The sequence below is a fragment of the Pseudomonas viridiflava genome, assembly GCF_900602065.1.
Lineage (GTDB): Bacteria > Pseudomonadota > Gammaproteobacteria > Pseudomonadales > Pseudomonadaceae > Aquipseudomonas.
The window spans coordinates 57224-113942 of record NZ_UWFN01000181.1 but is presented as its reverse complement, the minus strand read 5'-3'; the positions used below and the strand labels follow the sequence as shown (position 1 = coordinate 113942).

Genomic DNA, 56719 nt, shown 5'->3' with positions numbered 1-56719 from the left:
TCAAGGACGGACAGTTGATCCAGGTGGGCACTCCGAAAGAAATCCTCTACTCCCCCGCCGACGAATACGTTGATCGTTTCGTGCAGCGGCGCGCAGTGACTGTGTAAGGAAGCGTGCAGATGTCGCCCGTCGAACAAGTGGTGATTGGTGAAGGTCCGGTCCGTTGGCAGGACGTGGTTGCAGTCGCTCGCCGAGGTGCGCAACTGGCGCTCTCGGCCAGCGCCTGGGCGCGGATCGACAACGCTCAAGCCATCGTCGAACGCATCGTCGCCAGCGGCGAGCGTGCTTATGGCGTGAACACCGGGCTGGGCGCGCTGTGCAATATTTCACTGCAAGGCGAACAACTGAGCCAGCTGTCACGCAATACCCTGCTGAGCCACGCGTGCGGTGTCGGTGTAGCGCTGTCAGACGAGCAAACCCGTTCGATCATCTGCGCGGCAATCATCAATTACAGCCAGGGCAAATCCGGGCTGCACCGGCAAGTCGTCGAGGCGCTGCTGAACCTGCTCAACCGCAACATCACACCGTACGTGCCGTCCCAAGGCTCAGTGGGTTATCTGACCCACATGGCGCATATCGGCATTGCCTTGCTGGGCGTGGGCGATGTGAGTTATCGCGGCCATGTCATTCCAGCGCAGCAAGCGCTGGATGCCGAGGGCTTGAGCCCGGTCATACTCGGTGCGAAAGACGGATTGTGCCTGGTCAACGGTACGCCATGCATGACCGGCCTGAGTTGTCTGGCGATTGCCGACGCGCAACGTTTGACACAGTGGGCGGATGTGATCGGCGCCATGAGCTTTGAAGCACTTGGCGGCCAGATCAATGCCTTCGATGCCGAGATCATCGCGCTCAAGCCGCATCCGGGCATGCAAATCGTCGGCAGCAACCTGCGTGGTTTGCTGGATGGCAGTGAGGTGGTGGTCAACAGCCGTGGCATACGGACTCAGGACGCGCTGAGCGTTCGCTCGATCCCGCAAGTGCATGGCGCGACCCGCGATCAGTTGGTACACGCAACCCGGCAGATTGAAATCGAGCTGAACTCGGCGACGGACAACCCGCTGGTGTTAGGGACGCCTGAGTCTTATCGCGTGGTGTCGCAAGCCAATCCCCACGGTCAGTCTGTGGCGATGGCGGCGGATCTGCTGGCGATTGCTGTCGCTGAACTGGGCTCGATTGCCGAGCGACGTCTGGATCGCCTGATCAACCCGACTATCAGCAACCTGCCGGCGTTTCTGGTCAGTCAGCCTGGGGTCAACTCGGGGATGATGATTGTTCAATACGTCGCGGCGTCCTTATGCGCAGAAAACCGCCAACTGGCGCAACCGGCAGTGACCGACAACTTTGTCACCTCGGGTTTGCAGGAAGACCACTTGAGCATGGGCACCAACGCCGCGCTGAAACTGCACAAGGTGCTGGATAACACCACTCAGATCCTGGCCATCGAGTATTTGCTCGCGGCACAGGCCTTCGAGTTTTTGAAGCTTCAGCGCTTTGGCGTCGGTACCGATGCCGCGTGGCGTGTGCTGCGCGAAGAAGTCCCGCCCTACGACGAAGACCGCTGGCTGGCCCCGGATATTGCCAGCAGCGCCAAGGTGCTCAGAAGCGAGGCGTTGCTGGAAAGGGTATTTCGCCAGTGCCGGTCGATGACCATTGATTCAGCTCGGGCCGAGCAAGGTGCTGTGAAAGTACTCGATCCTGTGGGAGCGGCCGGGGTGGCGCTCCACCTTGCTCGCGATAAACGATAACTCTGCGTGTTATCTAACTGCGTCTCATGCATCGCGGGCAAGCACCGCTCCCACAAGGGAATGCGATCTCATGTGGGAGCGGTGCTTGCCCGCGATACAGGCGCCTCGATCTGAAGTAAACCGGGTTAAGCCTCCCATAAGAATGTGTTCCCACAGGAAAGTCAGTGCTTACAAACGTATAGACATCCATGACACCGGATGTCAGCCAGGCGACACCCGACCGGCCAATGATTTGGCCGACGCGACCCAGCGGGTATCCTTGCGCGCCTGAGTACCTGGCAGTTCGCTGGAAAGAAACCGGATTGGATTGAAATGACGTCACAGCAAGGTTTGAAACGCGGGCTTTCGGCCCGACACATTCGCTTCATGGCACTGGGATCAGCCATTGGCACCGGCCTGTTCTACGGCTCGGCCTCGGCGATCCAGATGGCTGGCCCGGCCGTTTTGCTGGCTTACCTGATCGGTGGCGCAGCCGTTTTCATGGTCATGCGCGCCTTGGGTGAAATGGCCGTGCATAACCCTGTCTCCGGCTCATTTGGCGAATACGCGAGCACCTATCTGGGCCCAATGGCAGGCTTCGTGCTCGGCTGGACCTATGCCTTTGAAATGATCATTGTCTGCATCGCCGACGTCACCGCGTTCGGGATCTACATGGGCTTCTGGTTCCCGGAAGTCCCGCGCTGGATCTGGGTGCTGGGCATTGTCTTCCTGATCGGCGCGCTGAACCTGTGCAACGTCAAAGTCTTCGGCGAGACCGAGTTCTGGCTGTCACTACTCAAAGTCGGCGCCATTGTCGCGATGATCGTCGCCGGGCTTGGCCTGCTGCTGTTCGGCGTCAACCTGTCGGGCAGCGGCGAGACGGTATCCAGCATCAGCAACCTGTGGAGCCATGGCGGCTTCATGCCCAATGGCATTGGCGGTTTGATCGCCTGCTTTGCGGTGGTGATGTTCGCCTTTGGCGGCATCGAAATCATCGGCATTACCGCGGGCGAAGCCAAAGACCCGCAACGCACCATCCCACAGGCCATCAACTCGGTGCCGCTGCGTATTCTGCTGTTCTACGTGCTGACCTTGTTCGTGCTGATGTCGCTGTTCCCGTGGTCGCAAATCACCAAGGCCAATAGCCCGTTTGTACAGATTTTCTCTAGCCTCGGCCTGCCATGGGCGGCTGCGCTGCTTAACGTGGTGGTGATTTCCGCTGCCGTGTCGGCGATCAACAGCGACGTGTTCGGCGCCGGCCGCATCATGTATGGCCTGGCGCAACAGGGTCAGGCACCGGCGGCGTTCTCACAACTGTCTAAACAGGGCGTGCCGTGGATGACCGTGCTGGTGATGGGTGTCGCGCTGCTGATCGGCGTTCTGCTGAACTACCTGATCCCGGAAAACGTGTTCATGGTCATCGCCTCCATCGCGACCTTCGCCACCGTGTGGGTCTGGTTGATGATCCTGCTGACCCAGGTCGCCATGCGCCGCAAGATGAGCCACGAAGAAGCCGAACAGCTGCAATTCCCGGTTCCGTTCTGGCCCTACGCCCCCGCCGCGGCTATCGCCTTCATGCTGTTTATCTTCGGCGTGCTGGGCTATTTCCCGGACAACCGTATCGCGCTGATCGTTGGCGCAGGCTGGGTTGTGCTGTTGATCGCGGCCTACTTCGTGTGGGTCAAACGCCCTGAACATTCGCCTCCCACCCATCGGTAACCCAGGAGACTCGACATGAAAACGCTCTGGAAACACTGTCACGTAGCAAGCATGGCTCACGGCAAGTACTCGATCATCGAGCATGCCGCCATCGTGACGTCCGGAGCGTTGATCGAGTGGATTGGGCCTGAAGCGGCGCTCGCTGAAGCGACTTACGACAGTGTCATCGACTTGAACGGCGCGTGGGTCACGCCGGGACTGATCGACTGCCACACCCATACCGTTTTCGGCGGCAACCGCAGCGGTGAGTTTGAACAGCGTCTGCAAGGCGTAAGTTATGCCGAAATCGCCGCTGCCGGTGGCGGCATTGCCAGTACCGTGCGCGCCACTCGCGCAGCCAGTGAGGACGAGTTGTACGCCAGCGCCGAGCGCCGCCTGCGGCATTTGCTCAAGGATGGCGTCACCACGGTTGAAATGAAATCCGGCTACGGCCTGGACCTGGCCAGTGAGCGCAAGCTGCTGCGGGTCATCCGCCAACTGGGCAACACGCTGCCCGTGACGGTGCGCAGCACCTGTCTGGCCGCCCATGCCCTGCCCCCGGAATACGCCGACCGCGCCGACGATTACATCAATCACGTCTGTAGCGAAATGCTGCCTGCATTGGCCGAGGAGGGTTTGGTCGATGCGGTGGACGCGTTTTGTGAGTATCTGGCGTTCTCCCCGGCGCAAGTCGAGCAGGTTTTCATCACCGCCGGGCAATTGGGCTTACCGGTGAAACTGCATGCCGAGCAGCTTTCGCCGCTGGCGGGTTCAAGTCTGGCGGCGCGCTACAAGGCGTTGTCGGCGGATCATCTGGAGTTCATGACCGAGGCCGACGCCATCGCCATGGGCGCGTCTGGAACCGTAGCGGTGCTGCTGCCAGGGGCTTATTACTTCCTGCGCGAAACCCAATTGCCGCCGATGGATGCGCTGCGCAAACATGGCGTGGATATCGCCATCGCCACCGATCTCAACCCCGGCACATCGCCCGCGTTGTCGTTGCGCTTGATGCTGAACATGGCCTGCACACTGTTCCGCATGACACCCGAAGAAGCTCTTGCCGGGGTCACGATCAACGCGGCAAAAGCCCTCGGCATGGGCGAAACCCATGGCTCGCTGGAGGCCGGCAAAGTCGCTGACTTCGTCGCCTGGAACATCGAACGCCCTGCTGACCTGGCGTACTGGCTGGGCGGAGACCTGGATAAACGCATCGTCCGTCATGGTGTTGAATCGGTGAACCTGTAGCCGGGTTTTCTGTTGGAGCGAGGCTTGCCCGCGAAAAACGATTACGCAGTTAGCCTGATACACCTGGTCGGCTGCTTCGCGGGCAAGCCTCGCTCCAACAGATCCCGGGTGCTGCGCGACAAAGCGTTGTCAGTGACACAGGGGCGGCGCTTACATCATCAGGTTCATATTTGAAAAGGAGATATTCATGGACAACGTTCTGAAATTTTCTCGCGGCCGGGTGCCGCTGCTGATCAGCATGCCCCACGCCGGGTTGCGCCTGACGCCTGCGGTCGAGGCGGGTCTGGTGGATGAAGCGCTGAGCCTGCCAGACACCGACTGGCACATCCCGCATCTTTACGATTTCGCCGCAGAGCTGGGTGCCAGCACCTTGGCGGCCGAGTATTCGCGTTTTGTGATCGACCTGAATCGTCCCTCGGATGACAAACCGCTGTATGCCGGGGCGACGACAGGGTTGTTCCCCTCGATCCTGTTCGACGGTGTGCCGCTGTTCAAAGACGGTCTGGCACCGAGCGCTGAAGAGCGGGCGACTTATCTGAAGCAGATCTGGACGCCGTACCACCAGACGCTTGAGCAAGAGCTGGCGCGCCTGCGAGATGAATTCGGCTATGCCCTGTTGTTTGATGCCCACTCGATTCGCGGACACATCCCACATCTGTTCGAAGGCCGCTTGCCGGACTTCAACCTGGGCACCTTCAACGGCGCCAGCTGCGATGATGAGTTAGCCAAGCTTCTGGAAGCCACCTGCGCTAAAGCCGGAGATTACAGCCACGTACTGAACGGTCGCTTCAAAGGCGGCCACATCACCCGCCACTACGGTGACCCGGCCAACAACATCCACGCCGTACAACTGGAACTGGTGCAGGCGACGTACATGGACGAGTTCGTGCCGTTCCACTATCGGCCAGATCTGGCCGAGCCGACGCGGGCGGTGTTGAGGCAACTGGTTGAAGAGATGATTAAGTGGGGGCAGGAAAAGCACGGCAGATAGGAGGACATAGAACCCTGTGGGAGCGAATTCATTCGCGAAGAGGTCGGTACATTCAATAGAAATCTATCGTCTGCACAGCCGCTTTCGCGAATGAATTCGCTCCCACAGGTTCTGCGTATGCATCCTGAATTGACAACTTAGCCAGTTACTTCTTCAACAACCGCAACCCATTGAACACCACCAACAAGCTCACGCCCATGTCAGCGAACACCGCCATCCACATGGTTGCCATACCTGCAAAAGTCATCGCAAGGAAGATCGCTTTGATGAACAATGCAAGGAAGATGTTTTGCTTGAGCACCGCCGAAGTCTTGCGCGACAGCTGAATAAATGCCGGGATCTTGCGCAGATCGTCGTCCATCAGAGCGACATCTGCTGTCTCAATCGCTGTATCCGTACCCGCCGCAGCCATGGCGAAACCAATCTCGGAGCGCGCCAACGCGGGTGCGTCGTTAATGCCGTCGCCGACCATGCCGACGCGATGCCCTTTGGCATACAACGCTTCGATAGCCTCCAGCTTGTCGCCGGGCATCAGGTTGCCCTGAGCTGAATCAATGCCCACCTGCTCGGCAATCGCCTTGGCGGTGTGCGGGTTGTCGCCGGTGAGCATCAGGGTTTTGACGCCCAGATCATGCAGTTGCTGGATCGCTTCGCAGCTGGTCTCCTTGACCGTATCGGCCACCGCAAACAACGCCAACGGACCTGATTTATCCAGAAGCAGCACAACGCTTTTGCCCTGCTGCTCCAGCGCATCCAGTTGCGCTTCCAACTGGGGTGAGCAAAGACCCAATTCTTCTACCAGACGATGGTTACCCAAGTGGTAAAGCTCGCCATTGATCTCGCCGCGCACGCCGCGCCCGGCCAACGCTTCGAACGCGGTGACTTCATGGGCGTTAACGTTGTGCTCGGCCGCCTTGGCAATCGCTTGGGAAACCGGGTGATCAGAGCGCCCCGCCAGACTCGCCGCCACACCGGCAACCAGATCCGCAGCGGTGGACTCAAGCAACACGAAATCGGTCTGCACCGGCTTGCCGTGGGTAATTGTGCCGGTCTTGTCCAGGGCCAGGTAATCAAGCTTGTGGCCCATTTCCAGGTACACGCCGCCCTTGATCAAAATGCCTCTGCGCGCCGCAGCCGCCAGCCCGCTGACAATGGTCACCGGCGTGGAGATCACCAGCGCACAAGGGCAGGCTACAACCAACAAGACCAGCGCACGGTAGATCCAGTCGAACCAGGCCGCGCCCATGAACAGCGGCGGGATGATTGCCACGGCGAGGGCGAAGATGAACACTGCCGGGGTGTAGATGCGCGAGAAGCTGTCAACGAAACGCTGAGTCGGCGCCCGAGAACCCTGAGCCGCCTCCACCGCATGAATGATCCGCGCCAGCGTCGAGTTATTCGCCGCCGCAGTGACGCGATATTCGAGCGAGCCGGACTGGTTAATGGTCCCGGCAAAGACTTTATCGCCGATGGTTTTCTCAATCGGCAGGCTTTCACCGGTAATCGGCGCCTGATCAATCGTCGAATTACCTGCTACCACCTCGCCATCCAAAGCAACGCGCTCACCCGGCTTAACCCGGACGATGGCGCCTAATTCGATGTTTTTCGCTTCCAGTTCCAGCCATTGACCGTCCGCCTGCTTCACCGTCGCCAATTCCGGCGTCAACTGCATCAAGCCGCTGATGGCATTGCGCGCGCGGTCCAGGGACTTGGCTTCAATCAGCTCAGCAACCGTGAACAGGAACATCACCATCGCGGCTTCAGGCCATTGCCCAATCAACACCGCACCGGTCACGGCGATGCTCATCAACGCATTGATGTTCAGGTTGAGGTTCTTGAGCGCGATCCAGCCTTTTTTGTAAGTACCCAGCCCGCCGCTGAGGATGGAAACCAGAGCCACAATGGCCACGACCCAATCCGACGCGAATGAACCGAAGTGGATGACTTCAGCGGCCAGCGCGGTGACGCCAGACAGCGCCAGTGGCCACCAGGCTTTTTTCACGACTGGAGCAGGGGTTGCCTCTGCCCCCTCTTCAACCGGTTCGGCCTGCATGCCCAGTGAAGCAATGGCATCCCGAATGGGATCAGTGGACGGCAGTTCATGCCAGACGCCAAGCATACGATTGATCAGGTTGAACTCAAGCTTTTGCACGCCCGCCAGTTTGCCCAGCTTGTTCTGGATGAGCGTCTGCTCCGTAGGGCAATCCATTTGCTCGATACGGAATGTGCTCAGTTGTGCGCCGGATGCAGGCGCATCGGTGAATGAAACCACCGCAGGTGCAGCCTTCGACGAACAGCAGCTGTGCGCGTGTGCGGCATGATCGTGGTTTTTAGCCTGATGATCGTGCTGTGAATGGACGTGCTCTGCGTGCTCGTGCTTGCCTTGAACGGGGGTCAACTGGCTCATGGTCCGGTCCTTTAACGTGCTTGTTGCCAAGTGAACACCCTGTAGCCACTATAGGGTCAAGCACTGAAACAGGATCGACGACGATGAAGATTGGCGAGCTGGCAAAACTGACTGATGCGCAGGTGGAAACCATCCGTTACTACGAGCGCGAGGGGCTGCTCCCGGCACCGGCGCGTAGTGATGGCAATTATCGGCTGTACACTCAGGCCCACGTAGAACGGCTGACGTTCATTCGTAACTGCCGCAGCCTGGACATGACCCTCGAAGAAATCCGCAGCCTGCTCAACTTGCGCGACAGCCCGCAAGATCAGTGCGTGAGTGTCAATGCGCTGATTGATGAACACATCCAGCACGTCAACGACCGTATCGCCAGCCTGCAAGCCTTGCAGACACAGCTACTGGACCTGCGCCAACGCTGCAGCGACGGCGCCCCGGATCATTGCGGGATTCTGGATCGACTGGAAATCAGCGGTAGCGTGGTGACCGCTGATGTGGAGCATTCACATGTGGGCAGGAGTCATGGGCATTAATGCGATAGAACGGCCTGACACATTCCCTGTGGGAGCAGAGCTTGCTCGCGATGCAGATTACTCGGTATGTCTGATACACCGAGGTGCCTGAATCGCGGGCAAGCACCGCTCCCACATAAAAGCATCAAAGCAATGTTCTAAACCGCCATCGGCGCAGTCATCGCCGGGTGATGCTCGTAACCTTCCAGCGAGAAGTCTGAAGGCTCGATCTGCTCCAGCCATTCCGGTTGATACACACCGGTCTTGGCAAACTCCGGCACACGATCGGAAATCACCAGTTTAGGCATCGGATACGGCTCGCGCTTGAGCTGCTCGTTGAGCATGTCCAGGTGGTTTTCGTAGACATGGGCGTCGCCGATGAAATACGTGAACCAGCGCGGCGTGTAGCCCGTCAGACGGCCGATCAGGCTCAACAGCGCCGCGCCCTCAGTCAGATTGAACGGCGTGCCGAGTCCCAGATCGTTGGAGCGGATGTACAGCGTCAGGGAGATTTCTTTGGTTTCTTGATTCGGGTGGAACTGATACAGCAGGTGGCAAGGCGGCAAAGCCATCTCGTCCAGCTGCGCGCAGTTCCAGCCGTGGAACAGAATACGACGGCTGCCCGGGTCCTTGATGATGGTGTCGACACACTGGCGAATCTGATCGATGGCCTTGTACAGGACCACGTAAGGCTGACCGTCTTCTTCGGACTGGGCGATCTGCTGGTAGCCCTGGCTGATCGCGAGTTCGATGGCTTTCGGATTGTTCAGGTCAATGCGCTTGTAGGCGGGCCACTTGCGCCATTGCACGCCGTAGATTTCGCCCAGATCGTCTTCGCCCTTGCGGAACGGGTTGTCCAGCCATTGAGCGTTTTCGTTGGCGTTCTGGTCCCAGACCTTGCAGCCCAGCTCGCGAAACTCAGCCGCATTGTTCACGCCGCGCAGGAAGCCAACCATTTCGCCGATGGCCGACTTGAAGGCCATCCGCCGGGTAGTAATCGCCGGGAAGCCTTCCTTGAGGTCGTAACGCAGCATCGCGCCGGGAAAACTGATGGTTTTCACACCGGTGCGGTTGGCCTGCAACGTGCCGTTCTTGATGACGTGGGCGACCAGATCCAGATATTGCTTCATAAATTACCTGCTTCGGTGAATCCGCCGGGCAGGCTCGCCCGGCGTTTCGGTGTTAGACCGCCGCGTTCTTGCCAGCGGGGGCGCGGTTGTAAGCCAGCCAGATCAGGACAGCACCGGCGATGATCATCGGCAGGCTGAGGATCTGCCCCATGGTGACCCAGCCCCACGCCAGATAACCCAATTGCGCGTCGGGCATGCGTACGAACTCTACGATGAACCGGAACAGCCCGTAGAACAGGGCGAACATGCCGGAAATAGCCATCGTCGGACGAGGCTTGCGAGAAAACAGCCAGAGGATGATGAACAGCGCGACACCTTCAAGTGCGAACTGATACAGCTGCGAAGGATGACGCGGCAATTGCGCCGGATCGCTGAATGGCGGGAAGACCATTGCCCACGGCAAATCGGTCGGCTTGCCCCACAGCTCGGCATTGATGAAGTTGCCGATACGACCGGCCCCCAGACCAATCGGCACCATGGGTGCGACGAAATCCATGAGTTCGAAGAACGACTTGCCATTGCGGCGGCCGAACCACCACGCCGCGATCATCACGCCGACGAAACCGCCGTGGAACGCCATGCCGCCCTTCCAGACTTCGAAGATCAACAGTGGATTGGCGATATACGCGGGCAGATCGTAGAACAACACATAGCCCAGCCGCCCACCGACGATCACGCCCATGGCCAGCCAGAAAATCATGTCGGAGAGCTTTTCTTTGGTCCAGGTCGGATCAAAGCTGTTCAAGCGTCGCGATGCCAGCAGCCACGCGCCGCCGATACCGACCAGGTACATCAAACCGTACCAGTGTATTTGCAGCGGGCCGATGGCCACCGCCACCGGGTCAATCTGCGGGTAAGGCAGCATTGCAACTCCTTAAATGGGAACGCTCTCGCGAGCACTTAACCAGACACACTAAAGCAGGAAACATAAACCCGCGCTGAACAGCTATTTAGCGGGCATGACGAAAAGAGACCGGCATGTTACCGGAGCAACGCCCGACGCTCTAGCGGCGTGCGATGGATGCTAGCTTCATGTATGGGTAGAGTGGCTGAAAAAGGAGTACTGCATGTGTCTGATCGTGTTCGCCTGGCGCCCTTCTCACGCACAGCCGCTGATCGTTGCGGCCAATCGTGACGAGTTCTACGCTCGCCCGACTCAACCCCTCACGCAGTGGGCCGATGCACCGCACGTCTATGCAGGCCGTGACCTTGAAGCGGGCGGAACCTGGCTTGGCGTCACCGCAGACGGGCGTTTTGCGGCACTGACCAATATTCGCAACCCAGGCTTGCCACTGGGACATCGCTCGCGAGGCGAACTGGTTGCTCAATTTTTGACCAGCGATATTCCGATTGAAGATTATCTTGCCGAGGTAGCCAACAGGTCGGATGAATACGGAGGCTTCAATCTGCTGGTGGGCGATCGTGAGCATTTGTACTACCTCGACGGCTCAAACCCGGAGGCACGCCTGCTCGATGAAGGCGTTTATGGTCTGTCCAACGCAGGGCTCGACACGCCCTGGCCAAAAGTTCAGAAGGCCAAAGCTGCACTGAGCACCCAACTGGGTGATCCGAATCCACTGGCACTCATGGCCTTATTGAGCGACCCGACCACTGCACCAACCGCCGAGCTGCCTGATACGGGCGTCAGTCTGGAGACCGAAAAGCTGCTGTCGAGCCTGTTCATCGCCAGCCCAAACTACGACACCCGGGCCAGCACTGTGCTGATCGTCAATGCTGATGGCAGCCAACACTTCATCGAGCACAATTTTGGGCCGTACGGCGGACGATTGGGTGAGGTGGAGCTGCAGATTTAATTCAGCTCTTCAGTTGGAATCCGATCTCTTGTGGGAGCGGTGCTTGCCCGCGATGCAGATTACTCGGTATGTCTGGATACACCGAGGCGTCTGAATCGCGGGCAAGCACCGCTCCCACAGGGGAAAGCATTTCAAGCCAGGTACTAATGCACTTAGCTTGATCGTCAATGCTGACGGCAGCCAACACTTCGTCGAATACAGTTTTGGGCCGTATGGCGGGAGATTGGGTGAGGTGGAGCTGCAGATTTAATTCAGCTCTTCAGTTGGAATCCGATCTCTTGTGGGAGCGGTGCTTGCCCGCGATGCAGATTACTCGGTATGTCTGGATACACCGAGGCGCCTGAATCGCGGGCAAGCACCGCTCCCACAGGAAGAAAGCATTTCAAGCCAAGGATTAATGCCCTTTCACAGACCCCGGATTGATCATCCGCGACAGCCCGAGGTTTTTCAGCGCCAGTTGCAGCGAGCTACTGATGACTTGCGGGTTGTCGTTGGTCATCAACTGGGCGAGCAATTCCTTGGCCTTGCTCAGATGGATCTGACGCAGCATCCACTTCACTTTCGGCAAGTTGGTGGCGTTCATCGACAGACTGTCGAAGCCCATCGCCATCAACAGCACCGCAGCAGCGGGATCCCCCGCCATTTCGCCACAGATACTCACCGGTTTGCCTTCGGCATGCGCATCACGCACCACGTTCTGCAGGGCTTGCAGCACGGCCGGGTGCAGGTAGTCGTAGAGATCGGCAACCCGCGGGTTGTTGCGGTCCACGGCCAGCAGGTATTGAGTCAGGTCGTTGGAGCCCACCGACAGGAAGTCCACCTGACGCGCCAGATCGCGGGTCTGATAGACAGCAGCCGGTACTTCAATCATCACGCCCACTGGCGGCATCGGTACATCAGTGCCTTCGTCGCGCACTTCGCCCCACGCCCGGTGGATCAGGTGCAAAGCCTCCTCTACCTCGTGGGTGCTGGAAATCATCGGCAGCAGAATCCGCAGGTTGTTCAAGCCTTCACTGGCCTTGAGCATGGCGCGGGTCTGCACCAGGAAGATCTCCGGGTGGTCGAGGGTGACGCGAATACCGCGCCAGCCCAAAAACGGGTTCTCTTCCTTGATCGGGAAGTAAGACAGAGCTTTGTCGCCACCGATATCAAGGCTGCGCATGGTGACTGGAAGCGGGTGGAAGGCCGCCAGTTGCTCGCGATAAATCGCCAGCTGTTCTTTCTCGCTCGGAAAACGCTGCTGGATCATGAACGGCACTTCAGTGCGATACAGACCCACACCTTCCGCGCCGCGCTGTTGGGCGCGAGCCACGTCAGCCAGCAAACCGGTGTTGACCCACAGCGGCATGCGATGGCCGTCCAGTGTTACGCAAGGCAGCTCGCGCAGCGCGTCCAGCCCTTGAGACAGCTGGCGCTCTTCTTCAACGACCTTGGCGAACTGCTTGCGCATGGCATCGCTGGGGTTGGTGAAGACTTCACCGTGGTAGCCGTCGACGATCAGTTCGATGCCGTCGACCTTGGAATAAGGCAGGTCGACCACGCCCATGACCGTGGGAATACCCATGGCTCGGGCCAGGATCGCTACGTGGGAGTTGCCGGAGCCGAGTACCGAAATCAGACCAGCCAGCTTGCCTTCCGGAACTTCGCCCAGCATGGCGGCTGTCAGCTCTTCACTGACAAGGATAGTGTTGTCCGGATACACCAGCGTCTGTTGCCGCGCCTCTTGCAAGTACGCGAGCAAGCGACGGCCCAGGTCTTTGACATCAGAGGCACGCTCGCGCAGATAGGCGTCGTCCATCAATTCGAAACGTTTGACGTGCTCGTTGACCACCGAGCGCAATGCGCCCTGAGCCCACTGACCGGACTTGATGACATTGGTCACTTCGCTGCCCAGCGAGGCGTCGTCGAGCATCATCAGATAGACGTCAAACAGCGCTCTCTCTTCGGGGCGCAGTTGGTTCGCAAGTTTGGCAGACAGTGCGCGCATGTCGCTGCGCACGCCCTCCAGAGCCGTCTGAAACAACGCCAGCTCAGCCGCGATATCAGTGACCGTCTTGTCAGGCACCACTTCCAAGTCGGCGGGCGGCAACATGACCACCGCAACGCCCACCGCAGCACCGGGTGAACCGGCTACGCCAACGAATTTGGCTTCCTGGATACCTTTGCCCTGACGCCCCAGACCACGGATCGAGCCAGTGGCTTCAGCGTGGGCGATAACCCCGGCAAGCTGCGCGCTCATGGTCACGAGGAAGGCTTCTTCACCTTCATCGAACTGACGACGCTCCTTTTGCTGGATAACCAGTACACCCACCACACGACGATGGTGAATGATCGGCGCGCCCAGAAACGACGCATAGCGCTCTTCGCCGGTTTCAGCAAAGTAGCGATAACGCGGGTGATCAGCGGCGTTTTCGAGGTTCAACGGTTCTTCACGGGTACCGACGAGGCCAACCAGACCTTCGTTCGGCGCCATGCTGACTTTGCCAATGGAGCGCTTGTTCAAGCCCTCCGTGGCCATCAGCACGAAGCGATTACTTTCGGGATCGAGCAAATAGACCGAGCAGACTTGGCTGCCCATGGCCTCTTTGACGCGTAACACAATAATCCCCAACGCCGCCTTGAGATCCTTGGCGGAGTTAACTTCCTGGACGATCTTGCGCAGCGTATTGAGCATGGCTCGGGGTCGAACTCCGTGTCAGTCGCGCGACAAAAGGCGCGGGGCAAGCTCTTTGAGTGCGCGTCGATACACCTCGCGCTTGAATGTCACCACCTGACCCAGCGGATACCAATAGCTGACCCAACGCCAGCCATCGAACTCCGGTTTCCCGGTCAAATCCATCCGCACCCGCTGCTCGTTGGAGACCAGGCGCAGGAGAAACCATTTTTGCTTCTGGCCGATACACAGCGGTTGGCTGTGCGTCCTGACCAGACGTTGCGGCAAACGATAGCGCAACCAACCCCGAGTACAGGCAAGAATCTGCACATCCTCAGGTTCAAGCCCGACTTCTTCGTTCAATTCACGATAAAGCGCGTCTTCCGGCGTCTCCTGAGGGTTGATACCACCCTGTGGAAACTGCCAGGCATCTTGGTTGATTCGCCGAGCCCATAGGACCTGGCCGGAGTCGTTTGTCAGAATTATCCCGACATTAGGACGGAAACCATCGGGGTCGATCACGGCAACAACCTCGCAAACGCATGTCACCGCATTGTTCCACAAAGCCGATCAAAGCAGCAACGAGGCTTAGCAGGTTATGTGAAGAGTTGTGAAAACCTCGTATTCTGGTGCTCTTTTTTCAGCAAATTCAGCGAGTAACCGCATGCGCCTGGCTTTATTCGACCTCGACAACACACTTCTGGGTGGCGACAGCGACCACGCCTGGGGTGACTACCTGTGCGAACGCGGCATTCTTGACGCCGCGACCTACAAAACCCGCAACGACGAGTTCTATCAGGATTACCTGGCCGGGACCTTGAACCTGACCGACTACCTGAACTTCTCACTGGAAATCCTCGGCAGCACCGAGATGGCCCAGCTAGAGGCCTGGCATCGTGATTTCATGCGCGATTGCATCGAACCGATCATTCTGCCCAAGGCGCTGGAACTGATCGCCAAACATCGCGAAGCAGGCGACAAACTGGCTGTCATTACCGCGACCAATCGCTTCGTGACCGGACCAATCGTCGAACGTCTGGGTATCGAGACACTGCTGGCAACCGAATGCGAAATGGTCGACGGTCGTTACACCGGACGCACCACCGATGTGCCGTGCTTCCGCGAAGGCAAAGTGACACGTCTGAACCGTTGGCTGGAAGAAAACCAATTCAGCCTGGAAGGCAGCTATTTCTACAGCGACTCGCTAAACGATCTGCCGCTGCTGGAAAAGGTTGCCAACCCGGTAGCCGTGGACCCGGACCCGAAGTTGCGTGCCGAGGCTGAAAGCCGCGGCTGGCCGGTGATTACGCTGCGCGGATGACTCCAGCGAAACACGATCGCACTGTGGAATGCTGCCCCTGTGGGAGCGGTGCTTGCCCGCGATAAGGACACCGCAGTTCTGCAGGTGGATCACCTAAACCTTATCGCGGGCAAGCACCGCTCCCACAGGGAGATCGCCTCTAGGTTAGCTAATCTTTAGCCTCAAACCGGCTTCGCCCCCATCAATCCGGCAATGGCGATGAAACAGACGACCGTGAAAATCGCCAGCGCCAGGGTGAACTTCAAGCCACCTTTGGCAGGATCAATTCGCAGCTTGTTCAGGCGTATTACCAACCACAGCCAGCTCAACGCGCCCAACGTGTAGAGCACGCTGCTCGCCAGCACCCAGGTTTGCCCCAGCGGCCAGCCAACAAGGTGCGCCAGCCACCAGCCGGTAATGGGCATGGTCAGCAGACATAACCCCATCAGAATCCACGCGAACAGGCGCGGACGCAGCAACAGGCGGGTGTGGTTGGTGGTAAACCCTGCCCTGCGGCCCTTGATCAGCCAGATCGTCAAACCGAGGGCGCTGAGCAAGAACAGCACCGTCGCCGAGATGTGCAGGGTTTTCAGGGCGGTGAGGTGATCCATTTTTCTTGGCTCCAGTTGAGGCGTTGGTTGAACGCATATTCCCTGTGGGAGCGAATTCATTCGCGAAGAGGTAGGTACAGTCGAAACATCTTCATCGTCTTGACCAATGCCTTCGCGAATGAATTCGCTCCCACAGGGATAGACCTGCGCGTGTCAGTCCTAGCCCAAAAACAGCTTATAAGCCGGGTTCTTGCTCTCATCCCAATAGGGATAGCCAATCTCGGCCAGCGCCGCAGGGACCAAGTGCCGCTCCTCTTCGGGCACCACCAGCCCCGCCACCACACGACCATCTGCGGCGCCATGATTACGGTAATGGAACATCGAAATCGTCCACTGCCCGCCCAGCTTGTTGAGGAAGTTGAACAGCGCGCCCGGACGTTCCGGGAACTCGAAGCGGAACACCACTTCGTCGCTGACCCGCTCGGCATGACCACCAACCATGTGCCGGATATGCAGCTTGGCCAGCTCGTTGTCGGTCAGGTCAATCACCGGGAAACCCTGCTCGGTAAGGCTTGTGATCAGACCTTTACGGGGATCGGTGTCCGGATGCGTCTGCACGCCGACAAAAATGTGCGCTTCGCGGTCGGTGTGATAACGGTAGTTGAATTCGGTGATCTGACGTTTGCCGATTGCTTCGCAGAAGGCCTTGAAGCTGCCCGGCTGCTCCGGGATGGTCACCGCGATGATCGCTTCGCGGCCCTCACCCAGCTCGGCACGCTCGGCAACGTGACGCAAGCGGTCGAAGTTGACGTTGGCACCGGAGTCAATGGCGACAAATGTCTGGCCGCTGACTGCTTCCTGCTCGACGTACTTTTTGATCCCGGCCACAGCCAAAGCCCCTGCTGGCTCGGTGATCGAACGAGTGTCGTCGTAAATATCCTTGATCGCCGCGCAGATTTCATCGGTGCTCACCGTGATCACTTCGTCGACGTAATGCCTGCAGATGTCGAAGGTGTACTCACCAATTTGCGCCACAGCCACGCCGTCGGCAAACAGACCGACCTGTTGCAGCACCACACGCTCGCCGTAGGCCATGGCCTGTTGCAGGCAGTTGGAATCGTCTGGTTCGACGCCAATCACCTTGATATCAGGACGCAGGTACTTCACGTAGGCCGCAATACCAGCAATCAAGCCGCCGCCGCCCACCGGGACAAAAATCGCGTCCAGCGGGCCCTGATGCTGACGAAGAATCTCCATCGCCACAGTGCCTTGCCCGGCAATCGTGTCTGGATCGTCATAAGGGTGGATGTACACGAAGCCCAATTCATCCACCAGTTTCAGTGAGTGGGCCAGCGCTTCAGGGAAGGAATCCCCGTGCAGCACCACTTTGCCGCCCCGTGAGCGCACGCCCTCGACCTTGATTTCAGGCGTGGTTTTGGGCATCACGATAGTGGCTTCGACGCCCAGGGTTTTCGCCGCCAGGGCCAGACCTTGCGCGTGGTTGCCTGCCGAAGCTGTAACTACGCCACGGGCCAGCTCTTCCGGGCTCAATTGCGCCAGCTTGTTGTACGCGCCACGAATCTTGAACGAGAACACCGGCTGCAAGTCTTCGCGCTTGAGCAGTACTTGATTGCCCAGTCGCTCGGACAGCTGACGAGCGCCCTGCAATGGGGTTTCCACGGCCACGTCATAGACGCGAGAGGTGAGGATTTTTTTGACGTACTGTTCAAGCATCACGGCGACATCACTGGCAAAAGGGCAAGGACAGGAAGTCTAACCCGCACTCCGATGCACGACCACACGAATCACGGGGCTTTGGCGCTGGCATGTCGCTATAATGCGCGCCCTTTTCCTCAATCTGTAGGAGCGCGCTTGCCCGCGATGGCATCGGCACATCCAGCGTTGATGGCGTCTGACACAACGTAATCGCGGGCAAGCGCGCTCCTACAGGTCTATATACCCGGCACCCGTGGAGCCCGCATGAACCAGGATCAACTCAAACAAGCCGTGGCGCAGGCCGCCGTGGATTTCATCCTTCCGAAACTGGACGACAAGAGCATCGTCGGCGTCGGGACCGGCTCCACCGCCAACTGTTTCATTGATGCTCTGGCCCAGCACAAAGGCGCATTCGACGGCGCAGTTGCCAGCTCCGAAGCCACTGCTGCACGCCTCAAGGGCCACGGCATCCCGGTTTACGAGCTCAACACTGTCAGCGATCTGGAGTTCTACATCGACGGTGCCGACGAAAGCGATGAGCACCTGAACCTGATCAAAGGCGGCGGCGCGGCATTGACCCGCGAAAAGATCGTTGCGGCCGTAGCCAAGACTTTTATCTGCATCGCCGACGCCAGCAAGCTGGTACCCGTGCTAGGCGCGTTCCCGTTGCCTGTTGAAGTGATCCCGATGGCGCGCAGCCATGTTGCCCGCCAACTGGTAAAACTGGGCGGCGACCCGGTTTACCGTGAAGGCGTGCTGACCGATAACGGCAATATCATTCTTGATGTACACAACATGAACATCACTAACCCGGTCGAACTGGAAAGCCAGATCAATGCCATCGTTGGTGTTGTGACCAACGGCCTGTTTGCTGCGCGCCCTGCGGACTTGCTGCTGCTGGGGACGAGTGAAGGGGTTAAAACGCTGACGCGTTGATTGCCTGCGCCGCAGTGAATGGGGGGCTGTAGGAGCGAGCTTGCTCGCGATTGCGGTCCTTTATTCAAACAAGTAATGCCAGGGAGTACGCCATCGCGAGCAAGCTCACTCCTACAGAACCGGCATAAAAACCTCAGGGCTTTTTGAACACATAAAACAGATTCGGCTCGCTCACCAGATACAGGGTGCCGTCGTCATCCATCGCGATGCCTTCCGCCTGGGGCACGGTTTTGCGAAGCCCCATGGAGCCTTGGCTTAACGATACATTGCCCACCGCCCGTCCCTTGGTATCGAGCTCTACGATTTGTCGGGACTCGTCCGACAAAGCCAGCAAATGCCCGCTGCGTTCATCGAACTGCAGGCTGGAAATGTCCCGCACAAACAGCCCCGCATCACGCTTGGCATCAGAAGACACCTCAATCATGCTCGGCGCATCGGCGTTCATATTGGGGAAGCCACGCACCTCGATGATCTGCGTAGGCCGCCGCTCCTTGGCGACAAACAGGCGCTGCCCTTTGGTGTCGTATGCCAGCCCTTCATAACCGTTATTGTTTCCGGATCCGATGCCGAGCGTGAGTTGCTCGGCATCAGCGGCATCGAGGAAGGTCGTCTCGTCATCGACATGGACCTTGATCAGCCGCTGCTTGCGCTCATCGCTGATCACATAAATGCCAGGGCTGATGTATTCCACAGCCTCAGCGTCACCGAAACCGGTCAGCGGAATACGCTTCAAGACCCGCCCATCAAGGCTCAGTTCGACCATTTCGGCATTTGAATTGGTGACGGTGAATAGACTCTTGCGATCCGGGTCGTAGCTCAGGGCCGAGACATCATCCTCCAGCCCGGCAATAACCTGGCCCTCGATGACCACCCGATAATCGCCCAGCCCCATGACCTGTGCGTCTTTGTCTTGCCAAAGTAGATGCCAGTTGAACAGGGCACGCTCGGCGAAACGGTATTCACGGTTGGCAAAAAATAACAGCACCGCCAGCAGAATCAGGACCGCAACAACGATTTTTCGGAAAGAGAGGAGCTGGCGCATTCAGAAGGCTCAAGGATGGGGCGGGCAGCATAAATAGCACGCGAATATGAATTGAAGCTTAATGGCGCAGAGCCATTATAGGAACAAGTTCATCTGTGGGACCGAATTCATCCGGGAAGACTGATTGTCAGACGCTGCATATGCATTGTATGGGCCGGCCCCTTCGCGAATGAATTCGCTCCCACCGGAAGTGTGTTTGCAGGCCAGCTTAGAATCCTCCTCATAGAACTGAATTCCTTACTGAAACCCATCACTTCTTGTGAAACGAATAAAACAGATTCGGTTCGCTGACGATGTACAGATTGCCATCCTCATCAAACGCCACGCCCTCAGCACGAGGGATGGTGTCTTTCAATCCGTTGAAACCACCGAGCAACGTCATGAAACTGACCTGCTCGCCCTTTTCATCGAGCTCCAGCAGCATGTGCGAATCCGCGGATAGCGCCAGCGTGTGCCCGGTACGGGGCTCGACGGTCAACGAAGAAAGGTTACGCAGATCCAGCGACTTGTTGATGACCTTCTGCTTGCCACCGGTCAAAACATCACTGCCATTACTCGCCCAGGTGAACATCGCCGCAGGGCGCTCTTCACCCAGCACCAGTTGCTGACGACGTGGATCCCAGGCGACGGACTCAAACGCTTTATTCTGATTTTTGGAAGCGCCAAGGTCGTAGCTTGGGAAATCGGCAAAATTCAGCGCAGTGGTCTCCGGGCTGACCTTGACGATGCTCAACTGGTGCTGACGCTCATCCGCGATCGCCATGAAGCCGTTCTCCATGACGGCAACTGCCTCGGGATTGCTCCAGCCCAGCATAGGGATCTTGCGCAACACATCTCCCTTGAGCGTCAGCTCGACAAGGAATGGATTCTTGCCCATGACCGCAAAAAGCGTTTTGGTCACCGGGTTATAGGACACATCCGACGCCTCATCATCCTCCATGCCCGGCAGCGCCTTGGCGTCGACATCGACGACATAGTCTGGCAGCCAGACGCTTGCACTGCGCTCAGACGGGCTTTCGAAGCGCTCTCCCAGCCACAGCAGGCCGCGATCATCCCAATGCATCGCGTAAGCAATGCCGTAGCCAATCACCACAACCAGAAGCAGCAAACCGTACCAGCGTATGCGAGGTAGACGACGCGTCGATTGGGTTGAAGATGAAGGGTTGGTCATGAGCGTTCCCAAGTGTGGATAACATCAGATGGCACAGTGCCCCCAAGCAGGGGGCTGGACGCCGGATTATCCAGATCAATTGTGAAAAAAACGCCAATTGTTCTATTTAAGCCCCATAAAACGCAAAAACCGCCTGCGAAGCTTATCGCAGACGGTTCCGGTCACCGCGAAAAAATCAGCGAACGCTGCTTTCGAAGGCCTTCTGTCCTACCAGTTCCAGGACCAGCTCATCGCCAGCCAACAGCGGGCCAACGCCTGCCGGAGTGCCGGTCATGATCACGTCACCGGCCTGCAGCGAGAAGCAGGCAGCCATGTGCTGGATCACCGGCACGATAGGGTTGAGCATGTCGCTGCTGTTACCGTCCTGACGAACTTCGCCATTGATGGTCAGACGAATGCCAATATCGGTCAGGTCGGAGAAGGTTTCAGCCGGCACGAACGGCGCAATGACTGCAGCACCGTCGAACGACTTGGCCTCTTCCCATGGGTAGCCCTTGTCACGCAGCTTGGTCTGTACGTCGCGCAGGGTCAGGTCCAGCCCCGGAGCGAAGCCGGAGATGGCGTCCAGCACTTCTTCGCGGGTCGGATTCTTGGTCAGCGGCTTGCCGATCAGCACGACAATTTCCGCTTCGTAGTGCACCGAGCCACGATCAGCCGGGATGGTGAAACCACCTTCCAGCGCAACAACCGCGCTGCCTGGCTTGATGAACAGCAGCGGCTCGGTAGGCACTGCGTTGTTCAGTTCCTTGGCATGCTCGGCGTAGTTACGACCCACGCACACGGCCTTGCCCATGGGAAAGTGGATGCTCGTTCCGTCGACATACTTGTGCTGATAACTCATGGCGGCTCCTTGGTCTCGTTGTGGTCACGCCACTATAAAGTGGCGGCCCATTAAACAGCGAAGATTTTTCCGGGGTTCATGATGCCGTTCGGATCGAATGCAGCCTTGATGGCTTTCATGTACTCGATTTCCACCGGAGAACGGCTGTACGTCAGGTAATCACGCTTGGTCATGCCTACACCGTGCTCGGCAGAAATCGAGCCGTTGTATTTCTGCACCGTCTCGAACACCCATTTGTTGACCCTGGCGCACTTGACGAAGAACTCTTCCTTGTCGAGGGCCTCAGGCTTGAGGATGTTCAGGTGCAGGTTGCCATCACCAATATGGCCGTACCAGAGCACCTCGAAATCGGGGTAGTGCTCGGCAACGATCGCATCAATTTCACTCAGGAACGCCGGCACCTTTGAAACAGTCACCGAAATGTCGTTCTTGTAAGGCGTGAAGTGAGAGATGGTTTCTGAGATGTACTCGCGCAGCTTCCACAGGTTTTTCAGTTGCTGCTCGCTCTGGCTCATCACGCCATCCAGCACCCAGCCCTGTTCGACACAATGCTCAAAGGTGGCCAACGCTTCATTGGCCAGATCTTCGGTGGTGGCCTCGAATTCCAGCAGCACATAGAACGGGCATGGCGTATCGAATGGCGAAGGCACGTCGCCACGAGCCATGACACGGGCGAAGGATTTGTCCGAGAAGAATTCGAACGCCGTCAGGTCCAGCTTGCCGTGGAACGCGTGCAACACCGGCATGATCGAATTGAAGTCAGCAGTGCCCAGCACCATCGCGGTCAGGTTCTTGGGAGCACGATCAAGGCGCATAGTGGCTTCGACGACAAAGCCCAGCGTACCTTCTGCCCCGATGAACAGCTGACGCATATCGTAGCCAGTCGCGTTCTTGATCAAATCCTTGTTCAGCTCAAGGATGTCGCCCTTGCCGGTGACAACCTTCAGGCCTGCGACCCAGTTGCGGGTCATGCCGTAGCGAATGACCTTGATCCCGCCAGCATTGGTGCCGATGTTGCCGCCAATCTGACTGGAGCCCGAGGAAGCGAAGTCCACCGGATAATAAAGGCCGTTTTCTTCCGCCAGGTTCTGCAATTGCTTGGTGATGACACCCGGCTGCACACGAGCCGTACGCTCGGTGACGTTGAGCTCCAGCACCTGATTCATGTAGTCGAACGAAACCACCACTTCGCCATTTGCCGCCACAGCCGCCGCAGAAAGGCCGGTGCGGCCGCCAGACGGAACCAGCGCGACCTTGTGCTCATTGGCCCACAAGACGATGGCCTGAACCTGCTCGATGGTCTTGGGAAAGACGATGGCAACGGGCGCGGGCGTGAATTGCTTGGTCCAGTCCTTGCCGTAAGCCTCAAGGGATGCGGCATCGGTGAGCACTTTTCCAGGCTCAACGAGGGTCTTCAGTTCATCTACCAGCGCAGAATGGATCATCGACGGAACTCTCGAACAATTCATGGTCATCCTGAGAACGCTTCACGTCCAGGAATGGGGTTTCGCGGGGTGCATATGCTAGCATACGCCCCCCGCCAATCGAGCTGATGGCCCGATTCGCGACCGCTTCACTTACTGCCAAATTTCTCCGGGACACAGGTTAAAGCAGATGAGCAAGACTTCCCTCGACAAGAGCAAGATCAAGTTCCTTCTTCTCGAAGGCGTCCATCAATCCGCTGTGGATGTCCTCAAGGCAGCCGGTTACACCAGCATCGAGTACCACACCAAGTCTCTGCCGGAAGCCGAACTGAAAGAAAAGATCGCCGACGCTCACTTCATCGGTATCCGCTCCCGTACCCAGTTAACTGAAGAGATGTTCGATCACGCGAAGAAACTCGTCGCGGTCGGCTGTTTCTGCATCGGTACCAACCAGGTTGATCTGGGCGCAGCCCGCGAGCGCGGTATTGCGGTGTTCAACGCGCCGTACTCCAACACTCGCTCGGTCGCCGAACTGGTCCTGGCTGAAGCGATCCTGCTGCTGCGCGGCATCCCGGAGAAGAACGCATCCTGCCACCGTGGTGGCTGGATCAAAAGCGCAGCCAATTCTTTCGAGATCCGTGGCAAGAAACTGGGCATCGTCGGCTACGGCTCGATCGGTACTCAGCTGTCGGTCCTGGCTGAAAGCCTTGGCATGCAGGTGTTCTTCTTCGATCCGCTGACCAAGCTGCCGCTGGGCAACGCAACGCAGGTCGCCAGTCTGACCGAGCTGCTGGGCATGGCCGACATCGTGTCTCTGCACGTGCCTGAACTGCCGTCCACCCAAATGATGATTGGCGAGAAAGAAATCCGTGCGATGAAAAAGGGCGCCATTCTGATCAACGCCGCTCGCGGCACGGTCGTGGACCTCGACGCACTGGCTGACGCGATCAAGGACAAACACCTGATCGGTGCGGCTATCGACGTATTCCCGGTTGAGCCTCGCTCGAACGACGACATCTTCGAAAGCCCGCTGCGCGGCCTGGACAACGTGATTCTGACTCCGCACATCGGTGGCTCTACCGCTGAAGCTCAGGCCAACATCGGTCTGGAAGTGGCTGAGAAGCTGGTCAAGTACAGCGACAACGGTACGTCGGTGTCTTCGGTCAACTTCCCTGAAGTGGCCCTGCCTGCTCACCCTGGCAAGCACCGCCTGCTGCACATTCACGAGAACATCCCGGGCGTGCTGATGGAGATCAACAAGGTCTTCGCCGAAAACGGTATCAACATCTCCGGTCAGTTCCTGCAGACCAACGAGAAAGTCGGTTACGTGGTCATCGACGTCGATGCCGAGTATTCCGATCTGGCTCAGGAAAAGCTGCAGCACATCAAAGGCACCATCCGCAGCCGCGTATTGTTCTAAGCCTTGATGGCAGGATAAAAAGGAGACCTTCGGGTCTCCTTTTTTGTGGGTAATAACCTGCATCTGTAGGAGCTGCCGAAGGCTGCGAAACCGGTGTCTGTGACACACCACAATTCGCAGCCTTCGGCAGCTCCTACAGAAAATCAATCACTGCACATTCACCCTGATCACCTTCGACTCAACCGATGGGTTCAGCGGAATGTGGCTCTTATCGCCCACCAGCAACTGCAAGGTGTGAGGGCCAGGCGGCAGGGTAACTTCGGTTTCGGTCTGGCCTTTGCCGAAATGGCGAATGTTATCGGTCATCGGCAGCGGCGCATTCAGGTCCGGCTGGTCTTTGACGTCGATCAACAGGTGATGGTGGCCGGTCTCCGGGATGTCTACACCGGCAGGTGCAACGCCCATGCCTTTGAGGCCAAACTGGACCTTGAACGTGCCCGGCACTGTCGCGCCGTCTTTGGGCGAAATGATGTAAACCTCGGCCCCGGCAGGTGATGGCGTGCGCGGAACATCGGCAGCACTGGCCATCAGCGACACCCCGAACAGCAGGCCTGCGAGAGCAGTTTTTGCAAAAAGGATTTTCATGGTTTCTCCAGTCAGCCCTTGAATGGCATACCTGTAACCATAGCGCGGCACTGGCTTAACGTTCTGAAGAAGCGGGCTTTATGACAAAGATTTCATGCAAATATCGTTTTGTAGGAGCTGCCGAAGGCTGCGAAGCATTCATCCTGACAGACCGCTATCGCAGCCTTCGGCAGCTCCTACAGGTCAAGCGTTTGCTGAGCGAAAGGGATGCACATCAAAACACCCCATCCCCACGTCGACGAAACCAGCCAGTCAGGGAAAGACGGTCACGACCGGCAGGCATCACTTCGTGGGGAATATCGCCAGACATGAACACCACCAGACAACCACCGGTTGGCTGCACGTCGTATTCCACGCCTTCATCAAGGAACATGCGCAGTTGACCACCATGCTCTGGCAGCCAGGCATTGTTCAGATAAAGAACAGCGGAAACCATGCGCCGATCATCGTCGCGGAAGCGATCTACGTGCTTGAGGTAGAAAGCCCCTGGCGGATACAGCGCGAAGTGGCTTTCGAAGTCTTCCAGCCCCAGAAACAGACCGCGATTGAGCGCCTGACGCAGGCTGTCCATCAACCCCAGATAACGATCACAAGGCTCTGACTGACCAGGTTCCAGCCACTGGATATGATCGCCACGAATTCCCTCGCGAATCTCTTGCAATGGCCCGCGGCCGACAGCTGCAGGCGCGAGTTCGCCCTCGGCTGCACGCATGCGGCACTCTTCGGCAAGCTCAAGCGTGAGGCTTTCAGGCAGGAAAATATTCTGCTGCGACCAGCCGCGGGCAGCGAGGTCGTCGACGATTCGAAGCAGCAGCGGATGATCAGAGGCGATTTGCATGGCGCATAGTATCCAGCCGCCCGAGAATCGGGAAGCTCCAGCACTCGGCAGATTGCCAAGTGCATGAAATTTCACCGTGCAGGCGAAGTCATAACTCGACAAAGCCCCGCAACCACCGGGACAATAGCGGCCTGCCGACAGGAGTCCCTATGCGCCGTTTGTTTGTTGTGTTGTTGATGTTCTGCACGATGCCCGCCTGGGCAGACAGCTATGACCAGTTGTACAAGGTCGCCGGCTGGCCAGAACAACGCGCGCATTTCAACGACGCCCTCAACGCCGCGCAACAACGCTACCGCAACAGCCTGCCACCGGCGGTGTTTCAAGCGCTGGTCAACAACAGCAATCAGCGCTTCGCCCCACAAGCCATGGATCAACGCGCAGAAAAGCGCCTGCGCGAAAGTCTTCGTGACCCCAAGCCTGCGCTGCAATTCTTCCAGTCACCGCTCGGGCGCAAGATCGTCAACGCCGAACTGACCGCCACCCGCCCCGACCAATTGGCAAAAAATGCTAAAGGTCTGCCGCAGATTCAGGCTGATGCCACTCGGCAATTATTGATTGGCCACCTCGCGCAAGCACTGCCCGCCAAACAAGCAGGTGCCGAGGTCAGCCTGGCGATTGCAGGTGTTGCGGCCGATAGCCTGAGCCAGATGATTCCAGGGTTGCTGGGCGGCGGTCAGGCCCAAGGCATGCTCGACGGTCAGCGTGAACGCCTGATGGCGCAGATCGAGGCAGACATGAACAACACCTTGCTCTACGTCTACCGCGACCTCTCCGATCCGGAACTGGAAGAGTTTTCAACTTTTGCCGAATCCGCCGACGGCAAGGCTTACTACCAGGCCGCGCTGGCGGCGATACGCGCCGGGCTGGCCGTTGGCCAAAGCTCGTCGAGCCTGGCTCCGGCACAGTAGCGCTGACGTTTAGCTCGCCAGCGCCAAACGCATCTTCTGCTCAACAAAGCTCAAATACTGCGCCCGCAGCTCCGGTATCTCGTTAGCCAGATGATGCCGGGCTTCGCTGAGCATCAGTATCCGGGGCTCGGTGAATTTCTTGTTGAGCACCATCAGGTTATGACGCCAGTCAACGGTCATGTCCGCTTCCCCCTGAATAATGATAGGGCTGCGCGAGCTTGAAGGGGCTGATTCTATACGCTTGATCCAGCGCGCCAGCGCACCTACCCATGCGGTCGGCAAACGGCGTGGTTGCAATGGATCAGCCAGCAGGAACGGTAGAAACGCCGGGGCGTTGGAGTTTTCGCTGAAACGCCGGGCGATGCCTGTCACAAAAGGGTTGAGCAGGTAATAGCTTAGCTTTGACCATCCCCAGGCACGAGGCCTGACCAGCGGCGCGAGCAGGATGACCTGACCTTGAGCGGGGCTTTCAACACCATGATGAAGCAGATGGTCGATCAGAATCGCACCACCGGTGCTTTGCCCACAAAGATGCCATGGCTTGGGCAATTGCAGGGCGTTTGCTTCTTCAAACAAACGCTGCAAAACCACCTGATACTCAGCAAAGTCATTGATGCTGGCCCGCGAGCCGCTGGACAGACCGTGCCCCGGCAAGTCGCAGGAAATCACCGCGAAATTCATACTCAGCGCCCATTCGATCAAATGCCGAAACAGGCCCATGTGGTCATAGAAACCATGCATCAGGAACATCGTCGCTACCGGCTTATCCGGTATCCAGACTTGCCCGACAATTTCGTAGCCGCCCACGTCCATCCTGCCCAGCCAGGTACGAAGTGGACGCTCCAGCCCCAACCTGTCGAGTACGTAAAAACGCTGGTAGGCCAGCCCCTCGATAGAAAGCGGCTGAGCAGCGCTCATCGGTTGCAGGCTGTGGCGCAGTGCATCGGGGTTGAACGTGGCAGACATGGAGTTTCCGGCGGGACGATAGACTGTGCAGCGATATTCAGCTGTATCCCCGAGCATGGCAAGCCAGGCGTCCTCAAACAGATGCGACTGAAATGAAGACCCTACGCCGTAGCACGCTCATTGCAGGGCTCATTACCGTTATCTGTGCAGCGCTTTTATGGGCCGGTTATGACTGGTTTCAGGGTCGCTACTTGCGACCGTTCAGTAATGAGCCAGTGTTTTTCGCGGGAGACACTCTTGGTCTTCCCGTCAAGCTGGCGGGCCCCGGGCGAATTCGGCTGGTGCACTTCTGGGATCCAGCCTGCCCCTGCAACGTTGGAAACCAGCAACACCTTGCCGAATTGATCGAGCATTTCGGTGGGCCCGGAGGCGTGGACTTCTACGCGGTGCAAAAGCCCGGTAGCCAGGGTCAGTTACCCTCCACGCTGAGCGCAATCAAGCCCATCGCCTACTTGCCGGGCGCAGAACGCATCAGCGCCAGCCCTGCCGTGGCAATCTGGGATCGCGACGGCAGGCTGGCTTACTTCGGCCCCTATAGCGAAGGCCTGACGTGTAATTCGGGCAACAGCTTCATCGAGCCAATCCTGCAAGCGCTGACTGAAGGGCGAGCGGTGAATGCGACGCATACCATGGCGGTCGGATGTTATTGCGGGTGGAACGCAGGCCCCTTGTAGGAGTGAACTTGTTCGCGAGGCGCAATTTTTGACTACGCAGGCCCAACGTCTCGCCAACAAGTTGGCTCCTACAGGTCCCCGTTTGCTGCACGACAGTGCGGTGTCAGGACTCAGGGCAAGACCACATACGCCAATCCCATCTACTCAACCCCCACCCAAATCTGTAGCCTGCTCTCTTTGCCCGCCGACCGAGAAGCCGGATGAAACGCAGCCTTTCTATCCTCGTATTCATCATTGCCCTCGTCATCGGCGCGGGTGCCTGGTATCTGCACAGCAAACAACCGCAGCGTGACGGCGAGTTATCCCTTGCTCACCTTCAGGCGCCGGTCAGTGTGCGTTATGACGAGCGAGGCGTGCCGCATATCCGCGCCGAAAACGAAGCCGATTTGTATCGCGCACTGGGCTATGTGCAGGCTCAGGACCGACTGTTCCAGATGGAAATGGTCCGTCGTCTGGCCCGAGGTGAACTGGCTGAAGTTCTGGGCCCCAAACTGGTGGCGACGGACAAACTGTTCCGCAGCCTGCGTATTCGTGAACACGCCGACGATTACGTCGCCCGCCACAACAAGGACACGCCTGCCTGGAAGGCCCTGCAAGCCTACCTCGACGGCGTTAATCAGTATCAGGACAGCCACGCCAAACCACTGGAGTTCGACGTGCTGGGTATCCCCAAACGGCCGTTCACTGCAGAGGACACACTGAGCGTCGGCGGCTACATGGCCTACAGCTTTGCCGCAGCCTTTCGTACCGAGCCTATGCTGACCTATGTGCGTGACGAACTCGGCGCGGATTACCTGAAAGTGTTTGATCTCGACTGGCAGCCACAAGGGGTCCTTGATCAGCCGGCCAGACTTTCAAGCAGCGACTGGAAAAGCCTCAACCAGCTGGCGTACCTGAGCAATCAGGCGCTTGAACAAGCCGGTCTGCCACAGTTTGAAGGCAGCAACGCGTGGGCCATTTCCGGTAGCAGAACCAAAAGCGGCAAGCCGCTTCTGGCGGGCGACCCGCATATACGCTTCTCGGTACCATCGGTATGGTACGAAGCTCACCTGTCCGCGCCAGGCTTTGAGCTGTACGGCCATCATCAGGCGCTCAACCCGTTCGCGTCATTGGGCCACAACATGGATTTCGGCTGGAGCCTGACCATGTTCCAGAACGATGATCTGGACCTGATCGCCGAGAAAACCAATCCGCAGAATCCCAATCAAGTCTGGTATCACGGACAGTGGGTCGACATGACCAGCACCGAACAAGAGATTGCGGTCAAAGGCGAAGCACCGGTCACGCTGACGCTGCGCAAGTCGCCCCATGGTCCTATCGTCAACGACGTAATGGGCGTCACCGCAAGCGCTACGCCGGTTGCCATGTGGTGGTCATTCCTGGAGTCGGAGAATCCGATTCTGGAAGGCTTCTACGAAGTCAACCGAGCCGACACGCTGGATAAGATGCGCGCTGCCGCAGAGAAAATTCAGGCACCGGGATTGAATATCGTCTGGGCCAATGCCAAAGGCGACATCGGTTGGTGGGCGGCGGCGCAGTTGCCGATTCGTCCCGAAGGCGTGAACCCGAACTACATTCTTGATGGCAGCACTGAGCAAGCCGACAAACTGGGCTTCTACCCCTTCAGCGCTAACCCGCAGGAAGAGAATCCCGCACGCGGCTACATCGTCTCAGCCAATTTCCAGCCCCTCTCGCCCACCGGCATGCAGATTCCCGGTTACTACAACCTCGCTGATCGCGGCCAACAGTTGAACCGACAGCTGAGTGATGCCTCGGTGAAATGGGATCTGGACAACAGTAAAGCGCTGCAACTGGGCACGAAAACTGATTATGCCAATAGGGTTCTACAGCCTTTGCTTCCGGTCCTCCGCGAAGTAGTCAGTGACCCGGAAGAGAAAGCGCTGGTAGAACGACTGGCCAACTGGAAAGGCAACTATGGGGTTGATTCGGTGGGCGCCACGCTGTTTAACCAGTTCCTCTTCGACCTGAGCGAAGAGGTCTTTCACGATGAGCTGGGCGATGGTCTCTTTGAAACGCTGCTATCAACAAGGGTGATCGATGCCGCCCTGCCCCGCGTGGCCGCCGACGCCAGTTCGCCATGGTGGAACAATCGCAATTCGCCGTTCGAAGAAACCCGTGCGCAGACGGTCAAAGTCGCTTGGCACGCCACGGTTTCACATTTGAAATCCACTTATGGGCTCAACGCAGGCGAATGGCGCTGGGGCAAAGCACACACGCTGACCCACGCGCATCCGCTGGGCACGCAAAAGCCGCTGGATCAGCTGTTGAACGTCGGACCGTTCGCAGCACCAGGCACGCATGAAGTGCCCAATAATCTTTCGTCACGCATCGGACCTGCGCCCTGGCCCGTCAGCTACGGCCCCTCAACCCGCCGCCTGATCGACTTCGCCGACCCGGCTCATGCGCTCGGCAGCAACCCCGTTGGGCAAAGCGGTGTGCTGTTTGATAAACACTATTCGGATCAGGCACAGACCTATATCAACGGCGAGTACGTCCCGCAGCATTTGAGTGAAGAGGATGTGGCGAAGCATGCCCAAGGCAACTTGAGGTTGGTGCCCCAGTCCCGGTAGGAGCGAATTCATTCGCGAATGGGCGACACATTCAAAATATCTTTGTCTGATGTACCGCATTCGCGAATAAATTCGCTCCCACAGGGTTCACGGCGCGCCAACTGATACTAAACCGGAGCAGCCGCGCGACGTGGATCGGGTTGCTTGTAGCTGTCGGCCGCGCTTTCTTCGATGGCTTGCTGGATGGCTTTCTTGCGCTGTTGCTCGGCACGGCGGCTGAAGAACCAGACCAGGAAAGTGGCGCACGAAACGGCCAGCAGAATCAGGCTCGCGACGGCGTTGATTTCCGGCTTCACGCCCAAACGCACAGCGGAGAAGACTTCCATCGGCAAGGTGGTCGAACCCGGACCGGAAACGAAGCTGGCCAGTACCAGATCGTCCAGCGACAGGGCGAAGGACATCATCGCCCCCGCCGCCAGCGAAGGCGCGATCATCGGGATGGTGATCAGGAAGAACACCTTCCACGGCCGCGCGCCCAGATCCATCGCTGCTTCTTCAATTGAAAGGTCCAGTTCACGCAACCGTGCCGAAACCACCACGGCCACATAAGCGGCGCAGAACGTGGTGTGGGCGATCCAGATGGTGACGATGCCGCGCTCCTGCGGCCAGCCGATCAACTGGGCCATGGCCACAAACAGCAGCAACAGCGACAGACCGGTAATCACCTCAGGCATCACCAGCGGCGCTGTCACCAGGCCGCCGAAAAACGTGCGGCCCTTGAAGCGCGTGATGCGGGTCAACACGAACGCCGCCATGGTGCCCAGCGCCACCGCTGCAATCGCTGTGTAAGTGGCGATTTCCAGCGAGCGCATCACCGAGCCCATCAGTTGCGAATTATCCAGCAGTCCTACATACCAGTGCACCGACCAGCCACCCCAGACCGTAACCAGTTTGGAAGCGTTGAACGAGTAGATGACCAGAATCACCATCGGCGCGTAGATGAACAGCAGGCCCAGGACCAGCATCATGTTCGAGAATCGAAAGCCTCTCATGCCCTGCCCTCCAGCTCTTTGGCCTGACTGCGGTTAAAGAGAATGATCGGCACGATCAGGATCAACAGCATGATCACCGCCAACGCAGAAGCCACGGGCCAGTCACGGTTGTTGAAGAACTCTTGCCACAGCACGCGGCCAATCATCAGGGTTTCCGGGCCGCCCAGCAGTTCAGGAATAACGAACTCGCCGACCACCGGAATGAACACCAGCATGCAGCCAGCGATAACTCCGTTTTTGGACAACGGCACGGTGATTTTCCAGAAACTGTTGAAGGTGCTCGAACCCAGGTCAGACGCGGCTTCGAGCAGACTTGAGTCGTGTTTTACCAGGTTGGCGTACAGCGGCAGGATCATGAACGGCAGGTACGAATACACAACTCCGATATACACCGCGAGGTTGGTATTCAGTATCTGCAACGGCTCGTCGATCAGGCCGAGCCACATCAAGAATGCATTGAGCAGCCCGTTGTTACTGAGGATGCCCATCCACGCGTAAACCCGGATCAGAATCGCGGTCCAGGTCGGCATCATGATCAGCAGCAACAGCACGGTTTGCAGTTCCTTGCGCGCAGTCGCAATGGCATAGGCCATCGGGAAGCCGATCAGCAGGCACAGCAAGGTGCTGAAGAACGCCATTTTCAGCGAGCCGAGATAGGCCGAGATGTACAGGTCATCGCCTGTCAGCAGCGCATAGTTGGCGAAGTTGAGGATGATCTCGAACTTTTGCTCGGCGTAGCTGAAGATTTCCGTATAAGGCGGGATCGCTACGTCGGCTTCAGCGAAGCTGATCTTGATGACGATCAGAAACGGCAAGGCAAAGAACAGGAACAGCCAGAGAAACGGCGCTCCAATGACCAGTTGCCGACCATTGGGTATAACCCGGTTCAGGGCACGCTTGATTTTGCGTATCTTCATGAGCGCAGTACCACGCCACTGTCGTCTTCCCACCAGACAAACACTTCATCGCCCCAGGTTGGCCGGGTGCCCTGACGCTCAGCGTTAGCCACGAACGACTGCACCAGCTTGCCGCACGGCAGTTGCACGTAGAACACCGAGTGGCCGCCCAGATACGCGATGTCGTGAACCTTGCCACGCGACCAGTTGTATTCGAACGCAGGCTGCTCGGTGGTGACCAGCAGCTTCTCCGGGCGCAGGGCGTAGGTGATGTGCTTGTCTTCCACGGAGGTCGTTACGCCGTGGCCGACGTAGATATTGCGCTCCAGCTCGGGGCTGCGAATCAGGGCATGACCTTCCATGTCCTCGATCACTTCGCCTTCGAACAGGTTGACGTTACCAATGAATTCACAGACCAGACGGCTGGTCGGCGTTTCGTAAATATCGATAGGGCTGCCGATCTGAGCAATCCAGCCCAAGTGCATGATCGCGATGCGTTCAGCCATGGTCATGGCTTCTTCCTGGTCGTGCGTCACCATTACGCAGGTCACGCCAACCCGCTCGATGATCTCCACCAGTTCCAGCTGCATCTGCGAACGCAGCTTCTTGTCCAGCGCACCCATCGGCTCATCGAGCAGCAACAGCTTGGGTTTCTTCGCCAGGGAACGAGCCAGCGCCACCCGCTGACGCTGACCGCCAGACAGTTGATGCGGCTTGCGTCGTGCGTACTGGGTCATCTGCACCAGCTTGAGCATTTCAGCCACACGCTCGGTGATTTCCGCCTTGGGCAGCTTATCCTGCTGCAGACCGAATGCGATGTTCTGCTCCACCGTCATGTGCGGGAACAGCGCGTAGGACTGGAACATCATGTTGATCGGGCGTTCGTACGGCGGCATGTCGGTGATATCGACGCCATCGAGGTAGATCCGCCCTTCCGTTGGCCGTTCGAAACCGGCCAGCATGCGCAGCAACGTTGATTTGCCGGAGCCGGAACCACCCAGCAAGGCGAAAATCTCACCCTTGTTGATTTGCAGGGACACGTCGTCCACAGCAATCGTCTCGTCGAATTTCTTCGTGACCCGATCGATCTTGACCAGCACCTGCTTGGGTTGCTGATCGCCTTCGAGTGATTTCTTGTAGGCGCCGGAGGCAACTGCCATGGGTGAAACTCCCAACTGGTTTGCAGCCCGGCCTGCATGGCCGGGCGCGGGGTCTTTTATTTACCGGATTTGATTCGGGTCCAGCTGCGCGTCATGACACGCTGAATCTTCGGCGGCAGCTCGGAGTTGACGTACAGGCGCTCTTGCACTTCCTTGGACGGATAGACCGCCTCGTCTGCACGAATGTCTTTGTCCATGAACTCGTCGGAAGCCGGGTTCGGGTTGGCATAGCCGACCTCATCGCTGACTTCGGCGATGACCTTGGGCTCAAGGATGTAATTGATGAATGCGTGAGCCTGCTTGGTATTTTTCGAGTCCGCAGGGATTGCCAGCATGTCGAACCACAGGTTGCCGCCCTCTTTCGGGATGCTATAGGCAATGTTTACGCCCTTGCCTGCTTCCTCTGCCCGAGCCTTGGCCTGGAACACGTCGCCCGAGAAGCCTGCCGCAACGCAGATGTCGCCATTGGCCAGATCGGTGATGTATTTCGAGGAGTGGAAATAGGTCACGTAAGGACGAATCTCCATGAGCTTGGCTTCGGCCTTTTTATAGTCGGCCTCGTTCGTGCTGTTGGGATTCAGCCCAAGATAATTGAGCATTGCCGGAAGCATTTCATCGGCAGAATCGAGCATGGCTACGCCACAACTTTGCAGCTTCTTGATGTTCTCTGGTTCAAACAGCACTGACCAGGAGTCGATTTTATCGACGCCCAGCGCGGCTTTGACCTTCTCGACGTTGTAACCGATACCGTTGGTGCCCCACAGATACGGCACGGCGTACTGGTTACCCGGATCGTTTTTCTCCAGACGCTTGAGCAGCGCCGAGTCGAGATTCTTGTAGTTCGGCAGCTGGCTCTTGTCGAGCTTCTGAAACGCGCCAGCCTTGATCTGTTTGCCCAGGAAGTGATTAGACGGCACGACAACGTCATAGCCCGTTCGGCCCGCCAGCAGCTTGGCTTCCAGGGTTTCGTTGGAATCGAACACGTCGTACATCGGCTTGATGCCGGTGGTTTTTTCGAAGTCTTCGAGGGTTGTTTTGCCGATGTAATCGGACCAGTTATAAATATGCACGGTGGACGCCGCGTGCGCTCCGGCTGCAACAGTCAGCGTGGCGGCGGCGAGCATGGATTTGGCAAATAAAGAAATAGACACGTGAACAATCCTTTTTGAGGTGGGGTCTGGTGCCCGTGTCGGAAAATTGAGCAGATCAGGTCGGAAAAATCCGGGGGCGCAACTTACCGTTGTTGACCGCGTATCGCAAAAAAACTTTATGTGACAGTGCCTTGGACTTACCTGTAGGAGCTGCCGAAGGCTGCGATGCAATGTCTCTGACACACCGCTATCGCAGCCTTCGGCAGCTCCTACAGGTTTTCCGTCAACCGGGATTATTTACCCGACTTAATCTTGGTCCAGCTACGGGTCATGATCCGCTGAGTGGCGGCTGGCAAATCAGCGATGGCGTAAAGCTTGGCCAGAACGTCAGCTGGCGGGTAGATGCCCGGGTCGCTGGTGATGTCTTTGTCGACCAATGCCGTGGCTGCCGAGTTACCGTTCGGGAAGCGCACTTCGTTGGTGATTTCGGCCATGATTTCCGGCTGCATCAGGAAGTTCATGAACTTGTAGGCACCTTCAACGTTTTCCGCGTCTTTAGGGATTGCCACCATGTCGTAGAAGCTACCGGCGCCCTCCTTCGGAATGTTGTAGCTGACCTTCACCTTGCCGCCGGCTTCTTCAGCGCGGGATTTGGCCTGGTAGATATCGCCCGAGTAACCCACGGCTACGCAGATGTTGCCGTTAGCCAGGTCGGAAATGTATTTCGACGAGTGGAAGTAACCAATCGAAGGACGGATTTTCAGGAACAGCGCTTCGGCCTCAGCCAATTGCTTCTTGTCCTGGCTGTCAGTCGGGTAGCCCAGGTAGTGCAGGGCAATCGGCAGCATTTCAGTTGGCGAATCGAGGAAGCTGATGCCACAGGACTTCAGCTTGGCTGCGTTCTCAGGCTTGAACAGCAGGTCCCAGGAATTGACTGGAGCGTCGGCACCCAGTGCGGCTTTGACTTTATCCGGGTTGATACCGATACCGATCGAGCCCCACATGTACGGGAAGGCGTGTTTGTTGTCCGGGTCGCTGACCGAAACGGCTTTGAGCAGGTCGGTGTTCAGGTTTTTGTAGTTAGGCAGCTTGGACTTGTCCAGCGGCTGATAAACCCCGGCTTTGATCTGCTTGGCCAGGAAGTTGTTCGACGGCACGACCACGTCGTAACCGGACTTGCCTGCAAGCAGCTTGGCTTCAAGGGTTTCGTTGCTGTCGAACACGTCGTAAACGACTTTGATGCCCGACTCTTTTTCGAATTTGGCGATGGTGTCCGGCGCAATATAGTCGGACCAGTTGTACACGTGCAGCACTTTGTCATCGGCCTGCGCGGCCGCTACGACGCCCAATAGGGACAAAGCGAGGAGGGTCTTGCCAAATTTCTTCATGTGTACAGCTCCAGTGTTATTAGGTGGCGGCTTCTAGCCATTAGTCTGGCAAGTTACTGACCGGTGTTTCAAGTCCACGATGATCCCTGTGAGAGCGGTGCTTGCCCGCGAACCAGACAACGCGGTGTATCAGGTACACCGCGTTATCGTTTTTCGCGGGCAAGCACCGCTCCCACATTTGAAGTGACGGCCCAGGTTGGCGCCCAAGTCAGCCTAGCCTTGCAGCTCAGCCAACGTCAGATCCAGGCACTTGCGTGCTTTCTCGACCAACTCATCAATTTCCGCAAAGCTGATCACCAACGGTGGCGCAATGATCATGGTGTCGCCTACAGCCCGCATAATCAGGCCATTATTGAAGCAGAAGGTTCGACAAATCATCCCCGCGCCTTTGCCGGTGTAACGCTCGCGGGTTGCCTTGTCCTTGACCAGTTCAATGGCCCCCAACAGGCCCACACCACGGACCTCCCCCACCAGCGGATGATCGCTCAGCTCACGCAGACGTTTCTGCAAGTATGGTGCCGTTTCCGCTTTCACCCTCTCCACGATCTGCTCTTCGCGCAGGATCCGGATGTTCTCCAGCGCCACCGCTGCAGCCACCGGATGACCTGAGTAAGTAAAGCCGTGATTGAAATCGCCGCCATCATTAAGTACCGCGACCACTTCGTCGCGCACAATCAACCCGCCCATGGGGATGTAACCCGAGGTCAGGCCTTTGGCGATGGTCATCATGTCCGGTTTGAGGCCGTAGAAATCGCTACCGAACCACTCACCCGTGCGGCCAAAGCCACAGATCACTTCATCGGCGACGAACAGGATGTCGTACTTGTCGAGGATCTCTTTGATCTTCGGCCAGTAGGTGTCAGGCGGGACGATCACGCCGCCCGCTCCCTGGATTGGTTCGGCAATAAACGCACCGACGTTGTCCACGCCCAGTTCGAGAATCTTCTTCTCCAGTTGCTCGGCAGCCCAGATACCGAACTCGTCCGGCGTCATGTCACCGCCTTCACCGAACCAGTACGGCTGCGGGATATGCACGATGCCCGGGATCGGCAAGTCACCCTGCTCGTGCATGTAGGTCATCCCGCCCAGGCTTGCGCCCGCAACCGTTGAGCCGTGATAACCGTTTACCCGGCTGATGATGGTTTTCTTGTTCGGCTGGCCCTTGATCGCCCAGTAGTGGCGAACCATGCGCAGCATGGTGTCGTTGCCTTCCGAGCCGGAACCGGTGAAGAACACATGGTTCATGCCCTCAGGGGCGATTTCGGAAATGACTTTGGCCAACTCCAGCACCGGCGGGTGGGCCGTCATGAAGAACAGGTTGTAGTACGGCAGCTCGCGCATTTGTTTCGCCGCTGCATCGGCCAGTTCTTCACGGCCATAACCGATGGCGACACACCACAGGCCGGACATGCCATCGAGGATCTTATTGCCCTCGCTGTCCCACAAATACACACCGCTGGAGCGGGTAATGATGCGTGGACCGACTTCTTTGAGTTGCTTGTAATCACTGAACGGGGCCAAGTGATGCTCACTGCTCAAGGCCTGCCATTCGAGGGTTTGCGGGTTCTTGGAACTCATACACAACTCCATATGCTTTGTGGCAGCTGCATCCCTTTAGAATTGGAATACAGACTCTATGTGGGAGCGGTGCTTGGTCTGGGCCGCATTCGGACGATAAGGCTGGACGCGGTTCACTTTGGATCGCGTCCAGCCTTATCGCGGGCAAGCACCGCTCCCACAGGGGATAGCGTTCACAGCAGCACTGCAGCGCCCTTCATCAAACCGCAAACAGCAAAAACTCACGCTCCCACGAACTGATCACGCGTTTGAAATTCTCGTGCTCGGCACGTTTCACCGCGACATATCCCTTGATGAATTTCTCACCCAGGTACTTCTCGACCGTCTTGCTGTTTTCCATGCGCTCCAGTGCATCTTCAATGGTCAGCGGCAGACGCAGGTTGCGCCGCTCGTAACCACGCCCAACCACCGGTGCGCTCGGGTTGATGTGTTCAACCATGCCAATAAAGCCGCACAACAGGCTCGCGGCAATCGCCAGATAAGGGTTGGCGTCAGCACCGGGCAAGCGGTTCTCGACACGACGGTTCTGCGGGCCGGCATCCGGGACGCGCAAGCCAACCGTACGGTTCTCCTCGCCCCACTCAACGTTCACTGGCGCCGAAGTATCCGGCAAGAAGCGGCGGAACGAGTTGACGTTAGGCGCGAACAGCGGCAACAGCTCGGGGATCAGCTTCTGCAAGCCGCCGATGTGCTGCAGGAACAGCTCGCTCATGGTCCCGTCTTCGTTGGAGAAGATGTTCTTGCCGGTCTTGATGTCGACAATGCTCTGGTGCAAATGCATGGCGCTGCCAGGCTCGCCGGTCATCGGCTTGGCCATGAAGGTCGCGGCAACATCATGCTTGAGCGCTGCTTCACGCATGGTGCGCTTGAACACCAGAATCTGGTCAGCCAACGACAAGGCATCACCGTGACGGAAATTGATTTCCATCTGCGCCGTGCCGTCTTCGTGAATCAACGTATCCAGATCGAGGTTTTGCAGTTCACACCAGTCATAGACGTCTTCGAACAGCGGATCAAACTCGTTGGCCGCTTCGATGGAGAACGATTGACGTCCGGTCTCAGGACGCCCGGAGCGCCCGACAGGCGGCTGCAACGGGTAGTCGGGGTCGTCGCTGCGCTTGGTCAGGTAAAACTCCATCTCAGGCGCAACAATGGGCTGCCAGCCTTGATCCGCGTACAGCTTGAGGACTTTCTTCAAGACGTTACGCGGCGACAGCTCGATAGGATTGCCTTGCTTGTCGTAGGTGTCGTGGATCACCTGCGCAGTGGGCTCGATGGCCCACGGCACGACATACACCGCGTTGGCATCGGGACGGCAGAACATGTCGATGTCCGCCGGGTCCAGCAATTCGTAGTAAATGTCGTCTTCGACGTAGTCACCGGTTACCGTCTGCAGCAGCACGCTCTCCGGTAAGCGCATGCCCTTCTCGGCAATGAATTTGTTGGTGGGGGAAATCTTGCCGCGAGTGATCCCGGTCAAGTCGGCAATCATGCATTCGACTTCGGTGATCTTGTGTTCTTTCAACCAATCGGTGAGCTGGTCGAGGTTGGTACTCATAAATACCTCAGGTGGTCAGAGTCCTGATCGCGAATCAGGCGTTATTTGACGCATCGGCGTCGCGTTGTAGTGCTCGTTTTCGGCAGGCATCGCCAAACGCCTGGAAGATGACAAGGTAATCAGGGTTTGCAGTAACTTGCCACTCGGGATGCCACTGCACCCCCAGCGTAAAGCCCGGACTGTGCTGAACCGAGACGGCTTCGATCAAACCATCCGGTGCAATGGCTTCCACGCGCAGGCCCGGCGCCAGACGCTCGATGCCTTGCCCGTGAATGGAATTGACGCGAATTTCACTCGCCAGCCCCAGTGCCTCCAGCACACCGCCCGGCTGGACGCGCATCGGGTGGCTTGGCGCATATTGAATTTCAACGGGTTCGTTTTCGGGTTCACGATGATCCATGAAACCTTCTGTTTCATGTACACGCTGATGCAGGCTGCCGCCAAACGCTACATTCATCTCCTGAAAACCCCGGCAAATGCCTAAAACCGGAACACCGGCTGCCACGGCAGCCCGAATTAGCGGTAAGGTGGTCGCGTCGCGTTCGGGATCATGAGCAGTACCCGGCGCGCTGGCTGGGCCACTATAGTGGTAGGGTTCGACATTGGAAGGCGAACCGGTGAACAGCAGTCCATCGAGACTGGAAAGAATGTCGGCGGGGTCAAGCAAGGGGCCAAGTGACGGCAGAATCAACGGCATGCCCTTGGCAGCCACTGCTAGCGCACGGACATATTTGTCGCCAGAGACATGATAAGCATGATGACCGATCTGCTTGGTGCAGGCGGTAACGCCGATCAAGGGCAGGCGTGACATGAGACCCCCGTATTGTTGTTGCTGGTCTGGGTTGCGATCGAGCTTAGCCTTGTTCGTTTTTTTACACAACAGTCCTGTAAAAATCGAACAGACGACTTGAAAGCCCCGGAATCCGTAGCCTTCCGCTGTTAAATACTTGCCCTGAATTGCGGCAAAAACGGCCTTTTTGCGCCCTTTCGGGGCAACGGAAGGCTCTATTGACTTCATCATGGCTTTCGGATTGACTGAAACCCGTAAAGCTCGATGATTGATATTTTTAACAACAAAGGTGTTGCATCATGTCGGTACCCCCGCGTGCCGTTCAGCTTAACGAAGCGAACGCGTTCCTTAAGGAACATCCTGAGGTTCTGTACGTTGACCTTCTGATTGCAGATATGAATGGTGTAGTGCGCGGCAAGCGCATTGAACGCACCAGCCTCCATAAGGTTTACGAGAAGGGCATTAACCTGCCTGCCTCTTTATTTGCCCTGGATATCAATGGCTCGACGGTTGAAAGTACCGGCCTGGGTCTGGACATCGGTGATGCTGACCGAATCTGCTATCCAATCCCTGACACCCTGTGCAATGAGCCTTGGCAGAAGCGCCCGACCGCGCAACTGTTGATGACCATGCACGAACTCGAAGGCGACCCGTTTTTTGCTGACCCGCGCGAAGTCTTGCGTCAGGTAGTCACCAAGTTCGACGAAATGGGCCTGACGATTTGCGCCGCTTTCGAGCTGGAGTTCTACCTGATCGATCAGGAGAACGTAAACGGCCGTCCGCAACCACCCCGCTCCCCGATTTCCGGCAAACGCCCGCACTCGACACAGGTCTACCTGATCGACGACCTCGACGAATACGTCGACTGCCTCCAGGACATTCTGGAAGGTGCCAAAGAGCAGGGCATTCCTGCTGACGCCATCGTCAAGGAAAGTGCTCCGGCGCAGTTTGAAGTCAACCTGCATCACGTTGCCGACCCGATCAAGGCTTGCGACTACGCGGTATTGCTCAAGCGCCTGATCAAGAACATCGCCTACGACCATGAGATGGACACCACCTTCATGGCCAAGCCTTACCCGGGCCAGGCAGGCAACGGTTTGCATGTACACATCTCGATCCTGGATCGCGATGGCAAGAATATCTTCACCAGCGAGGATCCCGAGCAGAACGCCGCGTTACGTCATGCCATCGGCGGTGTGCTCGAGACCCTACCGGCGCAGATGGCGTTCCTTTGCCCGAACGTCAATTCGTATCGCCGGTTTGGTGCTCAGTTCTATGTGCCTAACTCTCCGAGCTGGGGTCTGGATAACCGTACCGTTGCCGTGCGTGTACCGACCGGCTCTGCCGACGCGGTGCGTATCGAACACCGGGTTGCGGGCGCCGACGCAAACCCTTACCTGTTGATGGCGTCGGTCCTGGCGGGCGTGCATCACGGCCTGACCAACAAGATCGAACCTGGCGCGCCGGTATCGGGCAACTCGTACGAGCAGAACGAACAAAGCCTGCCAAATAACCTGCGCGATGCACTGCGCGAGCTGGACGACAGCGAAGTCATGGCCAAGTACATCGATCCTAAATACATCGATATCTTTGTCGCCTGTAAGGAAAGTGAGCTGGAGGAGTTCGAACACTCCATCTCCGACCTTGAGTACAACTGGTACCTGCATACCGTTTAAATGATGGTATGAAGCATAAAAAACGCCGCAGAGCCGAGAGGTTGTGCGGCTTTTTTTTTGTGTGGAGCTTTCTGCGTCTGAACCGGCCTCTTCGCGAATGAATTCGCTCCCACAGGGGTACGATGTGATCCCCGTGGGAGCGAATTCATTCGCGAAAGCATTGGCCCAATCACCGCTGTACAATTCACGCAGCCCCGCCCACGAGAACGCCACATGACCCGCCCCGTCACCGCCCGCAAACCCCGCGCAGCCAGTCAGGCCCGCATCGGCTCGATCCTCGATGCCGCACGCGAGTTGCTGGCAGCTGAAGGTGTCGCCAGTCTGTCGATCTATAGCGTAGCCGAGCGGGCACAGATTCCGCCGTCATCCGTTTACCACTTTTTTGCCAGTGTTCCCGCCCTGCTCGAAGCGCTGACGGCAGACATCCACTCCGCGTTCCGCGCCAGCCTGCAAGCGCCCATCGAACACGACTCGCTCAATACCTGGCGTGATCTGTCACGGATAGTCGAGCAACGCATGCTGGACATCTATAACGTCGATGCGGCTGCCCGCCAGTTGATTCTGGCCCAGCACGGGCTGACTGAAATCACTCAGGCAGATCGTCAGCACGATATCGAACTGGGGCACTTGATGCTTGAGGTCTTCGACCGCCACTTCTTGCTGCCAGCCTTGCCAGACGATGTCGACGTGTTCGCTCTGGCCATGGAGCTGGGCGATCGGGTTTATGCGCGCTCCATGCAACTGCATGAAGAAATCACACCGCGCATGGCGGAGGAAGGCATGCGTGTGTTTGATGCCTATGTAGGGCTGTACCTGCCGTCTTACCTGCCTAAAAGACAAATCCCCCTGACTCAGCAGTCCTCAGGCCGGGCCGGGTAACTCTTCTTTCACCCGCGTCAGCGCCTGAGCCAGCATCTGCTGCAGTGCCTGCAACACCGGCTCATGCTTGCGCTGACTGTAGCGCAACACGTTAACCACTTCAGGTAGCGGCATGCGCTGCTCGAAGAAACGACTCATCTCGACGCGTCTGTCGACATTACTGGCTGTTACGACGCCTATGCCCAAGCCTGCAGAAATGGCCGACAGCACACCTTCTGTAGACGGACACTGCACCGCCACTTTGCAGCGGATACCGGCCGCCTGAAGCCGATCCTGCGCCAGATTGCCGTAAAAGCAGCCAGACCCGTAGGTGACAAGAGCAACTGTGGCGTCAGAGGTATATTCCCAGCCCGGCGGGACGCACCAGTTCAGACGCTCACCCCATAACAAATGGTCCTCGGCGCTGAGTCCGTGGGCGAAATCCTGATGCAAAGCCAGATCCAGCGTGCCATTGGCCAACGACTCGCGCAGCGCCTGACTCTGCTCAACCACCACCCGAACGTCGACATTGCTGTGCTGGCGCGAGAACTTCGCCAGTATCGGTGCCAACTGGGTGAGCGATGCCTGCTCGGTGACGCCGAGTCGAACAGTACCTTCAAGGGTCGAGGGCGCGAACAGAGCCAGCGCTTCGTCATGCGAGTTAAGAATGCGCCTGGCATGAATCAGCAGCTCGGCACCGTCGCTGGTGGCGATCAAGCGCTGACCTTCGCGGCGAATCAGCTCGCGCCCCAGTTGTTTCTCTAGCCGCTTGATCTTCCAGCTGACCGCCGATTGCGTGAGGTTCAGGCTGTCAGCTGCACGAGTGACACTGCCCAGCTCGACAATGCTGAGCAGTGCACGGAGAACATCGATGGGAAGGCGTTGGTTCATGTTTGCTCCATGGCCTGGCTGGCTCTATGTCGATGAACGCGCTATCGGGCAGCAAACTGTCGGCCCTGTGGGAGCGAATTCATTCGCGAACGCGGTGTGTCATAAAAAGGTATTTTTCAGAACCACCGCGTTCGCGAATGAATTCGCTCCCACAGCGACAGATAACGAGCGCCTAAACAAAACATGACAAAAATCGAATTTCAACAGCATAAGTTGTCATTGGCGTCATGGAAACCCCTTCGATACGCTGAATCCATCATCAACGTCCCGGAGACACGCTCATGAACAATCCACTGCTCAATCAACAGGTGATCATCGATGGACGACGTATCGCTACAGGCTGTCACGGCGAAGGGCTGCCGGTTGTGCTGCTGCACGGCACGCCTGCGCATTCGATCATCTGGCGCAACGTCGTCCCTGTGCTGGTAGCCGCCGGACTCAAAGTGCACCTGTTCGATTTGCTGGGCTTTGGCGCCTCGGAGTTTCCGCAAGATCAGGACACTTCGGTTGCGGCGCAACGGATCCTGTTGGAGCAGTTGCTGGAGCATTGGGGCCTGGAGCGCACGCACGTAATCGCCCACGACATTGGCGGAGGCATTGCACTGCGGTTGGCTATCGAAGCACCGCAGCGTTTTTTGTCGCTGACCATCGCCGATATCGTCAGCTATGACTCCTGGCCGTCCGCGAGCTGGCAGCACATCCGCACGCATTACGCAGAACACGCCGTAATGGACGCAGACGAACATCGGCAATTAATGATCCGGCAATTGCGAATGGCGGTTTTCGACAAGAGCATCATGGAGGGCGACATACTCGAAGCCTATCTGGCGCCGATAACCAGGCTGATTGGCCAGCAGGGCTTCTATAAAAATCAGGTCGCGCATTACGACTCGCGCTATACCGAAGACTTTGCGCAACGCCTCCCCGAGCTGAACATTCCGGTGCAGATACTTTGGGGTACCGAAGATGAATGGCAGCCATCGAGTTACGCCCACCGACTGCACGGCGACATCCCCGGCTCGACATTGCAGCTCATCGACAATGCGGGTCATTTTCTGATGGAGGATCAACCGCTGATGTTCGCCGAGAAGGCCAGTGCGTTTATCCACAAGCACAGATGAGTTTTTCGTCGCCACCGCGCTATGGTGCGGCAACTCGGTTCAATGTGGGAGCGGTGCTTGCCCGCGATAAGGTCGACTCGGTCTGAAGGGTAAATCGCGGTTTTCTTATCGCGGGCAAGCACCGCTCCCACATAAACCGAGTTTGCTTCGCGACAGTGCGGTGTCGTCAGACACAAAAAACCCCGGAGGGCATTCACCGTCCGGGGTTGTCTTTTGCGCATCGGTCACAGCTTGGCGATGGAAACCTCGGTGGACTTCACAAACGCGATCACTTCACTGCCCACCACCAATTCCAGCTCTTTTACCGAGCGGGTGGTGATCACGGAAGTCACGATGCCCGACGCAGTCTGCACGTCGATTTCCGACAGCACGTCGCCTTCGACGATTTCCTTGATGGTGCCTTTGAATTGGTTACGAACGTTGATGGCTTTAATAGTCATGGTGATCTTCCTGTATGGGGACGGATGTCTAACGGTCGGTTAATTGGCCCAACGCAATTGCGTGGGCAGCGGTGAAACGGGATCAGGTTCAGGGGGCGAGCCGGGCAACGACAGCACTCGTTCGAGCACTTGCGCTTCCAGGTTGGCCAGACGATGCGAGCCTCTGGCGCGAGGGCGCGGCAGGTCGACCAGCAAGTCCAGGCCGATACGCCCTTCCTCGATAAGAATCACGCGATCAGCAATCGCGACGGCTTCGCTGACGTCATGGGTCACCAGCAGCACGGTGAAGCCATGTTTACGCCAAAGGTTTTCAATCAGTTGCTGCATCTCGATACGGGTCAAGGCATCCAGCGCACCCAGTGGCTCATCGAGTAATAACAGGCGCGGCTGATGGATCAGTGCACGAGCCAATGCCACACGCTGTTTTTGCCCACCAGATAACGCAGCAGGCCACTCCTCGGCACGCTCGGCCAAGCCAACGGCTTCGAGGGCTTCCAGCGCTTTGCCGCGCCAGTCGCCACTGAGACCAAGACCGACGTTGTCGATGATCTTTTTCCAGGGCAACAGACGTGCTTCCTGAAACATGAGTCGCGTGTCTTCACGGGCGTCAGCCAATGCACCTGAACCGGCCAACAATTGCCCGGCAGTAGGTTTGTCGAGCCCGGCCAGCAGACGCAACAAGGTACTTTTGCCACAACCGCTGCGCCCGACCACGGCGACAAATTGCCCGGCAGGAATGTGCAAGTCGATGTTCTTCAACACCTCACGGCTGCCGAACGCTTTCTTCAGCTGTTGAACCGCCAGAGGAATACCACGCAGCAGATGCGCAGGCTGTTGCTGTTTCAAACTGCTCATGCGGCACCGCCTTTAGTCACTTGATAGGCCGGATGCCAGCGCAGGCAAACACGCTCCAGACCACGCGCTGCCAGGTCGGCCAGCTTGCCCAATATTGCGTACAGCACGATGGCCAGTACCACGACGTCGGTTTGCAGGAATTCCCGGGCATTCATTGCCAGATAACCGATACCGGAGCTGGCAGAAATGGTTTCCGCGACGATCAACGTCAGCCACATGAAGCCCAGCGCGAAACGCACACCTACAAGAATCGAAGGCATCGCACCCGGCAGGATCACATGCCAGAACAATGCGAAGCCGGACAGGCCGTAGCTGCGGGACATCTCGACCAACGCAGGATCAATATTGCGAATCCCGTGATAGGTGTTCAGGTAAATCGGGAACAGGGTGCCCAGCGCGACCAGAAAGATCTTGGCGGTTTCATCGATCCCGAACCACAGGATCACCAGCGGGATAAGCGCAAGGTGCGGGATGTTGCGGATCATCTGGACCGAGCTGTCCAGCAGGCGCTCGCCCCATTTCGACAGGCCGGTGATGAAGCCCAGGGTCAGGCCGATACCGCCACCGATAGCGAAACCAAGGCCGGCACGCCAGCCGCTGATCGCCAGGTGGGTCCAGATTTCACCACTGGATACCAGGTTGACACCCGCCTCAATAACCGCGCTCGGCGCAGGCAGAATGCGGGTGGAAAGCCAGCCGGCGCTGACCGACAGCTGCCAGATAGCCAGCAGCAGGATCGGCAGAGCCCAAGGCGCGAGGCGCTGGATTGTTCGTTGCGAAGCACTAGTGCTCATGGAGTTGTCTCCTCAGGGTCCGGCTGATTACGGCGCTTTCGCGACAGCGGCGGGCGGCGTCCAGACCACATCCGCGATGTTCAGCGGCTTTGGAATCAACTTGAGCTGATAAAACGTATCAGCGATTTTTTGCTGAGAGGCCACAACTTGCGGCGTCAGGAACAACGCTCCATAGCCTTGGCGCTTAACCGAAGTCAGGGTGATATCCGCAGGCAAGCCGAGCAACGGTGCAACTTGCTTGGTCACCTCTTCCGGGTGAGCCTTGGACCACTCACCGACCGAGCGAACTTCTTCAATCAGCGCCTGAATGACTTTCGGATTCTTCTGAGCGTAAGGCTTGGTTGCCAGATAGAACTGGTGGTTATCCACAATCCCGGTGCCATCGCGCAGGGTTTTCGCTTGCAGTTGCTGCTCGGCAGCTGACTGGTACGGATCCCAGATGACCCAGGCATCCACGCTGCCACGCTCGAACGCTGCACGGGCATCGGCCGGAGGCAGGAAAACGGTCTGGATATCGGTGTATTTCAGACCCGCATCTTCAAGGGCTTTTACCAACAGGTAATGCACGTTGGAGCCTTTGTTGAGGACGACTTTCTTGCCTTTGAGCTCTTTCACAGAGGTGATGGGTGAATCCTTGGGTATCAGGATCGCTTCACTGGTCGGCGCAGGCGGCTCGTAGGCGACATACACCAGATCAGCGCCCGCGGCCTGAGCAAACACCGGCGGCGTTTCGCCCGTCACACCGAAATCGATTGAGCCGACGTTCAGACCTTCAAGCAGCTGCGGGCCACCGGGGAACTCGGTCCATTGCACTTGCACGCCCTGCTCGGCGAGACGCTTTTCCAGCGTGCCTTTGGCCTTGAGCAGCACCAGCGTGCCGTACTTTTGATAACCGATACGCAAGGTCTCGGCCTGAGCCTGGGTAACAGCGCCGAAGGCGACCGCTGCGGCAAACAGAGCGACCAAACCTTGACGCAAAATAGCTGTGCGCATGGCGCGCTCCTTTGCTAATTCAGTGGCACCTGCTGGCCCGTTGGCGGACGAGTAAGGTGTGAGGGTTTTGTTGAATTGCAGTGACCATATCAGTGATTTTTTATATCTATAAATCTTATTTTTTCATTTGGTTATTCTTTAAATGCATATGCAGGAAGTTGTTGGATTATCTGTAGGAGCTGCCGAAGGCTGCGAAGGCAATTTTCCTGAAGCACCGCTATCGCAGCCTTCGGCAGCTCCTACAGAAAGTCGAACTTAAGGCATAAAAAAGGGCCGACGAATCGGCCCAAGCTAACCCCATCTGTCGTGGAAGGGTGATTCAGCGATTAGGCTGTGGCGTCAGACGCAGGTACGGCTTGACGGCTCTGTAGCCTTTAGGAAAGCGTTGCTTGATCTCGTCTTCATCCTTGAGCGAAGGCACGATCACTACTTCATCGCCGTCCACCCAATTAGCGGGGGTCGCGACTTTGTAGTTGTCGGTCAGTTGCAAGGAATCGATGACCCGCAAGATCTCATTGAAGTTGCGCCCGGTGCTCGCCGGATAAGTGATAGTCAGCCGGACCTTCTTGTTCGGATCGATCACGAACAGAGAACGCACGGTCAGGGTTTCACTGGCGTTCGGGTGGATCAGGTCGTACAGCTCGGACACTTTGCGGTCAGCGTCGGCCAGGATCGGGAAGTTGACAGTGGTGTTCTGGGTTTCGTTGATATCGCCGATCCACTTGATGTGGGAATCAACCGGGTCCACTGACAGTGCAATGGCTTTTACACCACGCTTGGCGAACTCGTCTTTAAGCTTGGCGGTGAATCCCAGTTCGGTGGTGCACACCGGGGTGAAGTCAGCAGGGTGGGAAAACAGGACACCCCAGCTATTACCCAGCCATTCGTGAAACTGAATACGACCTTCGCTGGAGTCCTGTTCAAAATCAGGGGCGATATCGCCAAGTCGCAAGCTCATGGATGTGGCTCCTTGTTGTGATGGTTGCTAATTCATTGAAGCCACTTTGCGCTCCTTCGCTAGAAATTAAAAAGAATAGATAACGCTTTGGATATAGCGTTTGGAGATATGAAATTTCAGGCAAAAAGAACCCCGCCGAAGCGGGGTTCCTTTTCAACTGACCAGGCTTATTTGAAAGCGTAGGTGTAGTTGAAGATCACACGGGTTTGATCGGCGTCGGTGGCGCCGGCCAAGTCTGCATCAGCGCGGTACGAACCGTGACGAACAGTAGTGCCGAAGCCTTTCAACGGACCGCTCTGAATCACGTAGTCGATACGCATGTCACGTTCCCACTCGGAGAACTCGCGACCCGCTGTTGGACCAGTGCCTTTGATGTCTTCAGCATGGATGTAGGCAATAGAAGCCTTCAGGCCAGGAACACCAGCGCGCGCGAAGTCATACGAGTACTGACCAAAAGTAGAGTTAGTACCGGCACGGGTGAAGTTGCTGATCATGGCATCAGTGAAGAGATAAACACTGGAGCCACCGTTACCTTCGTTAATGTTGGTGCCGTTCTTGGTAACGCTGCCCTGGTTCAGGAAAACCATGCCGCCGTCGTCGCCGACCTGTTGGTGACCGAGCATGAATGCGTTGCCACCCAAGCTATAGGTGAACATCGCGGACCAGGTTTGGTTATCAACTTCGTTGGCGTTCTTGGCGTAGCCACCGTTGTTGTTGAAGATGTAACCAGCATCACCATTCTTGCCATCTTTGCTGCTGTTGAAGTAGCGCAAGTCAGTCTTGAACGATTGGTCTTCAGAGATCGGGAATACGTGTACCAGACCCAGGAAGTGCTGCTTGTAGTAGTCTTCCAGATTGGCGTAGTAGTACTGCAAGGTCAGGTCTTTAGTGACTTTCCAGTCACCACCAGCGAAGCGGAACTGGTTGCTGCCTTCAGTACCGCCAGCAACAGACAGATCAGTCCAGTTGCTCGACGCACGGCCGATCGACTCATTCAACTGACCAGCAGTCAAAGTGACGTTGTCGATTTCTTTGGAAGTAACAATACCGCCTTGGTAAGCAGCTGGCAGCAAACGACCGTCGTTGGAAACGAGGATTGGCAGGTTCGGTGCCAAAGCGTTACCCAGACGCAGTTCTGTTTTGGAGAAACGAGCCTTGGCGTTAGCGCCCAGACGAGACCACTCATCTACAGCAGAACCATCGGTATCACTAGGAGTGACGCCACCGTTCAACGCACTTGCGCGGTGACCACGGCCGCCATCAAGGTGGATGCCTACCAGCGCCTGGACGTCGAGACCAAAACCAACGGTGCCTTGCGTGAAACCGGACAGATAGTCGAATTTCAGACCAGTTGCGGTTTCTTCGTTGCGGTCAACAGTACCTTCGCGCTGATCGTTGTTGAAGTACAGCGTACGCGAGCTAATCGACGCTTTGCTGTCTTCCAGAAAACCTGCTGCACCAGCCTGCTGAGCCATAACGCCGAAGGCTACAGCCAGGGCCAGAGTGGACTTCTTCATGAATCGCTCCTCGTGAATCTTAATTTTTTATAATTTCTGGTGCCGAGGCCCGTGGGGCGCTCTGACCCAAAAATTTACGGTTAGCGCCAAACCCGACCGAAGCCAATGGTTAACCAGCGCCTCAAGACCAATGGCCACCGATGAATCGGTGGTCGCAGGGTAGTGAACATTCAACAAATCGAAAAAGAATTATTACTAAGCTTTTAAGACCTATCGGTTATATGTCACACACCATGTCGGATCCTTCCGTCCTTGAGTGTATCGAGCTGTTTCACTAATTCCTAAATAATATTTCACTGCCATTCGTCAGATCATTCTGACTGGTACGTCGGACAGCAAAAAGCAGGCCGCCTGCTCTAGAGAATCAGCACAACTGAAACATCTCAATGAACACTCAAGCCCCCGAAATCATTGAGGCGCACAGGGTATAGTGGCAATTGTTACAGTTGTCACCACTTGTCTCTATGCGCCTGAAATTTATCTCGAAAAAACTTTGAAACGGTCGTTTCAAGACCTTCTGTCGGACGATTTTGGGGCCCATTCCGAGACCACTCCCGGGAATGAGGCGAACAAAACTCGAAAACCGTTGTCGCCACTACCCCTCAGGAAAAGTCGTTAAACCGTGCATCACCAGAATGTTTTGCACCATAACGACGCGCGATTCACACACAGCAAAACGTCCTGCGGAAAATCTCAGGGGGGCTGAATGGGCCCTGAACGTGATGGCGATAAATTTATGAAACAGCCAGAAAGCCCGCAGAATGGGGCTTTGAACAGCTAAAAACACAACGACAGGACTTTTTAAAACAAGAAATTTCAAAACTGGCACGCCGCCTGCAATAGGTTCCGTATCACCAGTTTTGGGGACCTTGGTACAGGCAGGCCGGGGATTCCCCTCTTTTATTCCTCTCGGAGACTGACCTCCAGTCTCCAGCGCCCGTCCAGCTTCTCACCGTGCAAGTCACCGTGAAGCGGGCGGGCCGCTAGCAGAGTCAGCAGCAAATCCCTCTTGTCTCGCTCCAGCCTCCAGCGCACATCCTTCCCGTCGACTTTCAGTTGCCCACGCCATGGCTGACCCTTTGCCGTAAACCGCAGGGCAAATGTGCCATCCACATGCTCAGGCAAAACCTCCGGATCACGGTTGAACCACAAGGCGAGGCCTGTAGGTCGCTCTTCGATTTGTAAAAGCTCAAGCGGAGCAGGCTCGGTCAGCCGGCCGATCATCAAGCCGACCATAAGCCCGACAATAGCCAGTGAACCTAAAACCTTTGGCCATAGCTTCGGCCGCGGATCATCTTCAAGGGTAGAATGCTCGCCATTCTTCAGCTCGGAGCCGTGCATGTTTCACGTCATCCTTTTTCAACCAGAAATTCCGCCGAATACCGGCAATGTCATCAGGCTGTGCGCCAATACGGGCAGCACCCTGCATTTGATCGAGCCTTTGGGCTTCGAACTGGATGACAAACGCCTGCGCCGCGCCGGGCTCGATTATCACGAGTTCGCCACGTTGCAGACCCATTCCGACCTGGCCAGTTGCCTGGAAAGTATCGGTCACCCGCGGTTGTTTGCTTTTACCACAAAAGGCTCACGCCCCTTCCACGATGCCAGCTTTCAGGACGGCGACGCCTTCCTGTTTGGCCCTGAGAGCCGTGGTCTTCCTGCTGAAGTCCTGGACGCCCTGCCCTCCGATCAACGCCTGCGCTTGCCGATGCGCGAGGGCTGTCGGAGCCTGAATCTGTCCAACACCGTTGCCGTGGCAGTGTATGAGGGCTGGCGGCAGTTGGGGTTCAAGTAAACGTGGTCTTTCCCTGTGGGAGCGAATTCATTCGCCAAGGCGGTGTGTCAGTCACCATCATCGGAGTCTGACTCACCGCCTTCGCGAATGAATTCGCTCCCACAGGTCATATTTCAACGCCTTCATACCCCACAAAAAAGCGCCTCAAAAGGCGCTTTTTTTGATGCTGCGATAACGCTTACTGAACAGTAGGTGTTTCGCCAGCAGCCTGCATGCGTTGCAGTTCTTGCGCGTACAGGGCATCGAAGTTCACCGGTGACAGCATCAGCGCCGGGAACGAACCGCGTACTACAAGGCTGTCGATGGTTTCGCGAGCATACGGGAACAGGATGTTCGGGCAGAAAGCACCCAGCGTATGGCTCATCGAACCCTGGTCCAGGCCTTTGATCAGGAAGATACCGGCTTGCTGGACTTCAACGATGAAAGCCACTTCGTCACCGTTGTTAACGGTAACCGACAAGGTCAGCACTACTTCGTAGAAATCACCTTCCAGCGGCTTCTGACGAGTGTTCAGGTCGAGGCTGACAGTTGGCGTCCATTCCTGACGGAAGATCGCAGGGCTTTTTGGCGCTTCGAACGACAGGTCACGAACGTAAATACGCTGCAGCGAAAATTGCGGTGCGTCTTCTTCGTTGGTAGCGGTGCCGTTGGTCGGTTGATCGGTCATCTCGGGTCCTTTTAACGTTTAAGTTCTGGAAAGGGGGTTGGAGTCTGGCTTAGAGCAGCTCGTCGAGCTTGCCGGCGCGCTCCAGGGCGAAAAGATCGTCGCAGCCGCCCACATGGGTCGAGCCAATCCATATCTGCGGAACAGAGGTGCGGCCGGACTTTTTCACCATTTCGGCGCGAACTTGCGGCTTGCCATCGACTCTGATCTCTTCGAAAGACACATGCTTGTTCTGCAACAATTGCTTGGCGCGAGTGCAGTAAGGGCAATAATCGCTGGAATAGACGATGACTTCAGCCATTTCACTTCACCAATGGCAGATTGTCTGCACGCCAGGTGGATACGCCGCCGGATAGCTTGGCAGCCGTGAAGCCGGATTTAAGCAGCTCACGTGCGACCGAGCCAGCCTGCTGGCCCATGGCGTCGACGATGATCAGGGTTTTGGCCTTGTGCTTTTCCAGCTCGCTGGTGCGGGTCAGGACTTTGTCATTCGGGAAGTTCAGGGCACCCACGATGTGGCCTGCCGCGTAATCCTTGGTGGAGCGAATGTCGATGACCACAGCCTGATCCTTGTTGACCAGCGCAGTCAGTTCGCCCGTGCTCAGGCTGCGACCGCCCTTGCTCAATTCGTAGGCGATCAGCATCCCCAGCAGGATGACGAAAGCGCCAGTGATCAAATAGTGGTTGGTAGCAAAAGCAAGCAGGTGCTGAAGCATCAGTAGGTTCCAGGGCGTTAAAATGTCGGCCAGTATACACAGCAGCCAAGGTCGGCCAAAGTCCGTCAGACAATGAGGTCAATCAAGCTCAGACGACATCGCGCCAGAACCGATAACTCCGGCATCGCGGCTCGCAATTGAAGATCAACAGCCCCTAAAATGCCGGTCTGTTTTCCAACTTACTTTTTTAGCCACGAGTGGGTTCTATGACTACCACGCCAAAACCTTTGGTCCTGATCATTCTGGACGGCTTCGGACACAGCGAGAGCCACGAGGGCAACGCCATTCTGGCAGCCAAAATGCCGGTCATGGACCGCCTGTACAAGTCTATGCCCAACGGCCTGATATCGGGTTCCGGCATGGACGTCGGCCTGCCGGACGGGCAGATGGGCAACTCCGAAGTCGGGCACATGAACCTGGGCGCCGGACGCGTGGTTTATCAGGATTTCACCCGGGTCACCAAAGCCATTCGTGATGGCGAGTTCTTTCAGAACCCGACTATTTGCAGCGCGGTAGATAAAGCCGTCGGTGCAGGCAAGGCCGTGCATATCCTTGGCCTGCTGTCGGACGGCGGCGTTCATAGCCACCAGGATCATCTGGTTGCAATGGCTGAACTGGCCGCCCAGCGTGGCGCAGAAAAGATCTACCTGCATGCCTTCCTCGACGGTCGCGACACACCACCACGTAGCGCCCAGAAATCACTCGAACTGCTGGACTCCACTTTTGCCCGCCTGGGCAAAGGCCGGATAGCCAGCATCATCGGTCGTTACTTCGCCATGGACCGCGACAACCGTTGGGACCGTGTCGCCGCGGCCTACAACCTGATTGTCGACGGCACCTCGGAGTTCAACGCCGCCAGCAGCGTAGCGGGCCTGGAAGCGGCTTACGGACGTGGCGAAAACGATGAATTCGTTAAAGCCACCAGCATTGGTGACAAGGTCACCGTCGAAGACGGCGACGCCGTGGTGTTCATGAACTTCCGTGCCGACCGTGCCCGGGAAATTACCCGTGTATTCGTCGAAGACGATTTCAAGGACTTCGAGCGCGCCCGCCAGCCGAAGGTCAACTATGTGATGTTGACCCAATACGCAGCCAGTATCCCTGCGCCGTCCGCATTTGCAGCAGGCAGCCTGAAAAACGTGCTGGGTGAATACCTGGCCGCCAACGGCAAGACTCAGCTGCGCATCGCTGAAACCGAGAAATACGCTCACGTGACCTTCTTCTTCTCAGGCGGCCGCGAAGATGAGTTTCCGGGCGAAGAGCGCATCCTGATTCCCTCGCCGAAAGTTGCGACCTATGACCTGCAGCCAGAAATGAGCGCGCCGGAAGTCACCGATAAAATCGTAGATGCCATCGAGCATCAGCGTTATGACGTCATCGTCGTCAACTACGCCAACGGCGACATGGTCGGCCACAGCGGCATCATGGAAGCAGCGATCAAGGCCGTTGAATGCCTGGACGTGTGTGTCGGGCGTATCACTGATGCGCTGGAAAAGGTCGGCGGCGAAGCCTTGCTGACCGCTGACCACGGCAACGTCGAGCAAATGACCGACGACCACACAGGTCAGGCGCACACCGCGCACACGTCCGAGCCAGTGCCTTTCGTTTATATAGGCAAGCGCAATCTGAAAGTCCGCGAAGGCGGGGTTCTGGCTGATGTAGCGCCCACCATGCTGAAACTCATGGGTCTGGAAAAGCCGGAAGAGATGACCGGCCACTCGATCCTGATTGACGCGTAAAAAGCTCCACACCGGCATGTCGCATAGCCACATGCCGGTTTTTTCTATGAATGGCCTCAAGCGAGGCGTTTTTTTTGCAGCGTGTGCCGGGCATACTAAGCCTGACACTTTTTTTCACAATTCCTCGGTATCGCCCACCCTCATGCTTCGCGCCTTGATCACCCTTGCTTTGATCTGCCTGCTCAATCCGGCGTTTGCCGACGATCAGCGGGCGCTCACCCAGAAACAGATTGACGCTGCGCGTCAGGATGTCGCCGAGCTGCAAAAAGCCCTGGGCGATTTACAGAAAGAGAAAGCCGGAGTCCAAAAGGACCTGCGCGGTACCGAAACCGACATGGGTAAGCTGGAAAAGCAGGTCGAGGTCCTGCAAAAGGAACTAAAAAAGACCGAAGCCGAGCTCAATCGGCTCAACCAGGAAAAAAGCAAACTCCAGAGCGCACGCGTTGAACAGCAACGGCTGATCGCCATTCAGGCCCGCGCGGCGTATCAAAGCGGCCGGCAGGAATACCTGAAGCTGCTGCTCAATCAACAGCATCCTGAAAAGTTTGCCCGGACGCTGACCTACTACGATTACATGAGCCAGGCTCGCCTGACTCAGTTGCGCACCTTTAACGAAACACTGCGCCAGTTGGCGGGAGTCGAAAAAGACATCGACCTGCAGCAGGCGCAACTGCTGGTGCAGAAGAGCACGCTGGAAGCTCAGCACGAAGAGCTGGACAAGGTTCGCCAGGAGCGTCAACAGGCGCTTGCCAAGCTCAATCAGGACTACAAGTCACGGGATCAAAAGCTGCAGGCGCGCCAACAGGAACAGGCTGAACTTGGCAAAGTCCTGAAAACCATTGAAGAAACGTTGGCGCGGCAGGCCCGAGAAGCCGAAGAAGCCCGACAGAAAGCATTGGTTGCGGAGCGCGAGGCTGAAGAAAAACGTCAGCGTGAAGCTCAGGCACAAGCCAGCAGCGGTAGTAAAAACAGCAGCAGAACCGACAGCGATGACGCACCACGACGCCCTGCAAAAGCACCCGGCGCCATGGTTTCCAGCGCTGGCGCTTCATACGGCGGCGCATTCTCTGCAGCCAAAGGCAAACTTCCATGGCCAGTTGATGGTCGATTACTGG

At 57.3% G+C, this 56719-nt stretch carries 52 protein-coding genes and 1 pseudogene (2 of these 53 cut by a window edge); 20 read left to right on the top strand and 33 right to left on the bottom strand.

The window, feature by feature from the left end:
• From EE949_RS09645 to hutG, 5 genes are all read left to right on the top strand, one after another.
• Window positions 1-107: the 3' portion of a quaternary amine ABC transporter ATP-binding protein gene (locus EE949_RS09645; RefSeq protein WP_122664066.1), read on the top strand. 724 nt of this gene lie to the left of the window's left edge; only the last 107 of its 831 coding nucleotides appear in the window; its start codon lies beyond the left edge, outside the window; it ends in the stop codon at window positions 105-107.
• Between the two features lie 12 nt (window positions 108-119).
• Entirely contained in the window at window positions 120-1745 is a 1626-nt protein-coding gene (gene hutH, locus EE949_RS09640; RefSeq protein WP_122664065.1) for a histidine ammonia-lyase, read from the top strand.
• A 312-nt stretch (window positions 1746-2057) separates the two neighbouring features.
• Window positions 2058-3443, top strand: a complete 1386-nt coding sequence (locus tag EE949_RS09635) for an amino acid permease (RefSeq protein ID WP_122664064.1) — start codon at window positions 2058-2060, stop codon at window positions 3441-3443.
• A 15-nt stretch (window positions 3444-3458) separates the two neighbouring features.
• Window positions 3459-4667, top strand: a complete 1209-nt coding sequence (gene hutI / locus EE949_RS09630) for an imidazolonepropionase (RefSeq protein WP_122664063.1) — start codon at window positions 3459-3461, stop codon at window positions 4665-4667.
• 187 nt (window positions 4668-4854) lie between these two features.
• Complete coding sequence (gene hutG, locus EE949_RS09625) at window positions 4855-5658, top strand: N-formylglutamate deformylase (RefSeq protein WP_122664062.1); 804 nt, start codon at window positions 4855-4857, stop codon at window positions 5656-5658.
• Window positions 5659-5803: 145 nt separating this feature from the next.
• On the opposite strand, the gene EE949_RS09620 is transcribed toward hutG, so the two are convergent.
• A complete protein-coding gene (locus EE949_RS09620; protein WP_122664061.1) occupies window positions 5804-8065 on the bottom strand; it encodes a heavy metal translocating P-type ATPase in 2262 nt (753 codons plus the stop codon).
• An 83-nt stretch (window positions 8066-8148) separates the two neighbouring features.
• On the opposite strand from EE949_RS09620, the gene cadR reads away from it, so the two are divergent.
• Window positions 8149-8595 carry a Cd(II)/Pb(II)-responsive transcriptional regulator gene (cadR, locus tag EE949_RS09615; RefSeq protein WP_122664060.1) on the top strand — a complete coding sequence of 149 codons (447 nt, stop codon included), beginning with the start codon at window positions 8149-8151 and terminating at the stop codon, window positions 8593-8595.
• Between the two features lie 137 nt (window positions 8596-8732).
• Here cadR and EE949_RS09610 read toward each other — a convergent pair whose 3' ends face one another.
• Both EE949_RS09610 and lgt read right to left on the bottom strand, forming a co-directional pair.
• Window positions 8733-9704: a thymidylate synthase gene (locus EE949_RS09610; RefSeq protein WP_122664059.1), complete on the bottom strand. Its 972-nt coding sequence runs from the start codon at window positions 9702-9704 to the stop codon at window positions 8733-8735.
• A gap of 52 nt (window positions 9705-9756) precedes the next feature.
• On the bottom strand, window positions 9757-10569 hold the full coding sequence (gene lgt, locus EE949_RS09605; RefSeq protein ID WP_122664058.1) for a prolipoprotein diacylglyceryl transferase: 813 nt from the start codon (window positions 10567-10569) through the stop codon (window positions 9757-9759).
• Between the two features lie 202 nt (window positions 10570-10771).
• On the opposite strand from lgt, the gene EE949_RS09600 reads away from it, so the two are divergent.
• Entirely contained in the window at window positions 10772-11518 is a 747-nt protein-coding gene (locus EE949_RS09600; protein WP_122664057.1) for an NRDE family protein, read from the top strand.
• Window positions 11519-11657: 139 nt separating this feature from the next.
• Window positions 11658-11768: pseudogene (locus EE949_RS30210) on the top strand (NRDE family protein); the annotation flags it as partial.
• A 144-nt stretch (window positions 11769-11912) separates the two neighbouring features.
• Here EE949_RS30210 and ptsP read toward each other — a convergent pair.
• Both ptsP and EE949_RS09590 read right to left on the bottom strand, forming a co-directional pair.
• Window positions 11913-14192: a phosphoenolpyruvate--protein phosphotransferase gene (gene ptsP, locus EE949_RS09595; RefSeq protein ID WP_122664056.1), complete on the bottom strand. Its 2280-nt coding sequence runs from the start codon at window positions 14190-14192 to the stop codon at window positions 11913-11915.
• Between the two features lie 21 nt (window positions 14193-14213).
• Complete coding sequence (locus tag EE949_RS09590) at window positions 14214-14693, bottom strand: RNA pyrophosphohydrolase (RefSeq protein WP_027898512.1); 480 nt, start codon at window positions 14691-14693, stop codon at window positions 14214-14216.
• Window positions 14694-14835: 142 nt separating this feature from the next.
• Here EE949_RS09590 and EE949_RS09585 point away from each other — a divergent pair, with 142 nt between their 5' ends.
• Window positions 14836-15492 carry an HAD family hydrolase gene (locus EE949_RS09585; protein WP_122664055.1) on the top strand — a complete coding sequence of 219 codons (657 nt, stop codon included), beginning with the start codon at window positions 14836-14838 and terminating at the stop codon, window positions 15490-15492.
• A gap of 161 nt (window positions 15493-15653) precedes the next feature.
• On the opposite strand, the gene EE949_RS09580 is transcribed toward EE949_RS09585, so the two are convergent.
• Together EE949_RS09580 and ilvA are read right to left on the bottom strand one after the other, a co-directional pair.
• Complete coding sequence (locus tag EE949_RS09580) at window positions 15654-16082, bottom strand: DUF2269 family protein (protein WP_122664054.1); 429 nt, start codon at window positions 16080-16082, stop codon at window positions 15654-15656.
• A gap of 159 nt (window positions 16083-16241) precedes the next feature.
• Window positions 16242-17756 carry a threonine ammonia-lyase, biosynthetic gene (gene ilvA / locus EE949_RS09575; protein ID WP_122664053.1) on the bottom strand — a complete coding sequence of 505 codons (1515 nt, stop codon included), beginning with the start codon at window positions 17754-17756 and terminating at the stop codon, window positions 16242-16244.
• Window positions 17757-18002: 246 nt separating this feature from the next.
• On the opposite strand from ilvA, the gene rpiA reads away from it, so the two are divergent.
• Window positions 18003-18674, top strand: coding sequence for a ribose-5-phosphate isomerase RpiA (rpiA, locus tag EE949_RS09570; RefSeq protein ID WP_122664052.1), 672 nt, complete (start codon window positions 18003-18005; stop codon window positions 18672-18674).
• A gap of 133 nt (window positions 18675-18807) precedes the next feature.
• Here the strand turns inward: rpiA and EE949_RS09565 are convergent, their stop codons facing one another.
• From EE949_RS09565 to EE949_RS09550, 4 genes are all read right to left on the bottom strand, one after another.
• A complete protein-coding gene (locus EE949_RS09565) occupies window positions 18808-19716 on the bottom strand; it encodes an SdiA-regulated domain-containing protein (protein WP_122664051.1) in 909 nt (302 codons plus the stop codon).
• A 250-nt stretch (window positions 19717-19966) separates the two neighbouring features.
• Entirely contained in the window at window positions 19967-20887 is a 921-nt protein-coding gene (locus EE949_RS09560) for an SdiA-regulated domain-containing protein (RefSeq protein WP_122664050.1), read from the bottom strand.
• A 175-nt stretch (window positions 20888-21062) separates the two neighbouring features.
• Window positions 21063-21728: a fumarylacetoacetate hydrolase family protein gene (locus EE949_RS09555; protein ID WP_122664049.1), complete on the bottom strand. Its 666-nt coding sequence runs from the start codon at window positions 21726-21728 to the stop codon at window positions 21063-21065.
• Window positions 21729-21778: 50 nt separating this feature from the next.
• A complete protein-coding gene (locus EE949_RS09550) occupies window positions 21779-23173 on the bottom strand; it encodes an FAD-binding oxidoreductase (RefSeq protein WP_122664048.1) in 1395 nt (464 codons plus the stop codon).
• A 169-nt stretch (window positions 23174-23342) separates the two neighbouring features.
• On the opposite strand from EE949_RS09550, the gene serA reads away from it, so the two are divergent.
• Complete coding sequence (gene serA, locus EE949_RS09545; RefSeq protein ID WP_122664047.1) at window positions 23343-24572, top strand: phosphoglycerate dehydrogenase; 1230 nt, start codon at window positions 23343-23345, stop codon at window positions 24570-24572.
• A 147-nt stretch (window positions 24573-24719) separates the two neighbouring features.
• On the opposite strand, the gene EE949_RS09540 is transcribed toward serA, so the two are convergent.
• Both EE949_RS09540 and EE949_RS09535 read right to left on the bottom strand, forming a co-directional pair.
• Window positions 24720-25157 carry a DUF4399 domain-containing protein gene (locus EE949_RS09540; RefSeq protein ID WP_122664046.1) on the bottom strand — a complete coding sequence of 146 codons (438 nt, stop codon included), beginning with the start codon at window positions 25155-25157 and terminating at the stop codon, window positions 24720-24722.
• Between the two features lie 214 nt (window positions 25158-25371).
• Window positions 25372-25995, bottom strand: coding sequence for a 2OG-Fe(II) oxygenase (locus tag EE949_RS09535; RefSeq protein ID WP_122664045.1), 624 nt, complete (start codon window positions 25993-25995; stop codon window positions 25372-25374).
• Window positions 25996-26144: 149 nt separating this feature from the next.
• On the opposite strand from EE949_RS09535, the gene EE949_RS09530 reads away from it, so the two are divergent.
• Complete coding sequence (locus EE949_RS09530) at window positions 26145-26903, top strand: DUF2059 domain-containing protein (RefSeq protein ID WP_122664044.1); 759 nt, start codon at window positions 26145-26147, stop codon at window positions 26901-26903.
• Window positions 26904-26912: 9 nt separating this feature from the next.
• Here the strand turns inward: EE949_RS09530 and EE949_RS09525 are convergent, their stop codons facing one another.
• Complete coding sequence (locus EE949_RS09525; RefSeq protein WP_122664043.1) at window positions 26913-27869, bottom strand: alpha/beta hydrolase; 957 nt, start codon at window positions 27867-27869, stop codon at window positions 26913-26915.
• A gap of 92 nt (window positions 27870-27961) precedes the next feature.
• On the opposite strand from EE949_RS09525, the gene EE949_RS09520 reads away from it, so the two are divergent.
• A complete protein-coding gene (locus EE949_RS09520; RefSeq protein WP_122664042.1) occupies window positions 27962-28543 on the top strand; it encodes a DUF6436 domain-containing protein in 582 nt (193 codons plus the stop codon).
• Window positions 28544-28743: 200 nt separating this feature from the next.
• Entirely contained in the window at window positions 28744-31134 is a 2391-nt protein-coding gene (locus EE949_RS09515; protein WP_122664041.1) for a penicillin acylase family protein, read from the top strand.
• 107 nt (window positions 31135-31241) lie between these two features.
• Here EE949_RS09515 and EE949_RS09510 read toward each other — a convergent pair whose 3' ends face one another.
• The 8 genes from EE949_RS09510 to EE949_RS09475 all read right to left on the bottom strand — a co-directional run bounded on the left by EE949_RS09510 (window position 31242) and on the right by EE949_RS09475 (window position 40608).
• Window positions 31242-32126, bottom strand: a complete 885-nt coding sequence (locus EE949_RS09510) for an ABC transporter permease subunit (RefSeq protein ID WP_027900691.1) — start codon at window positions 32124-32126, stop codon at window positions 31242-31244.
• Window positions 32123-33004 (bottom strand): ABC transporter permease subunit, encoded by an 882-nt coding sequence (locus EE949_RS09505; protein WP_162874644.1) that lies wholly within the window; start codon window positions 33002-33004, stop codon window positions 32123-32125. Before EE949_RS09505 ends, EE949_RS09510 begins: the two co-directional genes overlap by 4 nt.
• A 35-nt stretch (window positions 33005-33039) precedes the next feature.
• Window positions 33040-34182 carry a polyamine ABC transporter ATP-binding protein gene (gene potA / locus EE949_RS09500; protein ID WP_122664039.1) on the bottom strand — a complete coding sequence of 381 codons (1143 nt, stop codon included), beginning with the start codon at window positions 34180-34182 and terminating at the stop codon, window positions 33040-33042.
• Window positions 34183-34238: 56 nt separating this feature from the next.
• On the bottom strand, window positions 34239-35333 hold the full coding sequence (locus tag EE949_RS09495; protein ID WP_122664038.1) for a polyamine ABC transporter substrate-binding protein: 1095 nt from the start codon (window positions 35331-35333) through the stop codon (window positions 34239-34241).
• A 233-nt stretch (window positions 35334-35566) separates the two neighbouring features.
• Window positions 35567-36661: a polyamine ABC transporter substrate-binding protein gene (locus EE949_RS09490; RefSeq protein WP_122664037.1), complete on the bottom strand. Its 1095-nt coding sequence runs from the start codon at window positions 36659-36661 to the stop codon at window positions 35567-35569.
• Window positions 36662-36874: 213 nt separating this feature from the next.
• A complete protein-coding gene (locus EE949_RS09485) occupies window positions 36875-38239 on the bottom strand; it encodes an aspartate aminotransferase family protein (RefSeq protein WP_122664036.1) in 1365 nt (454 codons plus the stop codon).
• 199 nt (window positions 38240-38438) lie between these two features.
• Window positions 38439-39797: a glutamine synthetase family protein gene (locus tag EE949_RS09480; protein ID WP_122664035.1), complete on the bottom strand. Its 1359-nt coding sequence runs from the start codon at window positions 39795-39797 to the stop codon at window positions 38439-38441.
• Between the two features lie 34 nt (window positions 39798-39831).
• The gene (locus tag EE949_RS09475) at window positions 39832-40608 is read right to left on the bottom strand and encodes a gamma-glutamyl-gamma-aminobutyrate hydrolase family protein (protein WP_122664034.1); all 777 of its coding nucleotides are present in this window, start codon (window positions 40606-40608) and stop codon (window positions 39832-39834) included.
• 278 nt (window positions 40609-40886) lie between these two features.
• Here EE949_RS09475 and EE949_RS09470 point away from each other — a divergent pair, with 278 nt between their 5' ends.
• Together EE949_RS09470 and EE949_RS09465 are read left to right on the top strand one after the other, a co-directional pair.
• Window positions 40887-42263 carry a glutamine synthetase family protein gene (locus EE949_RS09470; RefSeq protein WP_027900699.1) on the top strand — a complete coding sequence of 459 codons (1377 nt, stop codon included), beginning with the start codon at window positions 40887-40889 and terminating at the stop codon, window positions 42261-42263.
• A gap of 213 nt (window positions 42264-42476) precedes the next feature.
• The gene (locus EE949_RS09465; RefSeq protein ID WP_122664033.1) at window positions 42477-43142 is read left to right on the top strand and encodes a TetR/AcrR family transcriptional regulator; all 666 of its coding nucleotides are present in this window, start codon (window positions 42477-42479) and stop codon (window positions 43140-43142) included.
• Here EE949_RS09465 and EE949_RS09460 read toward each other — a convergent pair.
• Window positions 43125-44012: a LysR family transcriptional regulator gene (locus EE949_RS09460; protein ID WP_122664032.1), complete on the bottom strand. Its 888-nt coding sequence runs from the start codon at window positions 44010-44012 to the stop codon at window positions 43125-43127. The two genes, EE949_RS09465 and EE949_RS09460, sit on opposite strands and share 18 nt — an antisense overlap.
• Window positions 44013-44293: 281 nt before the next feature.
• On the opposite strand from EE949_RS09460, the gene EE949_RS09450 reads away from it, so the two are divergent.
• A complete protein-coding gene (locus EE949_RS09450) occupies window positions 44294-45133 on the top strand; it encodes an alpha/beta fold hydrolase (RefSeq protein ID WP_122664030.1) in 840 nt (279 codons plus the stop codon).
• A gap of 224 nt (window positions 45134-45357) precedes the next feature.
• Here the strand turns inward: EE949_RS09450 and EE949_RS09445 are convergent, their stop codons facing one another.
• From EE949_RS09445 to EE949_RS09415, 7 genes are all read right to left on the bottom strand, one after another.
• Window positions 45358-45573: a TOBE domain-containing protein gene (locus tag EE949_RS09445; protein ID WP_020291765.1), complete on the bottom strand. Its 216-nt coding sequence runs from the start codon at window positions 45571-45573 to the stop codon at window positions 45358-45360.
• Between the two features lie 39 nt (window positions 45574-45612).
• A complete protein-coding gene (ssuB, locus tag EE949_RS09440) occupies window positions 45613-46428 on the bottom strand; it encodes an aliphatic sulfonates ABC transporter ATP-binding protein (protein WP_027902266.1) in 816 nt (271 codons plus the stop codon).
• Window positions 46425-47222, bottom strand: coding sequence for an aliphatic sulfonate ABC transporter permease SsuC (ssuC, locus tag EE949_RS09435; RefSeq protein WP_122664029.1), 798 nt, complete (start codon window positions 47220-47222; stop codon window positions 46425-46427). Before ssuC ends, ssuB begins: the two co-directional genes overlap by 4 nt.
• 27 nt (window positions 47223-47249) lie before the next feature.
• Window positions 47250-48215, bottom strand: a complete 966-nt coding sequence (locus tag EE949_RS09430; RefSeq protein ID WP_122664028.1) for a sulfonate ABC transporter substrate-binding protein — start codon at window positions 48213-48215, stop codon at window positions 47250-47252.
• Between the two features lie 319 nt (window positions 48216-48534).
• Window positions 48535-49173, bottom strand: a complete 639-nt coding sequence (locus EE949_RS09425) for a peroxiredoxin (protein ID WP_122664027.1) — start codon at window positions 49171-49173, stop codon at window positions 48535-48537.
• 167 nt (window positions 49174-49340) lie between these two features.
• The gene (locus EE949_RS09420) at window positions 49341-50690 is read right to left on the bottom strand and encodes an OprD family porin (protein ID WP_122664026.1); all 1350 of its coding nucleotides are present in this window, start codon (window positions 50688-50690) and stop codon (window positions 49341-49343) included.
• A 900-nt stretch (window positions 50691-51590) separates the two neighbouring features.
• Complete coding sequence (locus tag EE949_RS09415) at window positions 51591-52031, bottom strand: hypothetical protein (RefSeq protein WP_122664025.1); 441 nt, start codon at window positions 52029-52031, stop codon at window positions 51591-51593.
• On the opposite strand from EE949_RS09415, the gene trmL reads away from it, so the two are divergent.
• A complete protein-coding gene (gene trmL, locus EE949_RS09410; protein ID WP_122664024.1) occupies window positions 52030-52485 on the top strand; it encodes a tRNA (uridine(34)/cytosine(34)/5-carboxymethylaminomethyluridine(34)-2'-O)-methyltransferase TrmL in 456 nt (151 codons plus the stop codon). The genes EE949_RS09415 and trmL overlap by 2 nt on opposite strands.
• A 178-nt stretch (window positions 52486-52663) precedes the next feature.
• Here trmL and secB read toward each other — a convergent pair whose 3' ends face one another.
• Genes secB through EE949_RS09395 form a run of 3 tightly spaced genes read right to left on the bottom strand, consistent with a single transcriptional unit; the run spans window position 52664 to window position 53865 of the window.
• The gene (gene secB, locus EE949_RS09405) at window positions 52664-53152 is read right to left on the bottom strand and encodes a protein-export chaperone SecB (RefSeq protein ID WP_027898930.1); all 489 of its coding nucleotides are present in this window, start codon (window positions 53150-53152) and stop codon (window positions 52664-52666) included.
• A gap of 49 nt (window positions 53153-53201) precedes the next feature.
• Window positions 53202-53450, bottom strand: coding sequence for a glutaredoxin 3 (gene grxC / locus EE949_RS09400; protein ID WP_087265842.1), 249 nt, complete (start codon window positions 53448-53450; stop codon window positions 53202-53204).
• A gap of 1 nt (window position 53451) precedes the next feature.
• Window positions 53452-53865 (bottom strand): rhodanese-like domain-containing protein, encoded by a 414-nt coding sequence (locus EE949_RS09395; protein ID WP_122664023.1) that lies wholly within the window; start codon window positions 53863-53865, stop codon window positions 53452-53454.
• A gap of 206 nt (window positions 53866-54071) precedes the next feature.
• Between EE949_RS09395 and gpmI the strand changes: the two genes are divergently transcribed.
• Together gpmI and EE949_RS09385 are read left to right on the top strand one after the other, a co-directional pair.
• Window positions 54072-55604 (top strand): 2,3-bisphosphoglycerate-independent phosphoglycerate mutase, encoded by a 1533-nt coding sequence (gene gpmI, locus EE949_RS09390; protein WP_122664022.1) that lies wholly within the window; start codon window positions 54072-54074, stop codon window positions 55602-55604.
• Between the two features lie 142 nt (window positions 55605-55746).
• A protein-coding gene (locus EE949_RS09385) for a murein hydrolase activator EnvC family protein (RefSeq protein ID WP_122664221.1) crosses the window boundary here: on the top strand, window positions 55747-56719 show its 5' portion. Its footprint extends 350 nt past the window's final position; the window shows 973 of its 1323 coding nt (coding positions 1-973); the start codon lies at window positions 55747-55749; its stop codon lies beyond the right edge, outside the window.

What these genes read in the sequence shown, in the direction of transcription:
- EE949_RS09565 (WP_122664051.1), bottom strand. Translation starts at nt 19,716, where the DNA reads ATGCGCCAGCTCCTCTCTTTCCGAAAAATCGTTGTTGCGGTCCTGATT.
- EE949_RS09580 (WP_122664054.1), bottom strand. Translation starts at nt 16,082, where the DNA reads ATGGATCACCTCACCGCCCTGAAAACCCTGCACATCTCGGCGACGGTG.
- gpmI (WP_122664022.1), top strand. Translation starts at nt 54,072, where the DNA reads ATGACTACCACGCCAAAACCTTTGGTCCTGATCATTCTGGACGGCTTC.
- hutG (WP_122664062.1), top strand. Translation starts at nt 4,855, where the DNA reads ATGGACAACGTTCTGAAATTTTCTCGCGGCCGGGTGCCGCTGCTGATC.
- EE949_RS09600 (WP_122664057.1), top strand. Translation starts at nt 10,772, where the DNA reads ATGTGTCTGATCGTGTTCGCCTGGCGCCCTTCTCACGCACAGCCGCTG.
- EE949_RS09430 (WP_122664028.1), bottom strand. Translation starts at nt 48,215, where the DNA reads ATGCGCACAGCTATTTTGCGTCAAGGTTTGGTCGCTCTGTTTGCCGCA.
- EE949_RS09635 (WP_122664064.1), top strand. Translation starts at nt 2,058, where the DNA reads ATGACGTCACAGCAAGGTTTGAAACGCGGGCTTTCGGCCCGACACATT.
- EE949_RS09520 (WP_122664042.1), top strand. Translation starts at nt 27,962, where the DNA reads ATGAAGACCCTACGCCGTAGCACGCTCATTGCAGGGCTCATTACCGTT.
- EE949_RS09560 (WP_122664050.1), bottom strand. Translation starts at nt 20,887, where the DNA reads ATGACCAACCCTTCATCTTCAACCCAATCGACGCGTCGTCTACCTCGC.
- ssuB (WP_027902266.1), bottom strand. Translation starts at nt 46,428, where the DNA reads ATGAGCAGTTTGAAACAGCAACAGCCTGCGCATCTGCTGCGTGGTATT.
- EE949_RS09535 (WP_122664045.1), bottom strand. Translation starts at nt 25,995, where the DNA reads ATGCAAATCGCCTCTGATCATCCGCTGCTGCTTCGAATCGTCGACGAC.
- EE949_RS09465 (WP_122664033.1), top strand. Translation starts at nt 42,477, where the DNA reads ATGACCCGCCCCGTCACCGCCCGCAAACCCCGCGCAGCCAGTCAGGCC.
- lgt (WP_122664058.1), bottom strand. Translation starts at nt 10,569, where the DNA reads ATGCTGCCTTACCCGCAGATTGACCCGGTGGCGGTGGCCATCGGCCCG.
- serA (WP_122664047.1), top strand. Translation starts at nt 23,343, where the DNA reads ATGAGCAAGACTTCCCTCGACAAGAGCAAGATCAAGTTCCTTCTTCTC.
- EE949_RS09585 (WP_122664055.1), top strand. Translation starts at nt 14,836, where the DNA reads ATGCGCCTGGCTTTATTCGACCTCGACAACACACTTCTGGGTGGCGAC.
- EE949_RS09525 (WP_122664043.1), bottom strand. Translation starts at nt 27,869, where the DNA reads ATGTCTGCCACGTTCAACCCCGATGCACTGCGCCACAGCCTGCAACCG.
- EE949_RS09475 (WP_122664034.1), bottom strand. Translation starts at nt 40,608, where the DNA reads ATGTCACGCCTGCCCTTGATCGGCGTTACCGCCTGCACCAAGCAGATC.
- EE949_RS09445 (WP_020291765.1), bottom strand. Translation starts at nt 45,573, where the DNA reads ATGACTATTAAAGCCATCAACGTTCGTAACCAATTCAAAGGCACCATC.
- ssuC (WP_122664029.1), bottom strand. Translation starts at nt 47,222, where the DNA reads ATGAGCACTAGTGCTTCGCAACGAACAATCCAGCGCCTCGCGCCTTGG.
- EE949_RS09540 (WP_122664046.1), bottom strand. Translation starts at nt 25,157, where the DNA reads ATGAAAATCCTTTTTGCAAAAACTGCTCTCGCAGGCCTGCTGTTCGGG.
- EE949_RS09480 (WP_122664035.1), bottom strand. Translation starts at nt 39,797, where the DNA reads ATGAGTACCAACCTCGACCAGCTCACCGATTGGTTGAAAGAACACAAG.
- EE949_RS09515 (WP_122664041.1), top strand. Translation starts at nt 28,744, where the DNA reads ATGAAACGCAGCCTTTCTATCCTCGTATTCATCATTGCCCTCGTCATC.
- EE949_RS09420 (WP_122664026.1), bottom strand. Translation starts at nt 50,690, where the DNA reads ATGAAGAAGTCCACTCTGGCCCTGGCTGTAGCCTTCGGCGTTATGGCT.
- EE949_RS09510 (WP_027900691.1), bottom strand. Translation starts at nt 32,126, where the DNA reads ATGAGAGGCTTTCGATTCTCGAACATGATGCTGGTCCTGGGCCTGCTG.
- grxC (WP_087265842.1), bottom strand. Translation starts at nt 53,450, where the DNA reads ATGGCTGAAGTCATCGTCTATTCCAGCGATTATTGCCCTTACTGCACT.
- cadR (WP_122664060.1), top strand. Translation starts at nt 8,149, where the DNA reads ATGAAGATTGGCGAGCTGGCAAAACTGACTGATGCGCAGGTGGAAACC.
- EE949_RS09550 (WP_122664048.1), bottom strand. Translation starts at nt 23,173, where the DNA reads ATGATCCATTCTGCGCTGGTAGATGAACTGAAGACCCTCGTTGAGCCT.
- potA (WP_122664039.1), bottom strand. Translation starts at nt 34,182, where the DNA reads ATGGCAGTTGCCTCCGGCGCCTACAAGAAATCACTCGAAGGCGATCAG.
- EE949_RS09415 (WP_122664025.1), bottom strand. Translation starts at nt 52,031, where the DNA reads ATGCACGGCTCCGAGCTGAAGAATGGCGAGCATTCTACCCTTGAAGAT.
- EE949_RS09555 (WP_122664049.1), bottom strand. Translation starts at nt 21,728, where the DNA reads ATGAGTTATCAGCACAAGTATGTCGACGGAACGAGCATCCACTTTCCC.
- EE949_RS09490 (WP_122664037.1), bottom strand. Translation starts at nt 36,661, where the DNA reads ATGAAGAAATTTGGCAAGACCCTCCTCGCTTTGTCCCTATTGGGCGTC.
- EE949_RS09610 (WP_122664059.1), bottom strand. Translation starts at nt 9,704, where the DNA reads ATGAAGCAATATCTGGATCTGGTCGCCCACGTCATCAAGAACGGCACG.
- EE949_RS09485 (WP_122664036.1), bottom strand. Translation starts at nt 38,239, where the DNA reads ATGAGTTCCAAGAACCCGCAAACCCTCGAATGGCAGGCCTTGAGCAGT.
- rpiA (WP_122664052.1), top strand. Translation starts at nt 18,003, where the DNA reads ATGAACCAGGATCAACTCAAACAAGCCGTGGCGCAGGCCGCCGTGGAT.
- EE949_RS09450 (WP_122664030.1), top strand. Translation starts at nt 44,294, where the DNA reads ATGAACAATCCACTGCTCAATCAACAGGTGATCATCGATGGACGACGT.
- EE949_RS09530 (WP_122664044.1), top strand. Translation starts at nt 26,145, where the DNA reads ATGCGCCGTTTGTTTGTTGTGTTGTTGATGTTCTGCACGATGCCCGCC.
- ptsP (WP_122664056.1), bottom strand. Translation starts at nt 14,192, where the DNA reads ATGCTCAATACGCTGCGCAAGATCGTCCAGGAAGTTAACTCCGCCAAG.
- hutH (WP_122664065.1), top strand. Translation starts at nt 120, where the DNA reads ATGTCGCCCGTCGAACAAGTGGTGATTGGTGAAGGTCCGGTCCGTTGG.
- ilvA (WP_122664053.1), bottom strand. Translation starts at nt 17,756, where the DNA reads ATGCTTGAACAGTACGTCAAAAAAATCCTCACCTCTCGCGTCTATGAC.
- EE949_RS09425 (WP_122664027.1), bottom strand. Translation starts at nt 49,173, where the DNA reads ATGAGCTTGCGACTTGGCGATATCGCCCCTGATTTTGAACAGGACTCC.
- EE949_RS09470 (WP_027900699.1), top strand. Translation starts at nt 40,887, where the DNA reads ATGTCGGTACCCCCGCGTGCCGTTCAGCTTAACGAAGCGAACGCGTTC.
- EE949_RS09620 (WP_122664061.1), bottom strand. Translation starts at nt 8,065, where the DNA reads ATGAGCCAGTTGACCCCCGTTCAAGGCAAGCACGAGCACGCAGAGCAC.
- hutI (WP_122664063.1), top strand. Translation starts at nt 3,459, where the DNA reads ATGAAAACGCTCTGGAAACACTGTCACGTAGCAAGCATGGCTCACGGC.
- EE949_RS09460 (WP_122664032.1), bottom strand. Translation starts at nt 44,012, where the DNA reads ATGAACCAACGCCTTCCCATCGATGTTCTCCGTGCACTGCTCAGCATT.
- EE949_RS09395 (WP_122664023.1), bottom strand. Translation starts at nt 53,865, where the DNA reads ATGCTTCAGCACCTGCTTGCTTTTGCTACCAACCACTATTTGATCACT.
- trmL (WP_122664024.1), top strand. Translation starts at nt 52,030, where the DNA reads ATGTTTCACGTCATCCTTTTTCAACCAGAAATTCCGCCGAATACCGGC.
- secB (WP_027898930.1), bottom strand. Translation starts at nt 53,152, where the DNA reads ATGACCGATCAACCGACCAACGGCACCGCTACCAACGAAGAAGACGCA.